This is a genomic window from Candidatus Sulfotelmatobacter sp., from assembly GCA_035498555.1.
Classification (GTDB): Bacteria; Eisenbacteria; RBG-16-71-46; order RBG-16-71-46; family RBG-16-71-46; genus DATKAB01.
The window spans coordinates 1-57,671 of record DATKAB010000009.1; the positions used below are offsets into that span (position 1 = coordinate 1).

Below are 57,671 nucleotides of genomic sequence, written 5' to 3' on the forward strand. Positions count from 1 at the left end.
GCGCACCTCAAGAATCTGAGCGGGCGTCCATGGTATGTGGCGGCGCTCGCCAGCTGGGGCATCGCGCTGTTCGAGTACCTGCTGCAGGTGCCGGCCAATCGCATCGGGCACACCCAGCTCGCGCTCGGCCAGCTCAAGATCCTGCAGGAGGTGATCACGCTCTCGGTGTTCGTGCCGTTCGCCGTTTTCTACATGCGCGAGCCGGTGCGTCTGAACTACGTGTGGGCGGGCGTGTGCCTGTGCGGCGCCGTGTTCTTCATGTTCCGGCGGTAGGTCCGGCGGGGGCGTGGTGGCGACAAGATTCCCGCTGCCGATTAGAATCCTGCTCGCGTGTCTGCTGTGCGTCGCCGCGATCGCGGGAGTCGTCCTGCTCCTGACGTTCCTCCGCGGCCGGTGACGGCGGCGGAGCATGCGACCGGAGGGACTCCGATGATCAAGAACATGGGCAGCGCGGATCGGATCGTTCGCATCGCGATCGCTCTCGTGATCGGCTGGTTGTGGTTCACCCACCGAATTCACGGCACCCTCGGCATCGTGCTGTGCGTGGTGGCGGTGGCCTTCGTGGTCACCAGCCTGATCGGATGGTGTCCGAGTTACTTGCCCTTCAAGATCTCCACTCACAAGCCATCGGGGGGAGCGCCCGGCGCCCGATGACCAAGGGGCGAATGGAGGCGTTCAGCGACGGCGTGATCGCGATCATCATCACGATCATGGTGCTGGAGCTCCCGGTGCCGCACCAGGCCAGCGTTCAGGCCCTCCGGCCGCTGGTGCCCAAGCTGCTCAGCTACGTGCTGAGCTTCGTCTACATGGGCATCTACTGGAACAATCACCACCATCTGCTGCAGGCGATCAGAAACGTGAACGGGGCGGTGCTGTGGGCCAATCTGCACCTGCTGTTCTGGCTCTCGCTCGCCCCGTTGGTGACGGCGTGGATGGGCGAGACCCATTTCGCTTCGGTGCCGGTCGTGGCCTACGGCGTGGTGCAGTTCCTCGCGGCGATCGCCTATACCATTCTGGTGCGCACGTTGCTGAAGTCGCACGAGCGGGACTCGGCGCTGGCGCAGGCGGTGGGCCGCGACGTGAAGGGCAAGATCTCGGTCGGTCTCTATCTGGTGGCGGTGCTGATCGCGATCGTCCAGCCGCGGGTGTCGTGCGGAATCTACGCGCTGGTGGCGCTCATGTGGCTGGTGCCCGATCGGCGCATCGAGCGGACGCTGGCGAGATAGGGTGGGGACGGGTACGCTGCCCGCCCACAGGAGGAATCCCATGAACTCCGATGACGCCGGATTCGACCGCCGCCGCTTCCTGCAGCTGATGGGCCTGGGACTTTCTTCCGCCGCGCTCGCACTGCCCGCCCGCGCGCTCTCGCAGACGCGGTCCGCCGCCACCACCGCCGCACCCGCTGATTCCGCAGCCAGGGCCAACATGCCGCCGCCGATCGGCGAGGATGCCCGCTCGCTCGCCGAGATCGTGCGCCGGCGTTACGGCCAGCATCTCACTCCGGATCAGCTCGAGAGCGTCGCGCGCGAGCTCGATCAGCGCATTCAGACCGGCAAGCGCCTGCGCGATCTCAAGCTCGCGAACGGCGACGAGCCCGACTTCGTCTTCCACGCCTGAGGCCGCCATGCTCGACGAAGCCACCTATTTTCTGACGATTCGCGAGTTGTCGGAGAAGCTGCGCGCACGCGATCTCTCTCCGGTCGAGCTGACCGAAGGCGTGCTCGACCGGCTCGAGAAGATCGGCCCCAAGCTGAACGCCGTCGTGACGGTGATGCGTGACGCCGCGCTGCGCGACGCGCGCGCCGCCGAGGCCGAGCTCAAGAAGGGCAAGCGCAAGAGCCCGCTCCATGGCATTCCGTTCGGCGTCAAGGACCTGCTGGCGACGAAGGAAGCGCCGACCAGCTGGGGCGCCGAGCCCTATCGCAATCAGAAATTCGACTACGACGCGGCGGTGGTGGAGCGGCTGCGCAACGCCGGCGCGATCCTGGCCGTCAAGCTCTCGATGGTCGAGCTGGCGGGCGGCATGGGCTACAACAACGCCGACGCTTCGTTCACCGGTCCGGGACTCACGCCGTGGAACACGTCGTTCTGGAGCGGCGGCTCGTCCAGCGGCCCGGGTGCGGCGGTGGCGGCCGGACTCGTGCCCTTCGCGATCGGCTCCGAGACCTCCGGCTCGATTCTGACGCCCTCGTCGTTCTGCGGCGTCACCGGGTTGCGTCCCACCTACGGGCTGGTGCCGCGACACGGCGCGATGGCGCTGTGCTGGACGCTCGACAAGCTCGGGCCGATGACGCGCAGCGCCGACTGCGCCGGCATCGTGCTCGCGACGATCGCCGGCCACGATCCGCGCGACGAGAGCTCCGTCAGCCGCACCTTCGCCTACACCGCGGCGCCGGTGCCGAGCAAGAAGCTGCGGGTCGCGATTCCCAAAGGCGTGAGCGACAAGGAACAGCCGGCGGTGAAGCAAAACTTCGAAGCCTCGATCCAGGCGCTTTCGGCGGTCGCCGAGGTGACGCGCGACGTCGAGTGGCCGGATCAGCCGTGGGGCCCGGCGGTCGGCACCATCGTCGGCGCCGAAGGGGCGGCGGCGTTCCTCGATCTGATCGAGTCGGGGCGCGTGAAGGAACTTCGCTGCCCGCGCGACAAACAGGGCGGCTACGCCGCCACCCTGATCCCGGCGGTGGACTACCTGCAGGCGATGCGCTCACGCCGGCCGATGAAGGCCGCGGTGGCGAAGCTGTTCGAGAAGTTCGACGCCATCGCGGCGCCGACTCGCGCCACCGTGTCCTATCCGATCGACAAGAATTTCGAGGACGTCTACCCGGGCATCAGCGGCGGCCCGGCGCTGATCGCGGCCGGGAATCTGTGCGGCCTGCCGGCGATCGCCGTGCCCAACGGATTCGGCGAGAACAATCTGCCGACCTCGCTGAGCTTCCTCGGCGCCGCGTTCTCAGAGCGCACGCTGATCACGCTCGGCCACGCCTGGCAAACCAGGTCCGATTTCCATCGCCGCCGCCCGCCGGTGGCCTGAGGAGCTCGCCCCGTGTCCCTCAATAAGAACGTGCTGGCGGTGGCGGTGCTCGCGTTCCTGCTCGCGGTGGGCTGCTCGAGCGACGTGGCCAAACAGCTCACCTCGGATCCACGGCTTCAGGCGACGGTGATGGACGCGATCGCCAGCAACGGCGGACTGGCGTCCCAGATGACCGACCGTCTGATCGCCTCGGACAGCACGCGTGCCCTGCTGGTGGATCGGCTGATGACCAACGCCAGCGGCGTGCAGGGCGTGATGACCGCGGTGGCGAAGAGCGCCAGCATGATCGACGGCGTGGTCGGCCTGGCCGTTCAGGATTCCGCGATGAAGAATCACCTCATCGCGCTGATGAAGGGGATTCAGATCACCGGACGGCCGAAGTAGGAAACCAGGCAGGCCGGCACCGTCCCTGGCGCCAGACCTTGCCTGAGCCGCTAGTCGTTCTCGGGGGACTCGCTGGGGACGATCTCGAGCTTCTCGAGATGCGAGTTGCGCAGGATCTCGAGCTGGAGCTTCACGCCGATCTGCGCCTCGGTGAGCATGCGGTGCAGATCGTCGACGCTGGTGACGGCGCGCTCGCCGAAGCCCACCAGCACGTCGCCCTCGCGCACGCCGGCGCGTTCGGCGGGACTGTCCTTCTCGACGTGGAGCACCAGGATGCCGGCCTCGATCTTGAGCGCGTGGTCGTTCACCAGCCGGCGCTTGAGCCTCGCCGGCTGGCCGCCGAGCCCGAGCCAGGCGCGCCGCACGCGGCCGTCGCGAATCAGCAGCGACGCAACGAACTCGGCGGTGCGTGACGGAATCGCGAAACAGATGCCCTGCGCCGGCAGGATGATCGCGGTGTTGACGCCGATCACCTGACCGCGCGAGTTCACCAGCGGACCACCGGAATTGCCGGGATTGAGGGCCGCGTCGGTCTGGATGATGTCGTGCATCAACCGCCCGGTGCGCGAGCGCAGCGAACGTCCGAGGGCGCTGACCACGCCGGCGGTCACGGTGGCTTCGAAGCCCAGCGGATTGCCGATTGCGACCACCAGCTGACCCGAGCGCAGCGCCGCCGAGTCGCCGAACGAGATCGTCGGCAGATCGGTGGCCGACACGCGGATCACCGCGAGATCGGTGTCGGGATCGTCGCCGACGCGGGTGGCCTGCAGGCGCCGGCCGTTCGAGAGCGACACCTCGATCTCGCGCGCGCGGTGCACCACGTGGCTGTTGGTGAGGATCAGGCCGTCGGGGGTGAAGGCGAAGCCCGACCCGCCGCCGCTGCGGCGATTGCTCTGCGCCTCGGGCGAACGGCGGCCCGCGCGCACTTCAATGTTGACCACGGCGGGGGACGCAACGTCCACCGCCTGGATCACGGCTTTCGAGTAAGCATCGAGCAGCCCCGCGTCGTCGAGCGACGACTCGTCGCGCGCGGGTTCCTGGGTATCTTCGGGGGGTTTCGAAGAAATCAGACGGAGTCCGGGGTGCATCACTACTCCCATGCCCGGGACCCGGGTCGCCGCGGGGGAGCGTTCCCGCTGCTGGATCTCGGGCTCCGTCAAGGCTCGCCCGGACCTCAAGGGTTCAGCGGAACTTCCGGGTCCGGTTTGCTTGACGGGCGTTAGATGCGGGGTGGCCCGGATCGATGGAAGAAGGGGATCAAGCCCTCTTCAGGCTTCCGTCAACCGTTTGGCGTTCAAGCCGCTTGAGCCATTTCGTCGTCGCCGGACTGGGTTGCCGGAATGGGTCCGGAGGGGTTCACCGGCGACAGCGCCCCGCCGGTCATCTGCCAGACTTCGAAAGCGATCTGGGGCTCGCCCGCCCCGGTGGCGGTCGCCAGCGCCAGGAACGTCGGCCAGCCGGTGGTGTGGGCGGTCAGGGCCTCGCGGTCCCTGCCGGAGAAGCGCGTGCGCCACGACGCGCCGACCGAGGCGGCTCCGGCACCCGGCAGGCGGGCCACGATCCTCCGCACCTCGTCGAGCCCCGCCAGCTGCCCTTCGGCGATGGCGGCGCCCACGTCGAGCAGCAGCGTCTTCGGCTGCGCGGCGAGCAGGCCGGTCGATAGCTCGGCCGGGGAACACTCCGCCAGGATGCCGGCGCGCTCGGGGTGCCGGTAGACCGGCAGATCCCGCGCCAGCAGCAGGCACTCGTTGGCGCGCGCGTGGAGCTCGGCGAGCACCGCGTGCAGCACTTCACGGGCCGCCTCGCTGTCGCCGCCGCCGATCAGGAGCAGGGCGCGCGGGAGCGCGAGGATGCGAGTGAGGGCTTCGCGCCCGCCCTTGAGCCTGGCGGGATCGGGTGGCGCGACGTGCACCGGCCGAAGCCACAGCGCCTCGTCGGGCCCGGGTGCCACCAGCGTCACCGCGACCAGGCGCGGCCCGGGCAGCGTCGCGAACCGGGTCGGTCGATCGCCGCTCGAGGCCTCGCGGAGACCGGTCGGCCCGAGCAGGCGGAGCTTGAAGTCCTCGTACTCGCTCTGCGAGAGCGCCGCGTCGTGCACGTCGCGCCATACGCCCTTCACGCATAGCCGGGCCGCGCGATTGGGGCGCAGCACCATGCGATCGCCGGGGCGGCTCATGGCGTCGGCGAACGCGCCGTAGATCGAGGCCGGCTCGGCGTCGATCGCATGCGCCTCGTGGGCGAGATTCTTGAACACGTCGCGCAGCGCTTCCATCGCGCCCTGGCGCTCGCGAACGCGCGCCTGGGTGCCGGCTTCCCCGCCGGCTGCCGTGCTGGCCTCGTCGAGCCGCCGCGCCGCCTCCAGCATCAGCGCTTCGCTGCCGACCTCGATCGAGTCGCCGGGACCGACCGGCTCGTGGGTGAACGTGAAGCGCCCGCTCTTCCATTCGAACACGCGATAGGCGGCGCCCTCGCCCTCGCGGCGCTTTTCGTCCACCGCGTTGACGATGCGTCCGTCGCGGAAGATCAGCGCGCCGCGTTTGCCATCGGAATCCACCGCCAGTCGGCCGGTGGCGCGGTTGAGGGTCAGCAGCTGGCCGAGGTCGAACAGGTTGACGAGCCCCAACTCGCCGCTGAGATTGCCGTCGGACTGCGCCATCAAGCGGCCTCGCGCGCCGCGCCCGACCCGGGCCCGAGCAGCTCGCGATTGCTGACGTGGATGGACGCTTCCTCGGTGCTGATTACGCCGCTTCGCAGCAATTGCATGACGGATTCGTCCATCGAAATCATGCCTTCCTTCTTTCCGGTTTGAATCACTGAAGCCAGCTGGAAGGTCTTGCGCTCGCGAATCAGGGCGGCGACCGCGCCGCCGGAGCCGAGGATCTCGAGCGCCAGCACGCGGCCCGAGCCGTCCTTTCGCCGCATCAGCCGCTGGGCCAGCACGCCCTTCAGCGATTCGGCGAGCATCAGACGGATCTGCGCCTGCTTCTCGCCCTCGAACGAATCGAGGATGCGATCCACGGTCTGGGTGGCGCTCATGGTGTGGAGCGTGCCGAATACGAGCTGTCCGGTGGCGGCGGCGGTGACTGCGAGCCCCATGGTTTCGGGGTCGCGCATCTCGCCGACCAGGATCACGTCGGGATCCTCGCGCAGCGCGCCGCGCAGTGCCTGGGCGAAACTGGGCGTGTTGCGGCCGACTTCGCGCTGGGTCACCAGCGACTGGCGATTGACGTGCCGGTACTCGATCGGATCCTCGATGGTGAGGATGTGCTTGCGACGGTTGCGATTGATGTGGTCGATCATGGCCGCGAGCGTCGAGGACTTGCCGGTCCCGGGCGGCCCGGTGACGACGACCAGCCCGCGCGTCAGCTCGGTGAGCCGGGTCACCAGCGGCGGAAGTCCGAGCTCACCGAGCGACAGGATCTGGTTGGGCAGGATGCGAAAGGCCCCCGCCACGCCTCGCGACTGCTCGTACACGTTGCAGCGCGCGCGCACCACGCCCGGCACCTCGTACGAGAAGTCCACGTCTTTCACCTGCTCGTAGCGGGCCCGGGTGTCGGCGTCCATGATCTCGAACAGCAGCAGCTCGTTGATCTCGCGAGTCAGCTCCTCGTAGGGAATCGGAGTGATCTCGCCATTGAGCCGCACGATCGGCGGGGCGCCGGTGGTCATGTGCAGGTCGGAAGCGCCCTGCTCCTTGACGATCTTGAGGATCGCGTCGATTCTCGCCATGCATCCTCCGGCCGGAACGCGCGCGCGGGACGGGGGTATCCCGGCGGTCCGGCACGTCCCCAAGGTTTTCGGCAGATCGGGAACCCCGCTCCAGCTCTTTAGGCTGGAGTTTCCGCCATGGGCATAGCTCCGCGGCGCAAAGCACGCCGGCTGCTTCCGCTCAATCCCGAGCCGGACCCGCCGATAACTCCGGGCGACGACGGGAGGGTGGAATGGCGCAATACGTCGAAAAGATCCGCGTCCCGGTGCGCGTGTCGCAGCCCGGCTGTGCACCCGTGGATGGCTATCTGTCGCTCGGCCCGCAGGCCGAGTTCCATCCCGGCCCCGAGACCATTCTCGAGCGGCTGAACGCGCCCGATCGCGTGGTGCCGTTTCAGCGCGGCGACGACGAGCAAATCCTGCTGCTCAACCGCCGCGACATCGAGTGGGTGGCGGCCGATCCGGCGGTATCCTCCACCCTGGTGTGTCCGCCCAACTATACGGTCACTGCCGAAGAGGATGTCCGCCTCAGGCTGATGGGCGGCGGCGTGCTCGAGGGCCGCGTGCAGATGGAGCTGCCCGAAGAGATGAACCGCGCCTCCGATTTCATGAACGGGCGCGAGGATTTCTTCCCACTGCTCACGCCGTTCGGGGTGTTGATCGTGAACAAGCAGCGCGTGAGCAGTTTCGAGCTCTCGAAGCCTTCGCCCGCGCCGCCCGAAAGCGAGCCGGTCCCGAGCTCGAAGGGGAAGCGGAAGAAGTAGCCGGGGTCGCGCGCTTCCGCGGCCATCACTGCTGAAAGCGCGCCCGCCGTCCCGACCGGCGCCGCTCAGGAATGCGGTCGGGCCGGACGCGCGGGGCAGGGTTCGCTCGTGCCCCTCACCGCCAGCCACAGGATGCGGTTGAACAGCACCGGATCGGCGCGATCCTCCTCGCGCAGGTCGAGACGGCGCGAGAGTCGCGCCGCGACCGTCGAATCCGCGTTCAGCTCGCGTATCGGGATGCCCGGCTCGAGCGCCGCGTAGGCCGAAGTGTCGGGCGCGCTCGCGAACACGTCGTCGAGCGGGCGGCCGAAGCTGTCGTACTTGGAGAGCGCGCCAAGTTTGAGAATCCGCGCGATCGTCATCACCACGTCGATGGTGTTGGCGTAGCGGTGGATCACGCCGGGCCGGTTGTAGGGCGAGATCACCAGCAGCGGCGAGCGATGCGAGTCGACGTGATCGGGGCCGTCCTGAGCGTCGTCTTCGAGCACGAAGACCACGGTGCTCTTCCAGTAGCGCGAGCGGCTGACGGCCTCCACGATGCGCCCAAGCGCGAGATCGTTGTCGGCGACGTAGGCGCGTGGTGTGGGCGATCCGGCACGCCCGCCGGCGGTGTGATCGTTGGGCAGGTAAACGATGCTGAGCGCCGGAAACGAGTCGATCGCTTCCTGCTCGTGGAAGGCCGCGATCCAGCGATCGGCGCGCACGCTGTCGCGAATCTCGAGATCCCAGCCGGGATAGCGCGGATCGGTGTGCGCGGCGAGCCAACTCTTGTTGGCGACCCAGCGCCCATCCTTCAGCCGGCGGGTGAACTCGCCGTAGTTGCGCATCGAGACATAGGAGCGCTGCGCCAGGTTCCAGAGATAGCCGTTCGATGGTTCGTTGACGTCGTTCTCGGGGAGCGAGTCGCGATTGAGGCCGTCGTAGTCGTAGCTGCGACCGCGACCCGAATAATTGCTGGGGATGGTCTTCTCGACGTAGTCCGAGGCGTAAGCGGCGGTCGACCAGTTGTGCCCATCGCCGCTGGCCTCGCCGCTCACCAGGAAGCGATCGAAGATCCCGAAGCGCTCGGCGAGCGCGTGGGCGTTGGGCGTCACGCGGCGCGGGAAGAAGGTGAGCGACGAATCGGTGTCGCCGGCGCCGAGATCCCCCAGCACCTGATCGAAGGTTCGATTCTCGCGGATCACGTAAATCACGTGCTCGAACGGCGGGAGCGATTCGCGCGGCGGCGTCCGGCCCCAGCCGTTGGAGATCGCGACGCGCCGCGACAGCGCCGCCAGCTCGCCGTCGTCGGGGGCGTCGAGGAAGGTCAGCGAGCCGGCGGTCTGGGCGAGCGTGTACTGGCGCGGGGACTCGGGCCCACGAGTTCCGGGCTGCCGCTTCTTCGGATTGGGGCCGGTCTCGTGGCCCTTGCCGTTCAGCACCCACAGCGAACGCCCGCGCGCGAGGAGCGCGGTCGGATACCACTCGACCGGGATGCGGCCGATCGGGCCCTCGTTCGCGCCGGCGGCCGACGGCCGCCCGCCCGCGACGAGCGCGAACACCGAGACGGCGTCGTTGTCGGCCTCGGCGACGTAGAGCCGCCGGCCGTCCGGAGAGAGCGCGAACGCGTTGGGGGTGCTGCCCTCGCTGGGGCCGCCCGGGGCCGCGCTCGACAGCGCGCCGACCAGCGAGTCGCGCTCGACGTCCACGATCGCGATGCGATCGCTCGACGCGCACGCGACGTAGAGCCGGCTGGTCGATGGGTCGAACGTCATCGCCGACGGATGCAGGCCGACCTCGATGCGCCCCTGAGCCGCGAGTGCTCCACCACTCGGCGCAAACCGCGCGACCCACGATCCGCCCCACGCCGACACGAACACGCGCCCGACTCGATCCACCACCACGCCGTACGGATAGCGCCCGGTCGCGAGGCGCTGCGTCACGCGATGAGTGGCGACGTTCACCACGATCAGCGAGTCGGCGAGGTTCGCGGCCACGTAGAGCCGCGCGCCGTCCGCCGAGCAGGCGAGACCGGCCGGATAGACGCGGCCGCCGTTCTTTCCCGGCCCCGGCCCAAGCGTGATGCTGTCGGTGAGCGAGGCCGCGTTCTCGCGCCACGCATAGATGTAGATCTGATCGCGATCGCCCCCCGAAACGAACAGCTTCTCTCCTTCGGGGGAGAAGCAGGCACCGACGAAGGCGGCCGGCTGGACCAGCGTTTGCGTCACGCGCCGCGCCGCGAGATCCACCACCTGGATGCCCTGCTCGCGATAGCCGCTCAGCACCGCGATCGCGTGGGACGAGTCGGGCGAGAAGATCATCGACACCGGCATCGAGCCCAGCTCGATCGACGGGCCGGCGGGATCGAGCGCCACGCCGGTCGGGAGGCGGTGAGGATCGGGGGCGGCGCGCTCGCAGCTCGAGAGCAGAGCGAGCGCGATCGCCGCGATCCAGAGACGTCGCGGGCGTGAGCGGGGCCGGGGCACGAACATAAGGAGTAGCGGGCAAGATGATGCGATCTCATGAACGTGGCAAGAAGAACCTGAAAACTCGCGAAGCGAGGCCCCGCCGGCGCTCTTGCCGCGCCGGCGACCCCCCGCGTACCATCGCCCCGCGGGCGTCCGCCCCGCGGAACACGTGCCGCCAGGGAGCAGAAACCACCTCATGCAGACCATTCAGCCCGCCCGGCTCGAGCCGGGTGTCGATCCCGACACGATCCCCGGCGGCGGTGCGACGGTCATCGCGACCGCCGCGGCGCCCATGCCCGGCGCTCAGAAGAACATTCGCGGCCGGGCGTTGATCTTCTGGGACCGGAAGAAGCCGGGCACCAAGCTCGACGCCATCGACACCGACCAGATCACGCCGGCGGCCGACTGCGTATCCGAGAGCCTCGAGACGCTCGACGAGCGCTGGAAGGCGGGCTCGTTCCGCTACCTGATGCCGGATTTCCGAGAGCGCGTGCATCGCGGCGAGACCTTTCTGGTCGCCGGCGATCGCTTCGCGATCGGCAGCTCGCGCGAGATGAGCCCGGCGGGATTGAAGGGCGTGGCCGAAGAGGCCGGGCTCGAGATGGTGGTGGTGTGCGGCAACAACATGGGCGACATCTTCCGGCGCAATGCCTTCAACCTCGGGCTCCACGTGATCCAGAGCCCGGAAGCGGTGGCCGACGCTCGCGACGGCGACGAGTTCGAGTTCGATCCCGTGACGCGCGCGCTGCGCAACCTCACCCAGGGGAAGAGCTACACGCCGGTGCCGCTCACGCCGAAGGAGAACGAGATTCGCGCGAGCGGCGGCATCTTCGCCGTGGGCAAGCGCGAGTTCCGCGATTCGGTGTCGCGCAAGCCCGAAATCGTCTGGCCCGATGCCGGGCGCGCGCGGCGGATGAGCACCACCGAGCAGATCGTGTGGGCCCATCGCGTCGACAAGGACGCCGAATTGAAGCCCGGCGCCACGCTGCGGGTGTACGCCGATCTACTGCCGGCGAGCGACGGGACCGCGCCGTTCTCGATCCACACCTTCAACCAGATCACCGGCGGCAACACCATCGAGCCGCGGCAAATCGCGATCGCCAACGATCACTTCGTGTTCACCGGGGTCGAGGCCGACGAGAAGCAGACTTCAATCGGGCGCGCGTTCGCCGAGCGCTTCAAGATCCGCAAGCCCTACTACGCGACTCCGGGCGACGGGATCTTCCACTTCTACTTCCCCGAACAGGGACTGGTGATGCCGGGGGCGTTCATCCCGGGCGCCGATTCGCACAGCCGCGCTTACGGCGCCTACGGCGCGGTCGGCATCGGCGTCGGCTCGACCACCCTCGGCTTCGGCTGGGCCACCGGCGCGATCTACTTCACCATGGCGAAGCAGCGCCGCGTCTCGTTCACCGGCAGGCTGCAGCCGTGGGTGACGGGCAAGGACATCGTGCTCGAGCTGTTGCGCCGCTGGGGCGCGAAGCAGTCACAGGGAATGTCAGTGGAGTTCGTGGATGTCGGGAAGCAGCTGCCGATCGCGTTCCGCAACACCATCGCCAACATGATGGCCGAGGGCGAAGCGTTGAACGGCATCTTCGCGGCCGACGAGATCACCTACGAGTGGTATCGCCGGAAGGGGATGAGCGAGCTGCCCTACCCGCGCATTCGCTGCGGGGAGGACGCGGTGTTCGAGATCGACGAGGCGCTCCCGCTCGGCGACGTGGCGCCGATGATCGCCAAGCCGTTCAGCCCCGGAAACGCGTTTCCGGCGGGCGAGGTGGCGAAGGAACGCATCACCTTCGACAAGGCGATGATCGGCTCGTGCACCAACGGCGGCTACGACGACCTGCTGAGCGCGGCGCTGGTGATCCGCGCGGCGCGGGCGGGCGGCGCGAAGCGCGCGGCGCGCGAGTTCGTGATCTTTCCGGGCTCAGGCGGCGTCAAGCAGCAGATCGAGAATCCCGACCCGCGGCTGGGTGGCGAATCGATCGCCGACGTGTTCCGCTCGGTGGGCGGGCAGATTCGCCAGTCGTGGTGCGGGCCGTGCTTCGGCCAGGGGCCCGATTCGCTCAAGCCCGGACAGCGCGCGATCACGTCCTTCAATCGCAACTGGACGAATCGCATGGGTGTCGGCGGCGAGGGCTATCTCGCGTCGCCAAGCGTGGTCGCCGCCAGCGCGCTCCTCGGCTATATGGGGCCGCCCGACGAGCTGGGTCTTGGCTGGGACGCGGAGAAATTCGGGGTCTAGAGCGCCAGTTCCATCTCCCACTGGCGGTGGCTCACCGCCGCACCCGCGCGCTCGAGCGCCGCGGCCACGAAGTCGCCCTCGGCCAGGTTGAGGAGCCGCGCGAGCCGCCTGGGATGGGCGGCGAACAGCGTCGCCAGCGCCTGGTCGAGCGCGGCGTTGGCCGCGGCGTCTGCCTCCGCGTCGCGGCTCCCGCGATCCACCGCCAGCTCGGCGATGCCAATGCGCTCCGGCGAAACGCGGAACACGATCAGGGCGCGTCCGTCGGAGCTCGCCATCGCGCGAACGTCGGGAAAGCCGCGCCGCACGCCCTCCAGCTCGCGCTGCCAGGGCGCGCGCTCGGGACGCAATTGCGCGATCCGCGCCGCGGCTTCGTCGATCGCGAGCTCGCGGGCCGGCGCCGCCGGCGTGGCCGGCGCCTCGATGCTGGCAGCGCGATCCCACACCTCGAGCTTTCTCAGGATGCGAAACTCGAGCGCTTCATAGAGCGGGATCGCCTTCTCGTTCTCGACCAGCACTTCGAGGCCCAGCGTCTCGAACTGCCGCTTCTGTGACTCCTCGATCAACGCGCGCATCACCCGCTCGCCGTGACCCCGCCGCCGTGCCGAGGGGATTACGCCCATGCCGCCCACCCAGCCGCGGCGCCCCCGGACGCCCAGCATGCCGAAGGCAACCGGGCGGCCTTCGGCGACCACGATCCGCGAACCCGCGAAGTCGAGGTCGAAGCTGCGCTCGAACACCTCGAGGGATTCGACGGTGACCGCGCCCGGGACGTAGTAGTCGGAAAACGCATCGGTCCAAAGGGCTGCAAGATCGGCGCGCGAGATCCGCGAAGCGGGCAGGACCGTCGTGGTGGTGTCGTGCCGTCCCATCGGGGCTCCTCATCGTCACGATTGGGCCGAACTTCGGCCCCGGGAAGCGCATCCTAAACACTCGCCTGCTCCATCTGGAACCCGGGATGCCGATCGGGCAGACTGGCCTCGTCCCCATTCGGACCCCTAGCCCTCGGAGAGTCACCCGATGAAGAGCGTTCGTTCGCTGTTCCTGGCAGTCCTGGGAGTCGCCATCGCCTCCGCCGCGTTCGCGTCGTTCGGCGGCGGGAGCAAGCCGTCGCCGCCACCGCCCACCTCGAGCGGCGACAACGAGAGTTCGACCTCGGCGCAGAGCAGCCAGCGCCAGGAGGCCGAGAAGTGGTACGGCGACGCCTACAACGACGTTCAGAAGGGCAAGGAGTCCGAGCAGAAGAACAAGGCGAACGACGCCGAGAAGCATTACAAACGGGCGCTCGATCGCGGCCAGCACGCCGTCGAGCTGGACTCCATGTACCACGAGGCTTGGAACCTGATCGGTTTCACCTCGCGCAAACTCAAGAACTACGACGGCTCGATCGCCGCCTATCAGCGCTGCCTGCGCATCAAGCCCGACTTCGCGCCGGCGCGCGAGTATCTCGGCGAGGCCTATCTCGAGATGGGCCGGATCGACGACGCCAAGAAACAGCTCGCGATGCTCGATCCGCTCGAAGCGCCCGAGGAGGCGCGCACGCTCAACACGGCGATTCAGTCTTACGAAACCGCGCATCCCTCGGCGACCGCGTCGGCGTCGTCGAGCGATTCGACCAAGGCCAGGTAGCCTGCATCGGCAGAAGGCAAAGGCCCCCGGAGCGCGGCTCCGGGGGCCTCTTCATTTCGGTTGTGCGGCGAAGACTGTTGACGGGGGCTCTGAGGCCGCTAAGTCATTGAAATTTCGCGTTCGGGGTGTCCGAAGTAGGCCTGATCGAGAGGCATCAACAGTCTTCGCTGCACAACCCTTTTCATCGCCGCCGGCGCACGCCGGCGCCGGGCCGCAGATGACCTACTTCCCGCCGCCGCCCTTCGGCGCCGGCTGCTTGCCGGTGGGCTTCGGCGACTCCGACGGCTTCGAGGTGTCGGAGGGCTTCACCTCCATCGGCTTCGGGCCCGGCATCGAGCCCGCTTCGATGTTGAGCGTGATCGTCACGTCGTCGCCGAGCATGGTGCCGCCCTGATCCAGCGTCTTGTTCCAGTTGATCCCGTAGTCCTGGCGATTGATGGTCGCGGTAGCGTCGAACCCGGCCCGCGTGCCCATCGCATTGCCGGCGATGCCGACCGCGCCCATGCCCAGGAACGTCACGTCGAGCGTCACCGGCTTCTCGACGCCGTGCATCGAGAGTGTGCCCTCGACCTTCAAGTGATCGCCGGGATTGAGCGCGGTCTTGTCGGCATCCAGAACCACCTTGGTGCTCTTGAAGGTCAGCGTCGGGTACTTGTCGACCTCGAAGAAATTGGGGCTGCGCAGATCGGCGTCACGGCGATCGTTTTCGGTGGTGATGCTGGAGGCCTGAATCGTCACGTCGACCGACGATGCCGCGGGATTCCTGGCATCGAACTCGATCGCACCCTGGAAGTCCTTGAAGCGCCCGTTCACCTTGGAGAAGAAGTGCCGGATGCTGAAGCCGACATTGGTGTGGTTGGGATCGATGCGGAACGTTTCGGTCGCGGCCGAGGCGGCCGAGGCGGCGATCGCCGCCGCGAACAGGGTCAGCGCGGACATGCGTAACCAAGACTTCATGGCGCAACCTCCAGGTCGGAAGACGGAGCGGCTCTCGGCGGATGGCGCAGGCTTCGATGCGAGCGGTACGCGAAGCATACTCCTGCGCCGGGGTCATTTTGCGCAGGCTTGACGCGGGTTGAGCGGGGCCGGCGCCGGGAGCCGCTTTCACCGAGGCCAACCGGCGGCTTCGCTTGTGGCGCCGATCGGCGCTGGCTAGCATCGCCGGCCGTGCCCGCCTTCGAATCCACCTCCGCCGACGTCCGCGAGCTGCTCGGCAAGCGCATCAGCCAGCTGGGGCTCAGGATCGAGGGCTCGCCGGTCGAGCGCTTCGTGAACCAGCTCTACCGCGAGCTGGAGCGCAAGGGCCTCCACAAGTTCCGCCCGGTCTGCTACCTGACCGACGAGTGGGGCTGCCCCGACGGGCACCCGGTGATCGGCATTCCGTTCTACCTCGCAGACCCCAAACTCGCGCGGCTCGAGCGCGAGATGAACGACCTCGAGGACGATCGCGAGATCATGATGTACCTGCGCCACGAGGCCGGTCACGCGTTCAACTACGCGTATCACCTGTACGCGACGCCGGCGTGGCGCCGGCTGTTCGGCCCGTTCAATCGGCGTTATCGCGACCACTATCGCCCGGTGCCGTTCAGCCGCAAGCACGTGCGGCACATCGCCGGCTGGTACGCGCAAAAGCATCCCGACGAAGACTTTGCCGAGACCTTCGCGGTGTGGCTGACGCCTCGCTCCAACTGGCGCGCGCGCTACAAAGGTTGGCCCGCACTCGCGAAGCTGCGCTATGTTGAGCGGGTCGCCAGAATCGTGGGCGATCGGGATCCACTGGTGCCGAGGGGCGATTTCGACATCACTGTCGAGGACATGCGGCTCACGGTCGAGGAGTTCTACCGGCGTGAGGCGCGGCAGAATGGCCGCGGAGTGAACGTCGCGCTCGAATCCGATCTCGCCGCCATGTTCGTGCCCCGCGGGCGGCGGCGAAAGGGCATTCGCCCGGCCTGGGAGCTGGTCGAGGAGAATCGGCTGGCGCTGACCGACAAGGTCACCTACTGGACCGGAGTGCAGCGCCCGGTGGTGCGGGCGCTGGTCGAGCGCATCGCGAGGACGTGTCGCGAGAAGGAGCTCTACGCAGAAATGGGTCGCGAGCCGCAGCTGCTGGTCGAGCTGACGGCGTTCGCCACCACGCTGGCGATGAATTACTTGACGCGCGGAAAGTTCGTGATCAGTTAGAGTGTGCTTGGCTGCGCCGGGGAAGGGAATCCCGGGGTCGCAACGGCGAGGATCGCCATGGCGAAATTGCGCATCGGTGTCCTGTACGACTTCTGGTGGGATGAGGACGAGGAGCGCACGCCCGGCGCGCGCCCCAAGCGCAAGCCGCCCGACGAAGACGTGCAGGAAGTCTACGAGGCGCTGAAGAAGGTCGGGCACAACCCGGTCTTTCTACGGCTCGACGGCACCGCCGAGAGCCTGGTCGAGCTGGCCCAGTCCGAATCCGACCTGATCTTCAACCTGGTTGAGTCGTTCGGCGGCGACGACAGCCACGACAGCCGTGTGGCCGGCTACCTCGAGCTGCTGAATCGCAAGTTCACCGGCAGCGGTGCCCACGGGCTGTACCTCGCGCAGGACAAGGCACTCGCCAAGAAGATCTTCGCCTTCCACGGTATTCACACGCCCTATTTCGCCACCGTCTATCGCGGGCGCACCGAGCACTCGCACGACATCCAGTTCCCGGTGATCGTGAAGCCGGCGCGCGAGGACGGCTCGATCGGCATTCAGTTCGGCGCGGTGTGCGGCTCGATCAAGGAGCTGATGGATCGCATCGACTACATCCACGCCGAGTTCGATTCGCCGGCGCTGATCGAGGAATACATCGAGGGGCGCGAGTTGTACGTCGCGGTGCTCGGCAACGAAAAACCCGAGGCCCTGCCGATCGTCGAGCTGGATCTGTCGAAGCTGCCCAAGGGCACGCCCAAGATCGCCGGCAGCGAGGTGAAGTGGGAAGAGGATACCGAGGCCTACAAGAAGACCAAGGCCTTCCTGCCCGAGGATCTCGACGAGGGGCTGGCGGCGCGCATCCAGGACGTGGCCGTGCAGGCCTATCAGGCCCTGCAGCTGCGCGACTACGGTCGCATCGACTTTCGCCTGGCGTCCGACGAAACCCTGCACGTGCTCGAGGTCAATCCGAACCCCTATCTGCTGCCGAGCGCGGAGTTCTCGATGGCGGCGAAGAAGTCGGGGCGAAGCTACGCCGATCTCATTGGCGAGATCGCCGACCTGGCGATGGCGCGGTACTCGAACGGGGGAGCCGGGTAGATCGGCCGGTGCCTCTGGCGAGCGGGCCTGCGCGTCGCTACTGGATCGCGACCTTCGCGATCCCGGCCAGCTCATCCGGCATCGCGTCCTCGGAAACGTCGAAGCTCCGCTCGCCCTGATCGTCGATCAGCGTGACCTTGTAGCGAAACGGATGGATCGGGCTCGCCTGGCTCGCCGAAGCCGCCGCCCCTTCGGGCGACGGCTTCAGCAGCCGATCGAGCGCAGCGCGTTGCTCGGCGGTCAGGTCCTGCAAGTCCCGCTCGCCGCTCGCGGGCACGCCCGCGAATCCGCCCTTGCGCTCGATCCGGATCCTGCTCATCTAGGCGACGTGCGCCCCCAGTGGAAGCTGCACCTGATCCCACGCATCGTGGGCCTTGTTGGCCAGCGTGGCGCCGCCGGTCGAGTCGGCTGCCTCGATCGTGAGCTGGGCGAAGTCCACGAACGTCGCATTGCTGTGCAGCCGCCTGTCCGTGCAGGCCTTGTACCACACCTTGATCGGCGAATCCCAAGCGTTTCCGCCCACCGACCGCGCGAACAGCGCGTACGCCTTGTTGGGAATGCCGCTGTTGTCGTGCACGTCGGCCGTCGGATCGAAATGGTCGTACGAGTCGGGTTGCGGCGACAGGCAGTGCGAGGCCTTGGGATCGACCATGTCACGCAGGCAGGCCTTGTTCGCCTGCTTGGCCCGCGGGCCCATGATGCCGGCGCCGATCAGCCAGCCATCGGCCCTGCTCACCGGCCACTGGTTGAGCCACTGGTTGAACGTGGCGCCGAACACGTCGCTGATGCTCTCGTTCAACGCCCCCGACTCGCCCTCGTACTGCAGTCCGCTCTCGTACTGCGTTACGCCGTGCGTCAGCTCGTGGCCGATCACGTCGGGCGAGTTGTAGAACTCGATGAAGACGGTGCCGTCGCCGTCGCCGTACACCATCTGCTGCCCGTTCCAGAACGCGTTGTCGAAGTTCTGGCGATAGTGAACGCTCGACACCAGGTCCATGCCGTCGCCGTCCACCGAGTTGCGGCTGAAGACGGTCTCGTAGAAATCGGCGACCTTGCCGGTGGTCTTGAAGACGGTCGAAGCCGCTGGATCGTTCGAGACGCCGGGATCGGGGATCGCCATGCCCGGCAGGGACGAACGATTCTTGCAATCGAACAACAGATCCTGCGGTGCGAGCTTCGGACGCAGCTCGAAGTCCGGGGATCCGATGCCGCCCCGATGCATCAGCGTCGCGACGCGTCCCGCCTCGCGAATCACGCGCAGCCGCGTGGTTTCGACCAGCGTGTCGCGTAAGTGACCGCGGACCTTCTTGTCCACCGTGGTGTCGTTGGCCCAGGTGCGCAGCACCTTCAGCGGAACGATGAAGCAGTGAGGACAGCTGCCGTGCGTGTGCCGGTGTTCGCGACCAGACATTGGATACCTCCTCGCTTCCTCCGGCTCGGAGTCGGCCGAACCAGATTGCGTCTGAAGCACGCGGGGGCGGGATACAACCGGACGGGGTTCCGGTTCGTGGATCTCGAGCCGAGCTGGAATGCTTCGGCGCCGCCGAGAGATCTCGTGCACGAGAATCTATGGCGGCGATTCTGTGCCCACAAGGATATTCATGCGCCATTGCGGCAACTCGGATCGTCCGACTGGGCCGGTTCGCCCGGCGCTCCGCAGCGCCTGGTTGGAGCTACAATTCCCTGATGCTGCGCTCCCGCCTCGCGCTCACGGCGATCGCCGCCCTCGCCCTCGGCGCCGCGTCTGTGCCAGCCGCGCCCCGCCCGAAGCTGCCGCCGATCGTGCTGGTCTCGCGCCGGCCGATCCCGGGCCACCCCGAGCGGGTCCCGGGCCTTGGGCCCTACGCGCGCACCGCGGCGCCCGGGGGCCGGCTGCTGGTGCTGGAGCCGGGCGGCGCGATCCGGAATCTGCTTCCCGACGGCCGCTTCTTCGACGTCAGCGACCCCTGCGTCTCATGGGACGCGAGGCGCATCGTGTTCGCGGCCACCGTGGCGCCGGACAGCGGCTGGCGCATCTGGTCGGTGGGAGCGAACGGCCGCCAATTGCGGCAACTCACGCGCAGCGATCGCGCGATCGACCTCTCGGGCTATGGGGCCGCGCGCGAGCGGCTCGAGCGCTATGACGACTTCGATCCGATCTGGCTTCCGAACGGGCAGGTGTGCTTCGCGAGCACGCGATTCCCGATGTTGTCGCAATCCAGCGACCTTCCGGTCTCCAATCTGTGGACGGTGAACGCCGACGGCGCTCACGCGACGCGTCTCACCTCCGAGCGCAACGGCGCCGAGGAGCCGAGCGTGGATCCCAACACCGGCCGCATCGTCTACGCGCGCTGGTGGTTCAACCGCTGGCTGCCGTCCGAGCGGGAATCGAGCGGCATCACGTTGGACCGTGCCGCGGCGGTTCCCGCCGACACCGTCAATCTCTGGCAGGCGATCAGCATCCTGCCGAACGCCGAAGGGATGAAGCTCGCGGGCGGAGATCCGCGCACGCGCCCGACCACCATGGCGTACCAGCCCCTGGTGCTGAAGGGCGGGACGATGGTGGGCGTATGGACGACGCCGCTCTCGCTGGGCGCCCCCGCATCCGGCGATGCCGGATCCGGGCGGCCGGGGATCCAGATCTTCCCGGGCGGGTTCAGTGCGCCGATTCGCGTCGGAGGCGGCGGGAGTGATACCGGCGGGTGCGCGCCGGCAGCACTTCCCGATGGGCGATTGCTGGTCTCGCTCGATCCGACAGGCCGGGGCGACTACGGCCTGTGGGTGATGCGCGCGGACGGCCGCTCGCCCAAGCGACTGCTCGACCTGCCCGGGACGCTCGAGCTCGACGCCGCGGCGCTGGTGGCGCGCCCGCGTCCGCCGCGCGCGAGCGCGCCGCGCCAGGTGCCGCCCGATTCGTTGCCGATCGCCGATCCCGCGCGGCTCACCGACCTGATCCACACGTTCCGCTTCGATTGTCTCAACGTGTTCGCCAACGCTGCGCTCGACGCTCCGTTCCCGAGCGCCGTGCCGATGCAGCGCGACGTGCGCATCCGCTTCTACGCCACTCTCGCCCGCCCGCGCGAGCCGGGCGGCGATACCGCGGTGCTGGTGCGCGAGGCGAAGGTGACGCCCTCGGGCGGCGTCCACGAGACCGACATGCCGGGCGACGTCCCGATGTTCGAGCAGCTGGTGGACGCCCAGGGCCACGTGCTGCGATCGGCCATGGGGCCGGCCCACGTCGCCGGCTCGAACTTCGCACCCATCACCTCGGGCACCAAGTGCGTGGGCTGCCACGTCGGTCACTCGGCGATCTTCGTGCCCATCACCTACACCAATGCCACCTGGATCAACGCCTCGCCGTCCGCCGAGGCGACTGCCTCGAGCAGCGCGCCCGCGACCGCCGGGGCGGCCGGGGCGGTGGACCGGCGCACCCGCGGACCGGCCGCCGAGGTCGGCTGGATCGCGGACGGGGGAGCCGGGGAAAGGCTCCATCTTCGGTGGAGATGGCCCATTGAAGTGCGCGAGATGGTCCTATACCCTTTGCATTCGAATCCGCAGGAAGGCACGGATTTGCAGGTTCTCGAGGCGGAACTGGTCTTCAGTCGGAACGGTCGCGAAGTGTTCCGCACCACGCTGAGCGGGCCGCTCCCCGCCGCTGGCGCGCATGCAAAATGCAACGATGTTGAGGTCGACGCCGCGGATATCATTATGAGTCGCCTCGCGGGCCGGGTTCTCGGCCGGGAGGTCGCGGGGCTCGCCGAAGTCGAAACCATCGCCAGGCTGGTCGAGAAGTAGTCCCCATCGCCCGGAGCTGCCGCATGAATCTCCGCCAACTCGCGCTGCGCATCTCGTGGGCCGTGCTGGCCCTGTGCTTCGCCCGGCCCGCGCACGCCGGATTCCTGAACGGCGTGTTCTCTCGTGACGGCGTGGACGTCATCGCGGTCGGCGACAGCGGCATGATCTATCGCTCGGTGGACGGCGGCGTGCGCTGGGCCAAGAGCTATCAGGGAAGCACGCCGCTCCGTGCGGTGGCGGGTCAGGGGCTGACCCTGCTGATCGTCGGCGACGGCGGCAAGATCCTGCGCAGCACCGACGCGGGCGGCACCTGGACCACGTTCACCGCCAGCGGCAGTCCCAATCTGCTCGACGTGGCGATGCCGAACAGCTCGACGGCCTACGCGGTGGGCTCGGGCGGCACGGCGCTCAAATCGGTGGACGGCGGCGCATCGTGGTCGCCGCTCGGTTCCGGCACCTCCAACACCATCAATCGCGCGCGGTTCGTGGATGCGACCCACGGCTGGATCGTGGGCAACGGCGGCTTCTCGGCGCGCACTCCCGACGGCGGCGTCACCTGGTCTCCAAGCGGGCCTTCGACGCCCAATTCCCTCTACGCGGTGGATCAGCTCGGCTCGCGCATCTGGATCGCCGGCGCCAACGGCACATGCTGGAAGAGCATCAACGACGGCGCGAGCTGGACGCCGATCAATCTCAAGATCGATTCGCGCTCCGACGTGCGCGCGGTCACCATCCAGAGCGCCGATTCGGTGTTCATCGCCGGCGGCGGCGGCTTCCTCAGGCGCAGCACCGACGACGGCGCCACCTGGACGTTCCTCCAGCACACGCTGATGGGCGAGATCAGCGACATGATGTGGGTCGGCCAGCGCGGGTTCGTGAGCAGCATCCGCTCGCCGGCGGTGATGCACAGCAACGACGGCGGCAACAGCTGGCTGTGGGCGGTGACCACCAACATCAATCAGAACTGGGTGCAGAAGCTGCCGCTTGGCACCGGTCAGATGCGGGGCAGCACCTTCGCGCTCAACGGCATCTATCGGAACGAGATCTACGCCGCGGTCGGCAACCATTTCTACGAGAGCCGCGACGACGGCGAGACCTGGACGCAGTTCTCGACCCTGCCCAGCACCTACGACCGGGTGAATGCCTTCCTGGTCTCGCCCAAGGACTCGCTGCAGATGGTGTGCACCGCCAACTCGCCGATGGCCCTGCTCTATTCGAACGACGGCGGCGCCAGCTGGACCACCACGCTGTCTCACGCCTTCGGCGAGTACGGCATCCCGCTCGAGATGAACCCCGATCAGCCGGACACCGTCCTGTTCGGCGGCGACAGCGACGCCCTCATTCGCTCCACGAACTTCGGCAAGACCTGGTCCACTTTCGGGAGCACGGTGTTCCGCAGCCCGTGCGATCTCATCGTCGTGCCCGAGTCCGACAGCAACGTGGTGCTGGTCGCGGACGGCATCACCGGGGTCGGCAATGCGAATCTCTGGCGCTCGACCGACGGTGGGGCGCACTTCACCCAGAACTACACCACCACCGGGTCCGAAGTGCCGGGGATGTCCATGTGCCGCCTGCGCAATACCACCGCGTTCGCCACCAATTGGACCAGCGGCGGCGTCGAGCGCACGCAGAATCGGGGACTCCAGTGGACACAGATCGCCACCACCGCGTCGGGCTGGGGCACCGACGTCTGCAAGGAAGATCCCAATCTGGTGCTCTACGGCGTCTACAGCGGGGGCGTGAGCTACCTGTCGTTCGACGGCGGCAACAGTTTCAGCGGGATCTCGCTGGTGGGCTCGAACGAGAGCTTCTACGCGCGTGATCGCAACTGCATTTTCGCGGCGACCGCGGGCGGCGGCGTCTTCAAGCTGATCACCACCTATTCACTCAGCTCGAACGCCATCCAGACCCTGACCGTGAACTCGGCCAACGGCGGCGAGGTCTGGGCGGGCGGCTCGGTGCACAACCTCACCTGGACCGCGTCCAACGTGGTGCTGGCGAAGATCGAATATCGCCGTACGCCGGCGGATTCGTGGCAGCTGGTGGCGACCGTGCCGGGCTATTACGGCAGCTATGCGTGGACCGTGCCCTTCGACGCCACTACCAGCGCCAGCATTCGCGTCAGCGACGCCTGGGACGCGACCCCGAGCGACACCTCCGACGCCCAGTTCACGATCGCCACACCGATGATCTCCACCAGCAAGCCGAGCTTCGACTTCGGCAGCCACCCGATCGGCAGCATCACGCCCGATAGCATGACGGTCACCAACACCGGCACCGGGACGCTGCACATCACGACGATCTCCACCGCGGCGCCCGGCAACTTCCCGACGTCGCCGTTCAACATGACGGTCGCGCCGGGACTGCAGTACTCCGTATACGTGGCCTTCGCGCCGACCGCGGTGCATCCCTACGCCGACACGCTCACGATCGCGAGCGATGCTGCCAATACGCCCAACAGCCGCACGCCGCTGGCCGGCGTCGGCCTCGACACGTTGAGCCTGGCGATGGTGCTGCCGAACGGAGGGGAAGTGTTCCCGTACGGGACCAGCCAGAAACTGGTGTGGACGAGCATGCTGGTGCCGAACGTCGATCTCGACTACCGGGTCGGGCCGACCGCTCCGTGGCTGCCGATCGCCAGCAACGTTCCGGCGGCCGGGCACAGCTACGTCTGGACCGTGCCCAACGCGCCCACCAGCACGGCGCGGGTGCGCATCACGCAGAGCGGTGGCGGCCCCCAGGATCTGAGCGACGCCGATTTCAGCATCGTGGTGCCGCAGTTCGCCTCGTCGCCGATGAGCGAGATGGATTTCGACAAGACCGTGGTCGGCCTGCCGGTGGATGACTCGCTGCGCATCACCAACGCCGGCACCGGACCGCTCAGCATCCTGATGATCTCGAGCAGCCAGCCGCGCTTCGTGCCGCACCGCACCTCGCTGACGATTCCGCCGGGCGGCAGCGACACCGTGGGCGTGACCTTCACGCCGGTCGCGGCCGGGTTCGACACCGCCACCATCACGTTCACCACCAACGATCCCGGCAACCCGCATGCGCTCCGCGCGGTGGGAGTGGCCGGGACTCAGAGCAGCGTGGGCGGGCCGACTCCCACCCAATTCGCCCTGATGCAGAATCAGCCGAATCCTTTCCGCACCACGACCGTCATTAGGTACGGGCTGCCTCGGGATTCGGACGTGTCGCTCGAGCTGTTCAATCTGCAGGGCGAGCGCGTGGCCACGCTGGTGCGCGGATCGCAGTCGGCGGGCAACTACGCGGTCGAGTTCGATCCGTGGCATGCTGCCCACGGCACCGCGCTTTCCACGGGCGTCTACTTCTATCGATTCCGCGCCGGGGAGTTCTCGGCGACCAAGAAGATGCTGTTGATGCGCTGATCCAGCGCCGGAGATCATCGTGAACCCGACTGCGACGTCGAACATCGCCCCGGTCAGCGCCGCGGCGCTGCCGGAGTACGCCCCGACTACCTACCTCGATTTCACCCGGCCCGAGCACAAGTCCGCATTCGAGAAGACGCTGGCCGAGGTGCGCGCGAGCTACGGCACCGAGTATCCGCTGGTGATCGGCGGCGAGCGCGTGAAGGGGGCGAAGACCTTCGACTCGACCAATCCGGCGAGGCCGACCGAAGTGCTGGGCAAGTTCCAGTCGGCGGCCGTCGAGCAGGCGAACCAGGCGGTCGAGAAGGCGCTGGCCGCGTTTCGCTCGTGGAGCCACGTCCGGCCGGCCGAGCGCGCGGCGTATCTGATCGAGGCCGCGCGCCGGATGCGCGAGCGTCGCAATTTCTTTTCGGCGTGGATGGTGCTCGAGATCGGCAAGAGCTGGAACGAGGCCGACGCCGACACCGCCGAAGCCATCGACTTCATGGAGTTCTACGCGCGCGAGATGCTGCGCTACGACGGCCCGCAGCCGGTCACGCAATTGCCCGGCGAGAGGGACGTCATGGTGTACGTGCCGATCGGGGTCGGGGCCGTCATCCCGCCCTGGAACTTCCCGCTCGCCATCACCGTCGGCATGACCACCGCCGCGATCGTGGCCGGCAACACCGTGGTCTTGAAGCCGGCCAGCGAGACGCCCGGGATCGCCTGGCAGTTTTTCGCATTGATGGAAGAGATCGGTCTGCCGCCAGGGGTGATCAACTTCGTCACCGGCAGCGGCGGCGTGGTGGGTGACGCGCTGGTGCGGCACCCAAGAACACGGTTCGTCTCGTTCACCGGCTCGCGCGAGGTGGGGGTGGGCATCAACAAGCTCGCCGCCGACGTCCAGCCCGGGCAGATCTGGCTCAAGCGCGTGGTGGCCGAGATGGGCGGCAAGGATGCGATCATCGTCGACGACGAGGCCGATCTCGACTCCGCGGCGCTCGGCGTGACGCAGAGCGCCTTCGGTTTCCAGGGGCAGAAGTGCTCGGCCTGCTCGCGCGCGATCGTGCTCGATTCGGTGCACGACGCGTTCGTGCCGAAGCTGCTCGCGCAAATCGAGAAGCTGGTGAAGCTCGGCGATCCCGGCACTTCGCCGGGCGTGACGCTCGGCCCCGTGTCGAGCGAGCGCGCCATGAACGGCATCCTCGGCTACATCGAGGCCGGAAAGCGCGAAGGCAAGCTGTTGACCGGCGGCGCGCGCGCCGGAACGACCGGCTGGTTCGTCCAGCCCACCGTGTTCGACGACGTGCAGCCCGGCGCGAAGATCGCGCAGGAAGAGATCTTCGGTCCGGTGCTCGCCATCATTCGCGCCCGCGACTACGACCACGCGCTGCAGATTGCGAACGGCACCGAGTACGGGCTGACCGGCGCGGTGTACACGAAGAATCCCGCCAAGCTGCAGAAGGCGCGCGAGGAGTTCTTCGTCGGCAATCTCTATCTCAACCGCAAGTGCACCGGCGCGATGGTCGGCTGCCATCCGTTCGGCGGTTTCAACATGAGCGGCACCGACTCCAAAGCCGGCGGCCGCGACTACCTGCTGCTCTTCCTGCAGGCCAAGAGCATCGCGGAGAAGATCGGCTCGAGCTGAGAATCCCGCTGGCGGTGTTGCTCAGCCGCTCCTCGCCGCGAAGTAGCCTCGTCTTTCGCCCGCTTGCCATCGGGCTTCTCAGCCCGAGCCTCCTCCGGTCCTGGACGCCTCCAGCCTTCTCGCTCTCACCAAGAATGCGGTGAGCGCGAGGCCGAGCGCGACCGCCAGCAGCAGGTTCCAGAGGGCGAATGAGACCAGCCCGCCGGGCGTCATCACCCAGCCGGGCCGGATCGCCGCGAGCAGGGCGCCCGCGACGCTCAGGGCGCAATTGGTGATGAAGAGAGCGGCTACGGCGCGCTCGAGCGGCGTATCGAAGAACACCGGCGCCGCAAGCCCAGTGGCCAGGCCGAACAGCCCCCAGCCCCACATCTCGATCGCCCAGGCGAGAGACTTGGGATTTGACATCGAAAGCGTCGCGATCACCTGGGAGTTGCGATCGTCGAAGGGCTGAACGAGCGCCGGGATGAAGGTGGACTGGATCGCGTAGTTGAGCGTGATCAGCGCGGCGAAGGCGGCGGTGAAGGCGAGGGCCGCGGAAGTGAGCGCCCGGTGCGCCGGGCCCGCGATCCCGGGGATGCTTGCCATCATCACCACCAGCGAGCCGACCAGCACGATCCCGCCCAGGTAGGGCAGGCTTTGAATCGGATGGTAGTGGCGCGCGAAGATCTCGGCGTCCTGCCACGCCGGTTGCGGGTGCATCGCGCGGACCACGAGCAGCGCCAGCGGGCCCGAGAGCACGACGCCGAGCAACGCGCCGGCCGCGCTCCAGGCGCCGGTGCGGCAGGCGCCCGCCTGCGGGGAAGGAAAGTGGTCGCCCGTCACCTGGCGCGCGCCTGGAGAGTGATGCCGCCTGCGATCATCCCGCACGAGACTAGCACCGGCACCCACACGGGCTGATTCCAGAGCGAACTCGGCGGAATCAGGAACAGGACGTCCCGGTCGGCGAGCGTCCTCGGCCAGCCGATCAGCGCGTGGAGCCCGAGGTAGTAGGTGATGTCCCAGATGCCGAAGCAAGTGAGGAACGCGCCCAGACGCCCCCGCCACGACCTCGCTGCGAGCCAGCCCACCGCGGCCAGCATCACCAGGGTCGCGGCCTCGCGGCCCTGCTCGGTGGGCATCAGCCAGGGCAAGCTTCGAAAGCGCTCCATGACGCCGGCTTCGTCGGGCATCGCCTGCGCGTGCGCGAGCCCGATCACGGCGCGGATGTAGACCACCACCACCGCTTCGAGCCAGCCCATTCCGGCCGCGTAGCCGATCAGCGCCGCGAGCGTCGGGCCGAACGGGCGTTGGGCTCGAGCGGTGGGAGCGACGCTCATCCGCGGCGCTTGGAGGATCCCGAGCGCTTCGCCGCGGGCTTCGAAGACACCCTGGGCGCGACGGTCTTCCGTGCCGTCGCCTTCCCGGCCGGCTTCTTCCCGCTCTTCGCTTCGCTTCGAGCCGGCTTGGGCGACTTCGAGGGCTTCGCGGCCGACTTCCGCCGCCCCTCGGCCTTGACCACGATCACCTCGGGCGATGGTCCGGAGCCATTGCCATCGCCCTCGGCCGCCCGGGGACTGGCGTGCGCCGCCGGCCGGCGGTGGCGCTGCTTTTCGAGCATCGCCGAGAAGTGGCCCCAGTCGCGCGTGTTCCACACGTCCTTCTTCGTGAGTCCCGCGCGGCGCGCCTGGAACACGCCGAAGCGCAGGTTGTCGAGATGCGACACGGCATGGGCGTCGGTATCGATCACGAAGCCGCAGCCCTTCGACCTGGCGAGCCGGGCATTGTTGTCGCTGAGATCGAGCCGTTCCGGCGAGGCGTTGATCTCCATGAGAATGCCGCGCCGCGCGGCCTCCTCACAGGCGCGCTCGACGTCAAAGGGGAGCGGCGGACGCGAGCCGATCAGACGCCCGGTCGGATGCGCGAATGCGTTGACGTACGGATTCGCCAGCGCCTTGAGCACGCGTTCGTTCGCCGCCCTGGGCGCCATCTCCAGGTGGGAGTGAAGCGCGATCAGCACCCAGTCGAGCAGTGCCAGCGTGTCGTCGTCGAGGTCCAGCTCGCCGTCGGCCAGGATGTCCACCTCGAGGCCGTGCAGGATGTGGATCCGCGGGAACTCGCGCCGCGCCGCCGCGATTTCGTTCACCGACTTGCGCACGCGTGCCGCGTCGAAGCCGAACGTCATCGGCAGCGCCTTCGAGTGCTCGGTGATCGCCATGTATTCGTAGCCATGCTCGATCGCGGCCTTGACCATCGACGCGATCGAGTCGCGGCCATCGGTTCGAGTGGTGTGCATGTGGAGATCGGCGCGCATGTCTTCGAGCTCGAGCAGCTCGGGGAGCTGGCCGTAGCGTGCCATTTCGATCTCGCCGTGGGATTCGCGCAGCTCGGGCGGGATCCAGACCGCGCCGAGCGCGCGATAGATGTCCTCCTCGGTGTGCGAGGCCACCACCTTCTCGCCGCGAGTGAGCCCGTATTCGTTGAGGCTCATGCCCTTCTCGATCGCGATCTTTCGCAGCTCGATGTTGTGCTCCTTGCTGCCGGTGAAATAGAGCAGGGCCGCGCCGAACGAGGATTCGGGCACGTGGCGCAGATCCACCTGCAGGCCGTTGCTCAGCCGTACCGACGACTTGGTGTCGCCTTGTCCGAGTACCTCGGTTACGGAGCGATGCGTGACGAACGCCTTCATCACCGCTTCGGCGCTCCCACCGCAGGCCAGCACGTCGAGATCGCCGACCGTTTCCTTCCGGCGGCGGAACGAGCCGGCCACCTCCACTTGCTTCACGCCCTTCACCTGCCGGAGGTGCTCGGCGAGCTCCATCGCCACCGGCCAGGCGGAGGCGAGCATCAGGCGACCGGCCCACTGGCTGGCATTGGCGAGTGATTTCAAGACATTGAGCTCGACCTTCTCGCCGAATCCCGGCAGGTCGCGAAGCTTGCCCGCCCTGGCCGCCTTCTCGAGGCCGGCGCGATCACGGATGCCGAGCACCTCGTGCAGCGTTCCGACGCGCTTGGGGCCGAGCCCGTGGAGCTCGGTCAGCTCCACCAGGCTGATCGGGTACTTCTTCTGGAGGTCGCGGTAGATCTCGGTCGAGCCGGTGGCGGCGAGATCGCGAATCTTCTGCGCCAGGTCCTTGCCGATCCCCGGAAGCTCCTCGAGCGCGCCGGGCGTCTCGGCCAGCGTCGCCATGGATTCGCCGCTCGCGCCGATCACGCGCGCCGCTTCGCGATAGGCGCGCACGCGGAACACGTTGGCGCCCTCCATTTCGAGCATCACCGCGAGCCGCTCGAACACCTTGCTCATCTCGGCGTTGGTCACAATCTCCTCCTCGCGCGGATGCCCGCCCTCGCTCTCACGGCGCGCCGATCTTCTTCAGAAACGCGGTCTCGTCGATCACCTTGATGCCGAGCTTCGAGGCTTCGTCGAGCTTGGAACCAGCGCCCGGCCCGGCCACCACCAGCGTCACTTTCTTGGAGACGCTGCTGGCGACCCGCGCGCCCGCCGCTTCGGCCCGTTTCTGCGCCTCGGGGCGCGACAGAGCCTCGAGCCCGCCGGTGAAGACCACGGTCTCGCCGGCCAGCGGCTGCGGCCCCTTCGGTTTCACCTCGTGCACCGGTTTCACTCCGGCCTTCTTCAGCCGCTCGAGCACCTTGCGATTGCGCGCGCTGGAAAAGAAGTCGTGCACCGAGGTCGCGACTTCGGGGCCGATGCCCTTGATCTCCTGCAGCTCGTCTTCGCTGGCCTCGAGCAGCGGATCGACCGAGCCGTAGTGATCGGCAAGCAGCCGCGCCACGGTGTCGCCGACGTGCTCGATCCCGAGTGCGTAGAGGAAGCGATCGAGGCGCGGGCGCTTGCTGGCCTCGATCGCCGCCATCAGGTTCTCGATCGATTTCTCGGCGAAACCCTCGAGCGAGGCCAGATCGATCGGCGTCAGCGCATAGAGGTCGGCGAGGTCCTTCACCAGCCCACGCGCGATCATCTGCTGCACGGTCTTGGCGCCGAGCCCGGTAATGTCCATGGCCCCGCGCGAGGTGAAATGGATGATGTGGCCCTCGAGCTGCGCGAGACACGACAGGCCGTTGGTGCAGACGTGGTAGGCACCCTCGCGCTCGACCTTGCCGCCGCAGACCGGGCACCTGCCGGGGAGCTGGAACGGCGAGGTGCCGCGCGGGCGCTTCTCCTTGATGACCTCGACCACCTCGGGAATCACGTCGCCGGCGCGCCGGATGCGCACGGTGTCGCCGATCCGGATGTCCTTGCGGTCCAGCTCGTCCTGATTGTGCAACGTGGCGCGGCTCACGGTGACCCCCGAGACGTCGACCGGCTGGAGCTGCGCCACCGGCGTCAACTTTCCGGTGCGGCCGACCTGAACGATGATGTCGAGGATCTTCGTGATCTCGACGCGCGGCGGGAACTTGAACGCCACCGCCCAGCGCGGGCTGCGCGAGCGCATGCCCAGCGCCTCCTGCCAGTCGCGCCGGTCCACCTTGATCACCACGCCATCGATCTCGTAGTCGAGCCCGTCGCGCCTTTCGCCCATGCGATCGTGGAACGCCAGGGCGTCGCGAATCCCCTTGCACACCTTGATCTCGCGCTCGATGTGGAAGCCCCAGCCACGCAGCGCGGCGATCATGTCCTGCTGGCTCTCGAGCTCCACGTGCTCAGCCTCGATCACCTCGTAGGCATAGAAGTCGAGCTTGCGCGAAGCGGTGAGCGAGGGATCGAGCTGGCGCACCGTGCCGGCCGCGGCGCTACGCGCGGCCGCGAAGGGCTCGTCATTGGCCTGGATCAGGCGCTGGTTGAGCGCCGCGAAGGCGGGCAGCGGCATGATGGCTTCCCCACGGATCGCCACCCGGCCGCGGTGGCCGCCTTTCGGCCCGTCGTCGCCCAGCCGCAGCGGCACCGCGCGAATCGTGCGCACGTTCTCGGTGACGTCTTCGCCTACCTCGCCGTCGCCGCGCGTCGAGGCGCGAACCAGCACCCCGTCCTGGTAAATCAGCTCGATGGAGAGTCCGTCGAACTTGGGTTCGGCCACGTAGGTGACCGCGCTGGCCGGCAGCTCATCGTCGCCGCCCATCGCCTTGCGCACCCGTGTGTCGAACTCCAGCACCTCGTCTTCGCTCATCAGCGAATCGAGCGACAGCATCGGCTTCACGTGCGACACCTTCTGGAAGCCTTTGCGAAGTCCGCCACCGACGCGCTGAGTGGGGGAGTCCGGGAGGCGGTACTGCGGGTACTCTTCTTCGAGCGCCTTCAGCTCGCGCATCAACTTGTCGTAGACCGCATCCGAAATGCTGGGCCTGTCTTCGACGAAGTAGCGGCGGTCGTGCTCGGCGATTTCGCGGGAGAGCTGCTCGATGCGCTTGCGGGCGGTCGCGGTCATGGCGCTCCCGCCGGATCGACGCCGAAATGGGAGAAGACGACTTCATCTCCGGGCCCAACCTGCCGAAGACAGAGAAGAGCCCGCGCGCTCTTCAAGCGTCCCGACGTCGCGCCCTTGTGGTGTGCGAGGTCGGCGTAGGATGATGATGTCGGCTCGGTCTCGAACGGCAAGGCTGGCACGCGCGAAGGTTAGTCACCGCCACACGGAGGTGCAACCACACCATGCGATTTCCCGAAATGGCTCGCGAAGCGATCCTGCGACATGTGCCCGAGGCCCGCACCGAGGCGGCCGAGTGGGGCCGGGCGCCGGGACTGGTGTGGGTGCGCTGGCAGCGCGCGGACGGCAAGCACGTTTCGATCGGATTGCGACGCCATCTCGACTGGGTGACCGGCGAGATCGGCATGTCGCCCGACCCGGTCGCACACGACGCCCTGCCGCTCGAGCTGGGCGAGAGCTTCGAGAAGGCTGCGTTCCGCATCCGACTCGGCGTGCTGCTGCACGAAGAAGACCGCTGGTGGCCGGTGGGCGAGACCACGCGCGAGATCCGCGAGCACCTGGAAGGCCTGGTGCTTCAGCTGCGCGTGCGCGCCGAGACCCTCGGCACCAAGGTGGCCGCGAAGAAGTAGTTGCGCCGTTCCTGGACGGAGCCTAGGGCCACACCATCGCCGCCACGCTGACCAGCGACGTGTCCGCCTCGTGCGACTGCTCGTAGTGGAGCAGCCGCCCGGCGCCTGGCTCGGCGCAACGCAGCAGCGCGTATACCGGTGCCAGCCCGCAGATCCGAGTCGAGTCGGCATGGCCGGCGATCGCCGCATACCACCCGTCGGCGTCACCGCGCCCGGCCGCATCGATCGCAACGCGATCCACCTTCTCGAGCTCGGGATGAACGCGCTCATCCACCTTGGGGTCACCGAAGCGCGGCCCCACGTGCGAAAAGTCGACGCCGGCGAGATACATCGTGGTGCCGGCGGAGGCGCGCTCGGCCTCGCGGACCGCCGCGATCAGCTGCTCGAACTCGGGATCCTCGCGCGGCGTCTTGCCCTCGTCGATCAGCGCGTGGAAGCCGCCGCACAGGATCGGCACCAGGGTCAGCGGCCGATCGCCGAAACGGTGCTTGAGGAACAGCGCCACGAATTCGATCGAGTGTTCGTCGCGGTGCGCGAGCTCGGAGCGGTAGGCTGATTCGCCGAGCCTCGATGCCACCGCGTCCACGAACGCGGTGTCGGTTGGAATCTTGCCGAGCGGCGTTTCGAAGTGCTTGCGCGTGAGCGCGAAGGGGTCCTCGAACAGCTGGTGCCCGGTGCCGAGCACCACGATGCGCAGCGGTCCTCCGTCGAGGCCGACCTCCTCGATCGCGCGCGCGATCGTCGCCCCCGAGCGGCGCGGGTCGAGATGCGGGGCGAGCACGGCCCGTGGGCGCGCGTTCGACGCCGGCGCCGGTACCCCGGCCTCGGTCCGTTGCTGGTCGGCGGCGGCGAACCGTTCGTCGAGGAACTTGCGCAGCTCCGCCGGGTCTTCCGGATAGGCGCGGCCGGCCAGCGCCGCCGGCCGGATCTCCAGCTCGTGATACTCGTGCCGCAGCTCGCGGTACGCCTCGGCGAAGCGCGGCGAGTCGAGCATCAACAGCTGATCGAGCTGTGCCACGAAGTCCTTCACCATGTTGGCGATGCGAAGGTCCTTGCTCTCGCGCATCAGCGCGGTGGAGAGATCCTGGACCGACACCGTGCCATCCATGAGCTGGAGGAGCGGCAGCGCCTCCATGCCGAGCACCGGCTGGCTGCGCATCACGCCGAGCGGATCGGTCACCAGCAGCAGCTCGCGCCCGCCCTCTCGCACCGGCACGATGACCAGCGGTCGCACCTTCGGGTACTCGGGCAGGTCTTCGGGAGTTTCTCGCGCCACGCCCGGCGGCAGCACGATCCGCGACGGCTGGCCGCGGGATTCCTGCGCCTCGTCTTCCGCCTCGCTCGGCAGCACCAGCCGCGATCCTCCCGAGGGCGTGGGCTCCTCGGGCTCGTCGCCGGGCACGATCAAGCGCCCCGGGCGCGGCGGTTCTTTGGGACTCTCGGGTGACATGGTTTCCTCGACGGGAGGGTGGCGGCAAGACCCGGCAGTCTACCGAATTGTTGCCACGGCGGCACGGTTTCCTTCAAGATGCGCCGCCATGAATCCCAGCGTCGGGTCCGTTGCCGCCAATCGCATTGAAGTGCGCATCGATCGCGGGACCTTGCTCCCCGGCCGCGCCTGGTGCGCCGATCGTCCGCGCGCGCTGGTGGCCGTCATCCACGGCCTCGGCGAACACAGTGGCCGCTACGCGGCGCTGGCCGCCGAGCTGGTGAGGGCGCGGTTCACCGTGGTGAGCCTCGATCTGCCCGGACATGGCGAGTCGCCCGGGCCGCGGGGCGACATGAAGTCATGGATCGAAGTGCGCGAGCAGGCGATTCCCGCCATGTTCAGCGCCTCGCGCGGGCTTCCGGGCCAGCCCTCGGATCTCCCGCATCTGCTGGTCGGCCACAGCATGGGCGGCCTCATGGCGCTCGACTATGCGCTGGCGCATCCGCGTAACCTCGCCGGCGTCGTCGCCTCGGGGCCGGCGCTCAGCGCCGCCATGCCGCCGTGGTGGAAGCTGGCGCTCGCCAACGTGGCACGTGTCACTGCACCCACGAACGGGTTTCCCGACGGCATCGAGATTGCCGCGCTCTCGCGCGATCAGGAGGCGATGCGCGCGCGTCGCGACGATCCGCTGGTGCACGACAAGATCTCGCCGCGGCTCTACTTCGCGTTCGAGGAGGCTCGCCAGCGGGTGCTGCGCGATGCGCGGCGGCTCTCGGTGCCGGCGCTGCTGCTGCATGGCGCCGCCGATCGCGTCACCGACCCCAAGGGTACGCTCGAGTTCTGCGGCCACGCGCCGCACGAGAAGGCGCGCTACATCACCTACCGTGACGCCTACCACGAGATCTTCAACGACCTCGGCCGCGAGCAGGTGATCAGGGACATGATCGGCTGGTTCGATCTCGTGCTGGTGGTGTGAGAGAGCGCCGGCCGTGAAGGAAGATTCCGGGCGCATCGTCTCGGTTCGCGTCGGGCTCGCCGCGCGCTATCCGCGTCCCAAGTGGGACAAGACCTCCGGCACCACGTGGACCAGCGCCTATGTGAAGTCTCCCGTCAACGGCCCGGTCCGGGTCGGTCCCGAGGGTCTGGAAGGCGACCAGCAGTACGACCGTCGGGTTCACGGCGGCCCCGAAATGGCGCTGCTCGCCTACGCCGACGAGCACTACGAGTTCTGGCGCGACGACCTCTCGATCGCCGAGATGGGCCCGGGCGGTTTCGGCGAGAACCTCACCGTCGAGGGCATGAACGAGAGCAACGTGTGCGTCGGCGACGTGTGGGCGGCCGGCGAGCCGCGGCTTCAGGTCTCGCAGCCGCGCGGACCCTGCCTGAACATCGCTCGGCGCTGGGACCGGCAGGATCTCATGGACCGGGTGGTGAAGACCGGCTGGGGCGGCTGGTATCTTCGCGTGCTCAAGGGCGGCATGATCGCGGTGCGCCAGCCGATCAAGCGCATCCAGCGGCCGAATCCCGATTTCACGATCGAGGTCGTGTTCCAGCTGGCGTACGGCCAGCGGAAGGATCCGGCGATGGTGAAGAAGCTCGCGAAGTGCAAGGAGCTGTCGCGGCCCTGGCGCGAGAAGTTCGATCGCATCGCCTCGGGAGGGGAGACCCCGTGAGCGCGCGCCTGCGGCTGCTCCTGCTGATTGCCCTCGTCGTGCCGGGCTGCAAGAGCTATTCGCTCCCCGGGCATTGGTCGCCGGTTTCCGCGCAGCTCGGGGGCGCGGACTTCCCGGTCTCGCAGTTCGAGGGAGCGACCCTGCAGCTGACGAAGAACAGCTACGAATTCGGTGGCGACAAGGGCACGATCGAGATCATCCGTGGCCCGCTTCCGGCGCAGATGGACATCCACGGGAAGGAAGGTCCGAACGCCGGGAAGACGATTCCAGCGATCTATCTGGTCGAGGGCGACTTCCTCACGGTCTGCTATCAGCTCGGCACCGGAGATCGTCCGAAGGACTTCGTCTCGCCCCCGGGCACGAAGGTGCTGCTGATCCACTACAAGCGCATTCCGTAGTCGGCTCATGACGCTCGTGCGCGCCACCGAAGCCGCCCACGATCCGGCCTTGCCGCCGCCGCTCGTCCAGGGTGAGGCCATCGTCTACCGCTTGTACGACGTGGGCTACGAAATCGACCTCGATCGCGCATTCGATCTGCTGGGCGGCAGCGCCCCCGAGCGCGCGCGGCCGGTCCGAGGCCAGGCGCAGGCGATCCAGATCCTGAATCCGCCAGTCACGGCGCGACTCGGCGTCGAGAAGGTGACGATCGAAGGCGAGGCGCGCGAGGTCGAGTTCTCGGCCCGGGTCTTCGACTTCGGGGTGGTGTCGATCCGCGCGCGAGTGGCGGCCACGCCCGACCTGCGCTGGGACGAATACGTGCACTTCGGGCTCGCGGTGGCCTCGACGCCAGCGTGGCGCGACTCGTTCGGCGCGGCTCGCGACCGCCTGATGAGCCGCATCGGCCCCGCGGTGCGCAATCCCGGCGAGGCTCCGGTGTCGGAGGACTACGTCGTGTTCCGGGTGCACCGGCTGGCCGACGAGGAGGGTCGCCGGCTGCCGCTCACCTGTCTCGCCGACGACGACGTGGCGCGGTTGCTGGTCGGCGAGTCCCGCCCGCTTTCGCCGGCCTGGCGACGCGATTTGCTCTCGCAGCGCTTCTCGTACTTCGAGGACGATCTGGCGGTGCTGGCCTGGAACAGCGCGCTGGTGGTGGAGCCGGTGGCCGAAGACACCGACGTCCAGTACGTGCTCGAATTCGCGAATGCCCAGCTGCTCGAGCTGCGCTTCTACGACGCCACGCTCGACCGCGAGCTGCCGCGGATCTACGACCGCATCGAGGAGGCGCGACACGGCTTTCATTTCATGGGACGGCGCTACAGCCGGCTGCTCTCGTCGCTCCAGACCCGGGTCGCCGACGCCACCGAGCTGGTCGAGCGCGTCGAGAATTCGCTGAAGGTGACCGACGACGTGTTCCTGGCCCGGATTTACGCGGCAGCGCTCGAGATCTTCCGCGGACGCACCTGGAGGTCCGGCATCGACGGCAAGCTGGCGATCATCCGGGATGCCTACTCGATGTTGAACGCGGAGTCCCAGGCGCGACGCGCCGAGATCCTCGAGATCATCATCGTGCTGCTGATCGGGATCGAGCTGGTGCTGGGGCTGCTCAAGCGCTAGCCCGCGCCGGGCGGGGCGCGGGCCGCGCTGGTCACGGCCCGCCAATTCCGCACTGGCTTTTTTCGCCGCGCGAACCGATCCTGTGCCGGTTCGCCGCCTGACCCCGGGGCCTCAGGAGATCGTCCACCATGAAGCGCTTTCACCTGCCGCTCGCCGCTCTGATCCTGCTCACCGCCGCCTCGCTGCCGAGTTCGACCTCGAGTACCGGCGACGTGAGCCACTACCTCGACAACTTCATCGACAAGTCGGTGAAGCCGGGGGACGACTTCTTCCAGTACGCGGTGGGCAAGTGGTTGCGCGAGCATCCGATTCCGGCGAACGAACGCTCGTGGGGTATCGGGCACGTGGTGCAGGAAGAGACCTACTCGCGGCTGGTCTCGATCAGCGAAGACGCCGGCCGCTCAGGCGCGGCGACGGGCACCAACGCCCAGAAGATCGGCGATTTCTGGTACGCCGCGATGGACACCAACACCATCCTCAAGCAGGGCATTCAGCCGCTGGCCGATGAATTCGCGCGCATCGAGGCGGTGAGAGACGTGCCGGGCCTGCTCGACGACATCGCCCATCTTCAATACATCGGCGTGGGCGCGCTGTGCCAGCTCGCGATCTTCCAGGACGAGATGAACAGCGAGAAGGTGGCGCTGCATCTCTACCAGGGTGGACTCGGGCTTCCGAATCGCGACTATTACTTCGACACCGACGATCGCTCGAAAATGCTGCGCTCCGAGTACGTCAAGCACGTGGCAGCGATGTTCGGCCTGCTCGGCGATGACGCCGCCAAAGCCAAGGCCAATTCGGAAACCGTCATGAAGATCGAAACCGAGCTGGCCGGAGCTTCGCGCAAACTCGAGGACCTCCGTGACCCGCGTGCCAACTATCACTCGATGAGGACCGACTCGATGTCCCGGCTCACGCCCTCCATTCGGTGGAAGGACTTCCTGGCCAAAGGGAACATGCCGGGAATCGACACCGTGATCGTGGGGCAGCCCGAGTTCTATCAGCAGGTCGAGAAGTCCCTGCACGGCCATGCGCTTCCCGAGTGGAAGACCTACCTGCGCTGGCAGCTGGTGACCGCTTACGCGGCGGAGGCCGGAGGCAAGTTCGACCAGGAGAACTTCCACTTCTTCGGCACCATCCTCAACGGAACGCCCGAGCAGCGGCCGCGGTGGAAGCGCATGCTCGACGAGGAGGAGAATCATCTCGGCTACGCGCTCGGCCAGCTCTACGTGCAGAAGTACTTCTCACCGGCCACCAAGCAGCGCTACGAGAAGCTCACCGACGACATCTTCGCGGCGTTCCGCGAGCGCATCAAGAACGTCGACTGGATGAGCGAGCCCACCAAGCAGCGTGCGCTCAAGAAGCTTGCGGCCGTCACCAAGAAGGTGGGATACCCCGACAAGTGGCGCGACTACTCGAGCTACGACGTGGATCGCGCCTCGTTCCTTGGGAACTGCGTGCGCGGCAACGCCTGGCTGAGCGACTACGAGATCAAGAAGCTCTACAAGCCGGTCGATCGCACCGAGTGGGACATGACGCCGCAGACCTACAACGCCTACTACAACCCGTCGAACAACGAAATCGTTCTGCCGGCCGCGGCCTTCATCCTGCCCGGGATTGCCGACTCGCTGGTGGATGACGCGATCGTCTACTCGTACGCCGGTGGCAGCACGATCGGGCACGAGATCACGCACGGCTTCGACGACCAGGGCCGGCAGTTCGACGAGAAGGGCAACCTGCACGAGTGGTGGACGCCTACCGACGAGAAGGAGTTCAACCGCCGCGCCGCGCTGATCGTGCGCCAGTTCAACGACTACATCGCGACCGGCAACCTTCACGTGAACGGCAGTGCGACGCAGGGCGAGAACATCGCCGACCTCGGCGGCATCGTGCTGGGCTGGGAAGCGTTCAAGAAGACCCAGCAGTACAAGGAGAATAAGCCGATCGGCGGCCTGACGCCCGCGCAGCGCTACTACATTGGCTGGGCGCTGAGCTGGATGACGCAGCTGCGGCCCGAGAACCTCGCGGTGCGGGTCAAGACCGACGTGCACTCGCCGAGCTTCCTGCGCGTGATCGGCCCGGTCTCGAACCAGGTGTCGTTCTACGAGGCTTACGGGGTCAAGCCTGGCGACAAGATGTGGCGGGCCGACTCGGTGCGCGTGAAGATCTGGTGAGTTGAAGGGGGGAGCCGCTCCGCGGGCGGCTCCCCCGCGGCTTCAGTGCTGCGTCGCGCTGGAGGCCACCCCACTCGTGCCCGCCTTCGCGCTCCCCAGCTGCTTCCAGAGGAAGGTGTAGGACAGCGCGTCCATGAACGCGCGTTCCTTGTTGGTGGCCGAGCCGCCGTGGCCGCCTTCCACGTCCTCGTAGTAGAGGACGTCGTGACCCTGAGCCTCCATCTTGGCCACCATCTTGCGCGCGTGTCCGGGATGCACGCGATCGTCGCGCGTCGAGCTGGTGAAGAGCGTGCGCGGGTACTTCACGTCTTTCTTCACGTTCTCGTACGGCGAGAACCCCTTGATATACGCCCACTCGTCGGGCTTGTCGGGATCGCCGTACTCGCTCATCCACGAGGCGCCGGCCAGCAGCTTGTGATAGCGATGCATGTCCAGCAGCGGCGACTCGCACACGATCGCGCCATACAGATCGGGCCGGCGGGTGAGCATGTTGCCCACCAGCAGCCCGCCGTTCGAGCCGCCCATGCAGCCGAGATGCGGAGGGCTCGTGACCTTGCGTCTGACCAGATCCTCGGCGACCGCGATGAAGTCCTCGTAAGCCCGCGGCCGATTCGCCTTCATAGCGGCCTGGTGCCACCTGGGTCCGAATTCGCCTCCGCCGCGGATGTTGGCGACCACCAGCACGCCGCCCTTCTCGATCCAGCCGGCTCCCTCGACGCCGCTGTAGTACGGAAGGATCGGGATCTCGAAGCCGCCATAGCCGGTCTCGAACGTGGGATTGCGGCCGTCGAGCTTGAGATCCTTGGGGTCGACTTCGAAATAGGGAACCTTCGTTCCGTCCTTCGAGATCGCCTCATGTTGCGAAACCACCGAGTGGCTGGCGTCGAAGAACGCGGGCGACTGCTTCAGGCGCTCGGGCGTACCGCCGCCGACCTGGCCCAGGCTCAGGCTCGCGGGCGTGAGGAAGTCGGTCATCCGCAGCCAGAAGTCGTCGCTAGTGTAGCTGTCCACGGCGCTCGCTTCGATTTGGCCCAGTTCGGGCAGACCCGGCACCGGGGTCAGGGTCCAGGCGCCCGATGCGGGCCGCGCCACCACCACGCGGCTCTTCACGTTGTCGAGCGTATTCAAGAGGAGCGCGCTCTTCGTGGTCTCGAAGCTGACGAGCGAGGTGCGGTCGGTCGGCTTGAACACCACGCTGATCTGCCGCTGGCCCTTGAGGAAGTCCTCGAGCCTGGCCGAGACGAGTGATCCCGCGGGGTAGGTCTGGCCGCCGACCTTCCAGTCGGTGCGCAGCTGCATCAGCAGCCATTCGTGCCACACGCCCGCATCGGCGTCGATCGGCTTATCGATCTTTACCAACTTGCCGTCGCGGACCAGAAAAAATTCGTTCGCGTAGAACGTAATCACGCGCTGGACGAAATCGCGCTCGAATCCGGGAGTGTGATCGCGGTACCCGCCCGCCGTGACGTCGGACGGAATCGTCTCGTAGATCGTCCGGGCGGCGCTCATCGGCGTACCGCGCGTCCAGATCTTCACCAGACGCGAATAGCCGGAAGTGGTCATGGTGGTGGAATCGATCGCCGGCTCCAGGAACAGGTGGTCCTTGTCCATCCAGTTAACGTCGCTCTTCGACTCCGGCACCGTGAAACCCCCGGCCACGAACTTCTTCGTGCCGAGGTCGAATTCGCGAATCACGGTGGCGTCGCCGCCGCCGCGCGAGAGCCGGATGAGGCAGCGCGTGTAGTCGGGAGGCAGCACCTGGACCTGATTCCAGATCCAGTTCTCTTTTTCCTGTTTCGCGACGGCGTCGAGATCGAGCACGGTCTCCCAGGCGGGGTTCGGCTTGCGGTACTCGGCCAGCGTCGTGCGCCGCCAGATTCCCTTCTCGTGCTGGGCGTCGCGCCAGAAGTTGTAGTACCGATCGCCGTACCGGGTGACGTAGGGAATCTTCTCGTTCGAGTCGAGGATCTTGCGAAACCGATCGCTCATGGCGGTGAAGGCCGGCGTCTCGGCCAGCTCATGGGTGCTGATCTTGTTCTGCTGTCCGACCCAGTCGAGCGCCTTCTTGCCCTCCACCGATTCCAGCCACAGGTAGGGATCCGAGTCGGCAGGGGCGCTCGAGGTCGGCGCCGGCACGAACAGCAACGCGAGCAACAACAGGCGAAGTCGATTCATCGAAGCCTCCGGAATTGTGCGGGACGAGAACCCCGCGACCCTCTCAGATGGACCGCGACGCAGCAACGGGAAACGCGCGGAGCTCGAATCCCCGCACTCACCGGGCGAGCCCCGCACTCACCGGCGCGAAAGCGACGCTCGGCGCTCGGCCCTTGAGCGATTGTCCGGTCCGGCTAGATTTCCAGCACTCATGACCCGGCGCCTGGCCGTTCTCGCATTGCTGTGGATTCCCGCGGCCGCCCAGGCGGCAAGCCCCAAACCCGGTCCGCCGCTCACGATTCGCCGAGTGAGCGGTCCGATCACGCTCGACGGGGACCTGTCGGATCCGGGCTGGAAGGGGGCGGACTCGGTCACCACCTGGTTCGAGACCCGGGTCGGCGACAACGTGGAGCCCCAGGTTCGCAACCTCGGGTTCCTCGCCTACGACGATCACTATCTGTACGCCGGCTTCCACTTCGAAGACCCGAATCCGAAGCGGATTCGCGCCCCAATCGGCGATCACGACGCCATCCAGGGCTCCATGGACTATGGCGGCGTCATTATCGACAGCCGCAACGACAGCAAGACGGCGCGGATGTTCCTCGCCAATCCTCATGGAGTTCAGTACGACGCCGTCACCAGCGACGTCACTGGCGAGGACAGCTCGCCCGATTTCTACTGGGACGCGGTGGGGAAGATCACGCCGACCGGCTGGAATCTCGAGATCCGGATTCCGTTCTCGTCGCTGCGCTACGCGAGCGACTCGCTGCCGACCTGGGGCATCCTGCTCTACCGCAACTACCCGCGCGATCGTCACTATCAGTTCTTCTCGGCGCGCTTGCCGCGCGACGTCTCGTGCTTCATCTGCAATTCGAGCAAGCTGACTGGTCTCGCCGATCTGCCGCACGACTCGCACCTGGTGGTGGCACCGTTCGCGACCGCCGAGAAGAAGGACGAACTGACCGGCGACGCCGGCTCGCCTCTCGAGGACCATCCGGTCAAGGGCGACGGCGGCGTGGATGTGAAGTGGAATCCGGCCGGCGATCAAGCCATCGACGGCGCCTGGCGCCCCGACTTCTCACAGGTCGAATCCGACGCCGCGCAGATCACCGCCAACGAGCGCTTCGCGGTTTTCTACCCCGAGAAGCGCCCGTTCTTCCTCGAGGGCATCGACCTCTTCAGCACGCCGTTTCAGGCAGTCTACACGCGCACCGTCACGGCCCCCGACTGGGGCGTACGCGCCACCGGCCGTTTCGGAACCTCGGCCTACACCGTGCTCGCCACGCACGACCGCGGTGGCGGCAGCGTGATCATTCCGGGCCCCCAGGGATCGAATTTCGCGCCGCAGGACTTCGCCTCCGATGTCGGCATCGTCCGGATCCGGCACGACATGGGCCAGTCGTTCGTGAGCGTGCTCGGGACCGCGCAACAGGTCGATGGCGGTGGACACAACTACGTGGGCGGCCCCGACCTTCAATGGCGACCGCGGCCGACTGACGCCTTCACCGGGCAGGCACTGTGGAGCCAGACGCAGACCCCGGCGCGTCCGGACCTCGCCGGGGAGTGGGACGGGCGCACGCTCGACGACCACGCCGCACTGCTCAACTGGTCGCACAACACGCCGCACTTCGACTGGTTCCTGCAGGGTCAGGATCTCGGACCCGACTTTCGCGCCAACAACGGCTTCATACCGCAGGTCGGATTTCGCGAGGCGTTCCTCGACGGCGGCTATACCATCCGCCCTGGGAACTTCTTCATTTCACGCCAGCGCTTCTTCACCACCGACTATCTCGATCTCGACCCCTCGGGAAACACGCTCGCTCGGCACATCGCCCTCGGCACCGGCGGCGACGGGAAGCTCAGCACGTTCTTCCGGCTCGAGCTGAACCACGACGACATCCTGGTGAGTGATACGTTGCTGTCACGGTTCCGGCCGCGCTTCTACGTCGAGGCGAGCCTCGGCCGCTTCATCAACTTCATTTCGCTGGACAGTTACTTCGGTCAGGAGATCGACTTCGACAACGCCCGGCGGGGCACCGGCGCGACGCTGATCGGCAGCGTCACGCTTCGCCCTTCCGACCATTTGGAGCTGCGTGGCGATGGGAGCACGCGCTGGATCAACGAGACTACGCCGGATGGCCATTCGGGCCGGCTGTTCCTCGCCGACGTCGGCCGCCTGCGCCTCACCTGGTCGTTCAGCTCGCGTTCGTACGTCCGCCTGATCGGGCAGTTCGTCAAGACCACGCGCGACACCTCGCTTTACACGTTCGAGATCGAGCCCAAGGACGCCGACCTCAGCGGCTCGGCCCTGTTCGCCTACAAACTGAACTGGCAGAGCGTGCTGTTCCTGGGCTACGGCGACGACCGGACGTTTGCCGACCTCACCGGCCAGTACACGATCTCGGCCCGGCAGGCCTTCGCCAAGATTTCGTACGCGTTCCAGATATAGCCGGCCTGCCGGTGAGTCGCGTCCTGTCAAACTCGCTCGAAGAATCGTGGCAAATGACGCCCCTCCGGCGCATCCTGAGGGTCGTGCTCCGAAGATTGCAGCTGGCGGGTGGCTACTGGTTGTGGCGCGGGATCCTAGCGTGATTCTTGCCGAGGACCGCCGGAAACCAAGGTACGACTTGGGCTTGTGCCAGCCAACCGCAATCTTCGGAGCAAGACCTATCGGGTGTCCTGCACCCGGACGGTGCCCTGCCCGAGGCCCTCGGCGGGGTCATCAAGTTCCTTCATCGCGGAGTAGGACCATGTCCCATACGGATCGCCGAGTTGGATTGCGGTTTCGGGCCGTTCCCCGCGGGGCGGTGCTCGCCGGGTTGCTTGCCCTGACCGCCTGTTCCGCGCGCGTCGCGCGCGCAGACGCCACGGCCGGGTTCGTCGAGCACTGGAGCAGCAGCGCCTTCGCCGGCTGGGGAGGCGGCTCGAGCTATTCGAACCCCGGCACCGGCGGAGCACTCGGCGCAGGCGACGGTTTTCTGATCATCTCGAACGCCACGCCGTTCAATCTCGGGGCCAAGTCGAGCGGTCCCAACTACACCGGCGATTGGCGGGCGGCGGGGATCGGAAAGGTCCAGTTCTCGCTCAAGGACGTGGGCAACCCCGATCCGCTCGAGATCCACTTCACGCTCGGCAGCCAGTCGACCTTCTACCAGTGCAACACCGGGTTCGTCCCAACGTCGGACTGGTCGACCTTCACGGTCGATCTCTCGGACACGGCCAACTTCACGCGCATCATCGGTGTGGGCACCTTCAGCAGCGCGATCACCGCGGTCGACAGGGTCTTGATCCGGCACGACGTCTCGCCCTTCGTACAGTCGCCCGATCCGATCGCCGCGGACTTTGGGCTCGACGAGTTCACGTTCGTCGCTGGCAGCACCGGTGTCCCGCTCCCGGGCCCGGCGGTCGCGCTTCCGATCGAGCTCGCTCCGCCCTATCCCAATCCGTCGCGTGGCCCGGTCGCGCTGTCGCTCCAGTCGCACGACGCGTCGGCGATCACGATTCAGGTCGTTGACGTGAGCGGACGCCTCATCCGGCGCGCTACTCTCGCCGCGGCCTCGCCGGGCCCGCGGCTCTGGACCTGGGACGGGCGGAGCGACGCGGGCGACGTGGCGCCGGCGGGCTACTACCGCGTGCGCGCGTTCAGCGCGGCGGGCGGAACGAGCCAGCCGCTGGTACGGCTGGCGGGGGCGAGGTAGCGGTCGGGGGCGAGGCTACGGCGCGAGCAGGGCGGACACCGCCCTGTTCCACCGCTCCATCTCGGCGCGCCGCCAGACGGCGCCGTGCTGAGGCCTGAACACCCGCTCGATCTCGCGCGCGTGGTCCACTTCGCGAGCGCTCTTCCAGAACCCGACGGCCAGGCCAGCGAGCAGCCCCGCGCCGAGCGCGGTGGTCTCGATCACGCGCGGGCGCTCGACCGGCACGCCGAGCAGATCGGCCTGGATCTGCATCAAGAGATCGTTGGCCGATGCGCCGCCATCCACGCGCAGCCGCTTCACGCGCACGCGCGCGTCGCGCTCCATCGCCTCGACCAGCTCGCAGGATTGAAACGCCAGTGACTCGAGGGCGGCACGCACTAGATGAGCGCGCGTGGTGCCGCGGGTAAGGCCGATGATGGCGCCGCGCACGTCGGCGCGCCAATGGGGAGCGCCCAGGCCGACGAATGCCGGCACGAACACCACGCCGCCCGAATCCGGAACGCTGCGCGCCAGCGCCTCGCTCTCATCCGCCTGGCGCAAGAGCCCGAGCCCGTCGCGCAGCCACTGGATCGCAGCGCCGGCGATGAACACGCTCCCCTCGAGCGCGTAGGCGATCTCGCCACGTGAGCCACAGGCGATGGTGGTGAGGAGCCCGGCCTTCGAAGCCACCGCGCGGGCCCCGGTGTGGAGCAGCAGAAACGCCCCGGTGCCGTAAGTGTTCTTGGAGCTGCCCGGCGTCACGCAGCCCTGGCCGAACAGCGCCGCCTGCTGGTCTCCCGCGATCCCGGCGATCACGACCCCGTCCGGCACGAATCCAGCGCCGCGCGTCACGCCGAATCGTCCGCTCGACGGGAGCACCGCCGGCAGCACGCGCGCCGGCACGCCGAACCGGCGCAACAGCGCCGCGCTCCAGCGTCGCTCACGAATATCGTAGAGCATGGTGCGTGAGGCGTTGGTGGGATCGGTGGCGTGGACCGCACCACCGGTCAGCTTCCAGAGCAGCCACGAATCGACGGTCCCGAACGCCAACTCGCCACGGTGCGCGGCGGCGCGTCGAGACGCCGACTCGCGCAGCAGCCATTCGAGCTTGCTCGCCGAGAAGTAGGGATCGAGCACCAGGCCGGTGCGGCGTCGGATTCCGATCTCGAGGCCCCGTCGTTTCAAAGCCTGGCAGCGCTCGTGCGTTCGCCGGTCCTGCCACACGATCGCGCGCGCCACCGGCCGCCCCGTGCGGCGGTTCCAGAGCACCGTGGTCTCGCGCTGATTGGTGATGCCGATTGCCGCCACGCGCGCGCCCGGACCATCGCCCGCCGAGCGCAGCGCCTCGCGCGCCGCGCGCTCCACACTGGCCCAGATCTCGAGTGCGTCGTGTTCGACCCAGCCCGGCTTCGGGAAATGCTGGGGCAGCTCGGCGTAGCCGCGCCCCACCACGCGCCCGCGCCGGTCGAGCAGCAACGCGGTGCTGCCGGTCGTGCCCTGGTCCAGCGCCAGCACGAATGCGGGCCTCGCTGGCCTCACGCGGGCCTCACGCTGGCCACCCGGCCTGATCGATCAGCCGGTCTTCGGCGTGAAGCGCGAGGTCCCAGTCGATGATCTCGTCGCGCTCGCGCTCCCCGCTCCAGCCGAGCAACCGCGCCATGGTCTTCGCGACCGTCGGCGCGGTCGCAAGCCCGCGATCGGGCGCCAACCACAACGCCGAGCGGCGGCGCATCACATCGGCGAGCCGGCGAGCGAACGCCTCGCGCACCGCCCACTCGACCCGCTTCTCGAGCGGCGGATCGCCGGCGAGCGGCGCGGGCAGCGGGGCCTCTGGATCCAGCAACACCGGCTGCGTCTGGCCCTGCCGCGCCAGCACGCGCGCCAGCGCATCGCGCGCCATCACCCGGAAGGTCGTGTACTTGCCGCCCGCCACCACCACGGTGCCGTTTTCTTCGATCACGAGATGCTCGCGCGACAGCTCGCCGGCCGGACCTTCGGCCCGCACCAGCGGCCGCAGCCCCGACATGACCGAGCGCGGCCGGATGTTCGCCACCGACGGGAGTACCCGCTCCAATCCACCGCGCAGGTAGCGCAGCTCGTCGAGGTCGGCCTCGAACGCCCCGGGAGGCGGCGGGCTCGGCACTTCCACCTCGGTGGTGCCGACCAGCGAGTGCTCGGCGAACGGGATCACGAAGAACACCCGGCCGTCCTCGCGCGCCAGCAGCACCAGCCCGTGGCCACTGGTGATCGGCGGATAGAGCAGGTGGGTTCCGCGCGAGGGTCGCAGCAGCGGCGAGGGCGGCGGCAGTCGCGGGTCGATGCCGGGTGTGATGCGACGGCGCACCTGATCGGTCCAGGCGCCGGCCGCGACCAGGATGTTGCGCGCGGCGATCATGTCTTCTTCGCCGGTCAGGGCGTCGCGCAACAACAGCTCGCGCGCGCCGGCGGCCGGGCGCACGTTGGTGACCTCGGTCCAGGTGCGGATCGTGGCGCCGTGAGCGGCGGCATCGCGCGCCACCGCCACGCCGAGCTGGGCGTCGTCCATCACCACGTCGGTGTAGAGCCCGGCGCCGCGAAGGCCCGAGGGCTCGAGAGCGGGCTCGAGCTGGAGCGTTTCAGACGCGCGCGTCATGGCATGCGGCGCGAACGCGGCACGCCCGGCCAGCAGGTCGTAGCCGGTGAGGCCGAGGCGCAGCTTCCATGGCTCGACGCGATCGCCGCGATAGAGCGGCACCACGAAGCGCACTGGCCGGGCCAGCGCCGGCGCCATGCGGGACACCGCGGCGCGTTCGCGCAGCGCCTCCCGCACCAGACCGATACGAGCCTGCTCCAGATATCGGAGGCCGCCGTGCAGCATGTGGCTCGAGGCGCTGCTCGCCCCCGACATCAGGTCGGCGCGCTCGACCAACGCGACGCTCAGGCCCTGACGAGCAGCGAGCCGCGCGACGCCGGCGCCGGTGATTCCGCCGCCGATCACGGCAAGATCCACGGGCGTCCCGTTGTTCGGCCGGGGGCCACCGTTCATCATGCGCGTCCCTGCGCTGCGCTCAACGCCTAGGGCTCCTGCGTTCCGCTCGCGACCGACGAGGTCTTCTCGGGCTTGCCGTTCATCCTCACCTTCTGAGGCTGATCGAGCGTGTACTTGTCGAGCCAGTCGAGGTGCCACTGCTGAACGCTCTTCAGCAGTCTCGGCTCGCGCGGTCCATGCGGCTGGCGCGGCAGAAGCAGCAGATCGGTCGGCACGCCGACCTTGCGAAGCGCGGTGTAGAACTCCCAGCCCTGCGAAGTCGGGACGCGCTCGTCGGCTTCGCCGTGCACCATCGAGGTCGGCGTCTTGACGTTGCCGGCGTGGAACAGAGCGGAGTGATCGACGTAGGTCTGCGGGTCCTCCCACGGCCACGCATCGAAGTAAGAGCGATTGAAGTCGGGAATGTCGCAGGTGCCGACCATCGAAGTGAGATTGATGACGCCGCCGCCCACCACCGCGGCCTTGAAACGGTCGGTCTTGGTGACGATGGTCGAGGTCATGTAGCCGCCGTACGACCATCCGCACACCGCCAGGCGATTGGGATCGGCGATCCCTTGAGCGATCATCGCGTCCACGCCGTCCATGAGATCTTCGTAGTCCTTGCCGCCCCAGTCGCGAACGTTGCTCTTGCGAAACGCTTCGCCGTATCCGCCGCTGCCGCGGGGATTCGGCATCAGGATCGCCCAGCCCTTCTGCGCGAACAGCGGCCACGGGTAGAGCTTCGAAGCCACCGTGCAGGTGTTGGAGTGCGTTCCGGCCGGTCCACCGTGCACGTTGAGCAGCAGCGGCACTCGGGTGCCCTTCCGGTAATTCGCGGGCAGCACCAGCAGACCTTCGATGTCCATGCCGTCCGCGCCCTTCCAGTGGACGAGCTGCTTCGCGTAGGAGGGATGCTCGCGGGTCTCGGGATTGGTGTCGGTGATGGCGTGCGGCGTGCCGGCGCCGACCAGGCTCTCGACCCACACTTCGCGCGGATGCTCGCTGTCCTCGCGAACAAACGCGAGCCAGTTGCCGGCGCCGTCCACCGAAGCGCTGCCGTTCATCTCGGGACCCGAGGTCAAAGCGCTCACCCGGCCGTCGAGATCGGCGCGGAACAGATGTTGCGCGGTGCGCTGCGAGGCCTGGAAGACCAGACCCTTGCTGTCCGGCGTCCACGCGAGGGTCATGCCGGCGAGACCCTCCACGCGCTCGTCGAAGTCCCGGGTGAGGTTGCGAGGCGCGCCGCCGCCTGCCGGCACCACGCACACGTAGTTGTTGAGGTACCAGTCCGTGCCACGCCCGTCCTGGGAGACGAAGGCGATCCACTTTCCGTCGGGCGACCACTGCGGCGAAGCCTCGACGCCCTTTCGCTGCACCAGGGGCTGGAGCGCGCCGCCGCTCGAAGCGACCGTGAAGAGGTCCGACTGGTATTGATCGGGAAGCAGCGGCGTGGGCTGCGCCGCGACGGCGATGCGCTTGCCGTCGGGTGAAAGCGAGTAGTCGGTCACGTGCAGATTGCCGGAGGTGAGCTGAATCGGATTCGTTCCGTCGGCGCTCATCACCCACAGACGGTTCCAGGCGTATTTCTCGGACGGCGTCCAGGCGTCGTCCCTGTCCTTCTCCTGCTTGCGGCGCTCGTTGCTCTTCGGCTGCCGCGACAGAAAGACGATCTGCCTGCCGTCGCGCGACCACTGGAAGCTCGAGACGCCGCCCCTGGCGCTCGACGCGACCCAGGCCTCGCCTCCGTCGGGATGGATCATCCAGATCTGACGCCTGCCCTCGTCGTCGCGCGCGGCGTCGCCGGCGGGACCGCCCGGGCGCGGCCGATCGGAGAGAAATGCCAGCGTGCTGCCGTCCGGCGACCAGCGGGGGAATTCGTCGGCGACCGGCGAGGTGGTGAGGCGTCGCGCAGCGCCGCCGGCTACGGCGGCCAGCCAGATATCGGTCTGGTAGTCCGAACGGTCGTCGGTCAGGGCCGACACCACGTAGGCGACCCAGTGTCCATCCGGCGAGATCTGCGGATCGGTGACGACTCGCATCGCCAGGATGTCATCGCTCGTCCATGGCTTGGGCGAGCTGGCGGCGACCGCGCCGAGCGTCGCCAACGTGGTGATGAACGCGGCCAGACTCAGGGGCAGCCCGAGTCGGAGAGTGGAGAGACGCTGCACGGGCGGCCTCCGGGAATGAGGGAAGAATCGAGTGGGACCGGCGGAGTCTAGCACCGGCGCGCCCACCGGCGGCGTGCGAACTGGGCCCCACGGATCCGCTCGCGCGGCGTGCTCGGACCGGGCCCAGCCTAGATCGAATCCCTCATCGTCGCCTTGCTCATCCCGGGCTTGGCCGAGCCCGGAGCGGGAGCCGGCTGCTTCATCTGCTGCTCGAAGCGCCACCCCAGAGTCTGGTTGAGCTTCCAGTCCCACGGAATCACCCCGAAGGTTCCGCGCTGCACATAGGGTTCGAGTTTGTCGCTGGTTTCCTTCGAGACGTAGCGCTGGATCCAGGGGATCACCTTCATGGCGCCGCCGAAGTCGGCGATGTACCAGCCGAAGATCGAGGAAATCTGAAACGCGGGTGGATCGGATCGCAAGATCAGGTGCTTGGGGCTCGCGAGCGACTGGCGAACCGCTCGGTCGAGCTGGATGTCGAGCGACTCGGGCTTGAACGCGCGCGGCTGGAGGGGCGCGGCGCCGAGCGACCCGTTCACGGCCGCGAAATGGACGCGGGGATCGAGCCCGGAAGGCGGCTGAGTGTTGATGCCGTGATCGAAGTCGAGATACAGGAAGTGCTTCTCGAACTCGTTCAGGGTGTATTTCACCGAGTCCACGGTAACGAACGGATAGTCGAAGAAGTGGACACCCTCGATCACGATGTCCTTCACGCTCAAGTATCGCTGCCGGAACTTGTCGGGGATCAGCAGATACTGGCTGGCATTCTCGAGCACCAGGTAGTTGTAGAAGTTGATCGCCCACGCGAGCCGGGTGTTCGCGTCCATCTTGCTCGGGGAAACCGCGAGAAACGCCCCGCGGATCTTCTCGGCGCGGGCGTCCCGACCCGATTGGTCGTGGTAGGCCTCGTAGTTGAAGCGCGTCTCGAGCGGCTCACCCGGCTCGGAGATGACGCTCAGATGCTCGTTGAGGAGTTGCTGGTAGGGCGTGTAGTCGATCCGGACCCCAGCCGCCGCTCGCGGCCCCGGCGCGGTCTTGGTGGCCTTCGCGGCCGGCGCCGCGACCGCCCGATGCGGCGCCAGGGTGAGGCCGATCAGGATCAGCAAACGCCATCCGTCGCGCATGGCCCACGATGGGCTCGCGATTCGCGGGGACTCGAGGCTCGAGCTCAAGCGTCAGGCTCCTTCGGGGTGGGAGCGAACCAGTGCGGGTGCCGGTTCGCGGACGGATTTCGCGGCCGCGGGTTCGTGCGCGGGAAGCGGCCGCATGCCGGGAATCGAACGAACCGGCTCCAGCACGACCAGCGCGTTGTAATCGGGTTCTCCGGACACCGGATCGAATCGGCGCGGAATGAGCACGTTGGCTTCCGGCCAGTAGGTCTGGACGTGACGCCGTTTCATGGGCGCCGGGCGCGTGAGGCCGATCCAGACCCCGGTCTCCGAACGCAGCTGCACCTCGTCGCCGGCCTTGAGTCCCAGCTCGATGGCGTCATCGGGATGGATCAACACGTCGCGTCGCGTGACGCTGCCCACCAGATAGTCGCGCTCGCCATGACTCATGCTGTTGAACTGCTTTCCGCGCCGCGTACTCATGTAGAACCAGCCCGGTGGAATCGAGATCTCGGGGATGCGAACGGCGGTGAAGCGTGCGCGGCCCTCGGGCATGCGGGTGAAGCCGTCGGTGAACAGGCGCGCGCCGCCCCACTGCACCCACTGCCCTTCCCGCTCGAGCGCCTCGATCCCCGCGTAGATCGGCATGGCATTCGCCATCTCGGCTCGAATATCGGCGGTGCCGCGCCACGGAAACGATGCGGCCAGCGACGGGCGCACCGCGCGCGCGAAGCGCACCGGGATCTCCCATTCGGGAAGCGCCTCGGGGATCCTCGGGCCCGCGATCTCGGGCGTGTAACGGATGCGTCGCTCGGTGCTGGTGGCGGTGCCGCCGCCGGGGGTCTCGTAGCGGGTCTGCGCGGGAAGAAGCAGCACCGCCGGCCCGGACAGCAGCGCCGAGGTGTTGAGCACGATGTCCTGATGGACGCGCAGTTTCACGCGGGAGAGCGCCCGATCCATGTAGGCGCGATCCGGCATCGTCTCGAGCAAATTGCCGCCCAGCGAGTACAGAAATTCGATCTCGCCATCGTGCGCGGCCTCGAGCATCTGCAGGGTGCGATAGCCCTTGTGCGCCGGCAGAGGCGCGCCCCACAGCGCCTCGAATCGCGCGCGGTCCTGCCGATTCGCCACCTCGAAGCCGCCGGGCAGCTTGTCGGGATCCACGCCGCACTCCCCGCCGCCCTGAACGCCGGAGTGGCCGCGAATCGGCATGATGCCGCACTTTTCGCGGCCCAGCATGCCGCGGGCGAGCGCCAGATTGACGAGCGCCTTCACGTTGTCCACGCCGAAGCGATGCTGAGTGAGACCCATGCTGTACACGAACACGCACGTCCGCGCGCGCGCCAGCAAGCCGGCCAGGCGCTCCATATCGGCGCGCGTGAGGCCCGAGAGCCGCTCGAGCGTCTCCCAGGGCGTGCCGAGCACGTGGGCCTTCACCTCCTCGAATCCGGTGGTGTGGCGCCTCACGAACTCGGCGTCCACTGCGTCCCTTTCGATCAGGGCCCGCAGGACGCCGTTCATGAACGCGATGTCGCCACCCACCGACACCTGAAAGAATTCGTCCATCAGGCGCGTGCCGAAGATCGCGGAAGCCCAGTCGCTCGGCACCCAGTAGCGCTCGAGGCCAGGCTCGCGCATCGGATTCACCACGGCGATGCGCGTTCCCTTGCGCTTGGCGTAGGTCAGATATTTCATGGTGACCGGTTGATTGTTGGCGAGGTGCGAGCCGAGGATCACCACGAGGTCCGCGCCGATCATGTCCGAGAGCGAGCAGGTGGGCGCCGGCACGCCGAGCGTGTCCTTGAGCCCCGAGACGCTCGCCGCGTGGCAGAGGCGCGCGCAGAGGTCCACGTGGTTCGAGCCGAGGAGCCGCGCCGCCTTGGTGAACGCGTAGTAGGTTTCGTTGACCACGCCGCGCGAGGTCGCGAAGAAGCCCAGGCGCTCGCCGGGCGTGTCGGCGAGCGTCTCGGCCGCGATGCCCATCGCCTCGTCCCACGACAGACGGTGCAGACGGTCGCTGCCCGCTCGATGGATCATCGGGAACGGCAGCCGGCCCAGCCGATGCAGCTCTTCATTCGAGAGCGAGCGCAGTCCGGCGAGATCGCGCAGCCGCTCCTCGGGGACCGGACCCATGGTGTTCAGCCGCAGGAGCTTGAGCCTCGTCATGCACAGATGGACGCCGTCGATGACGTCGTCGCGCAACCCGCGTGGTCCCAGCGAGCACCCGTCGCAGACGCCGTGATTGAGGATGCGCCAGGCGTAGCCGAGGTTGTCGCGATTGTCCCAGGCGATCTGGGCCATCTCGAGAAACGGGCGAGGGCGCGGATGGCGTGCGGGGCCGAACGGGATCAGGTCGCGAAGGCGGAAACGGCCGCCGCTCGAGGTCATGGGGCTGGGCGACATCCGTACAAGATTACCGGCCCGGGCCGCAGCTGAAAAGCGCGGGAGACCCGAAGGGGCGTGCCGATAACAGTCGCATGTCTCGTCGGCGTCAGGTCTCGTGCCTCGCGTGCCTGGGGCTGCTCGCGCTCGCCCTCGGTGGCTCGCCCGCGCATGCGGCAAGGGCCGGCGCGACCGCCCCAGGCCTGCTCCCGATGCCTCGGGAAATGCGTTCGACCGGCAGGGGAGCGAAGCTCGATTCCACCTGGGTCGTATGCGCTGGCTCGCGGCAGGATCGCGGGGCCGCCGAGCTGATCGCCGCCGAGGCGCGCCGGTGCTTCGGCTGGCAGTGGCCCACCTCGGGCTCGGTCGTCGGGCCATCGAAGACCTCGCGCGTCGAGCTGCGCGCGATTCCGGCGCACGCCTCCGATCCGCCGCTCGATGTGGCCCAGGGATACCGGCTGACGATCGAGCCCGGCCGCATCGTCATCGAGGGGGTCTCGCCGCTCGGGCGCTTCTACGGGGCGCAGACCCTGAGGCAGCTGATACGCGCTTCGACGCGTGGCGAGCTCTCCGGCCTCGAGATCCGCGACTATCCGGCGCTCGAATGGCGCGGCGTCTCGGACGACCTGGTGCGCGGGCAGGTCTCGACCATGGCCGACTTTCGCGAGCTGATTGAGCAGCTCGCGTACTACAAGCTCAATCTCTATCAGTTCACGATCGAAGAACTTTCGGCGCTCGACGCCGAACGGGAAGACGGGGCGGTCTCGACTTCGCTCACCCGCATTCAACTCCTCCAGCTCACCAACGAAGGACTTCGCAATCACGTCGTGATCTCGCCCATCTTCCAGACCCTCGGGCACGAGGAACGCCTGCAGGCGCTCGGGGAGGCGTTCAGCCGCGAGTCGGGCGCGCGCGGCCCGGCGAAGCGATTCGAACCCGAGCAACCCGGAGCCGCCGAGTTCGTCGGCAAGGAAGCCGTGCGGATCGCCGAATGCACCCGTAGCCCGATGATCAACCTGGGAGGCGACGAGTGGCCGCCCGCGCGCGCCGAGGGCGACGAGCGTCCGCTCGACCGGCGCCGGGCTGCGATCGCCTACAGCGACTACCTCGGCGAGATCTCGACGCGCCTGCGCGAGCGATTGGGCTGCCGGACGATGATCTACAGCGACGTCATCCTGCGCTGGCCGGAGGCCGCGGACTCGTTGCCTCGGGACATGATCGTCGTGGACTGGCACTACGATCAGCAGGATTCGGTGCCCAGCCTGAGGCAGCTTGCGGCGCTCGGCTTCCAGGACGTCTTCGTGAGCCCTGGCATGTGGAATTGGACCACGTTCTATCCGAACTACGCGCGCGCCGTTCCCAACATCGCCGCGCTCGCGCGCGCCGCGAAGTCCGCGAAGGCGTCCGGCCTGGTGCTCTCCTCATGGGGGGACAGCGGCGCCGAATGCCTGCGCGAGAACAACTGGGCCGGGTACGCGTTCGCGGCGGCCTCGGCCTGGGAACCCGCGACGCCGCCGGTTGACGCATTCCTGCCCCGCTTCGTCAGCACGTTCTACGGGCCGGAAGCCTCAGGGATGGTGGAGGTCGAGCGCATCCTCGGCTGGCAGGACTTCACCGGCCTCACCACGGTCGGGCGTGTCTTTCACCACGCCTTGCTGGTCAAACCCGCCCATGCCGAATGGCGCGTTCGCATGAAGACGTTGCTGGCCGACATGGCGGTGGCGGAATCGCGATTGCGGCAGGCCACGGGGTCGATTCGGTACCACCGCGACCACGCCGCCTCTCTCGCTCACGCGATCCGGGGATTCCGCTTTCTGGCCGAGCGCGAGCTCGCGCTCGATGGGCTCGGTCGCGAGCTTCGCGGGCGCACGCTCGGCCTGCTCGATCGGGCGAGCCGAGATCAGGCGGTGCTCGAGCTCGATCGGCTGCACGCGGAGTTGCTGGCGCTCGACCAGGAATTCGCGCGGCTGTGGCTGCAGCGCAACCGGCCGCCGGTCTCGCCGTTCGTGGAGGACCGGCTGGAGAAGCAGGCCGCGATGATCGATCGCCTCCGGCGACTGGCGCGCGCCGGCCGGCTGACCGCGGACGAGTCCTTCACGAACCTCCAGGCCGGGCGCTACTGAGCATCGTCCATCGGACGCGCACCGAGCGGGCTGACGCCCGGCTCGAGTCCGGCTAGACTCTCCGTTCCTCGTTTCGTTCACCCTCATCCGGAGTTCCCCCATGAATTACCGCGCCCTCGGCAAGACCGGCCTCAAGGTTTCGGAGCTCTCCCTCGGGTCGTGGACCACCTATGGCGGATCGGTGGCCAACGACGACGCGATCCAGATCGTGCGCAAGGCGTTCGATCTCGGCGTCAATCTGTTCGACACCGCCGACGTCTACGTGCGCGGCGGCGCCGAGAACCTGCTCGGGCAGGCGATCGTCGGATTGCCGCGCGAGCAGCTGGTGATCGCCACCAAGTGCATGGGCCGCGTGTGGGACGGTCCGCTCGGCGCGGGGCTATCGCGCAAGCACATCTTCGACGCCATGGACCAGAGCCTGCGCCGGCTTGGCGTCGACTACGTGGATCTCTATCAGGCGCACGCGCCCGACGCCGGCACGCCGATCGAGGAAACGCTGCGGGCGTTCGAAGATCTGGTGCGCATGGGGAAGGCGCGCTACGTCGGATTCTCGAACTTCGACCGCGAGCCGGCCCTGGCGCGGCGCGTGGTCGAAATCCAGGGCGCGCGCGGCTGGGATCCGATGATCTCGAGCCAGCCGCGCTACAACCTGGTGGACCGGCACGTCGAGCGGGAGCACATCGCCTTCTGCAAGAAGAACGGCATCGGCATGATCGTCTACTCGCCGCTCGCGCAAGGCGTGCTCACCAACAAGTATGCCGGCGGCGCCCGCCCCGAAGGCAGCCGTGCGAATACGAACTTCGCGCACTTCCTCACCGCCGAGAAGGCGTTGACTCCCGAAAACGTCGCCTCGGCCGAGCGCTTCGCGGCGTGGTGCTCCAGGCAGGGTGCGGGAACCCCGGCGCAGATCGCCCTTGCCTGGGTGCTGCGCGAACCGCAGGTGTCGAGTGCGATCACCGGCGCCACGAGGCTCGAGCAGCTCGAGGAGAATCTCAAGGCGGGCGAGATCAAGCTCGCGGACTCCGAGTGGAAGGAAGTCGAGGCCGCGATCTCGGGTGCGCCTGCCCGCACGAGCCACGCCCGGTCCAATGGCAACGGCGCCGCCCCGAAGAAGAAGGCGCCGACGGCGAAGAACGCGCCGAACGCGAAGAAGGCGCCGACCGCGAAAAGGGCGCCGAAGCTGGTCCGGGCGCGAAGCCGCTGATGCGGGGGTGGTTGCGGTCGGCGACGGCGTTCGCCCTGGTCGCCGCGCTGGCCTTCACGGTGCTCGGCGCGGCCGGCCGGCCGGTCACCGATACCTCGATTCAGGGGGCGATCCACGTCTATAGCACGTCATCGCTCCAGAACGTGATGCTCGAGATCGGCAACGCCTTCCGCGCCCGATACCCGAATGCCTCGGTGATCTCGAGCTTCGCGGGAACCGCCGAGATGCGCGAGCACCTCGAGCAGGGAGCCAACGCCGATGTGTTCGTTTCAGCCGACACGGCAACCAGCGCCTTGCTCTTTCGCCACGGGTTGCTGCTGGCGCCCCGAGTGATCGCCCGCGGGCGCGTGGGCGTGATCGCGCGCGCCGGCGGGCCGGTGACCCGCCTGCAGGATCTGGCGAAGCCCGGGGTCCGGCTGCTGATCGGCGCCCCCAATACCCCGGCCGGCCGTTACGCCACTCAGGTGCTGGATCGCATGGCGAGGGCGCGCGGGCTGGGGAAGAGCTACGTGCAAAAGGTGCGGGCCAATCTCGTCGACCGGGTGAAGAGCGCGCGTGACGGGGTGTTGCGGGTCGCCAAAGGCGACGCCGACGCCTGCTTCGCCTACGCCACCGACGCCGAGATGTCGAAGATCAAGATCGTGCCGGTCGAGATTCCCGATTCATTGCAGGCGCCGGTGCTCTTTTCCGCCGCCGTGGTGCGCGCGACCAGCGCGCCGGAGCTGGCGACGAGGTTCACCGCCTGGCTCGGGGACTCGTTCGCGCGCGCTCGCTT

44 protein-coding genes (1 of these 44 running past the window's edge) are annotated in these 57,671 nt (G+C 67.9%); 25 read left to right on the forward strand and 19 right to left on the reverse strand.

The genetic code is table 11. The features are described 5' to 3' along the window. From VMJ70_01195 to VMJ70_01220, 6 genes are all read left to right on the forward strand, one after another. Positions 1-273 (forward strand): DMT family protein (locus tag VMJ70_01195; GenBank protein HTO89721.1); only part of this gene is annotated, 273 nt, incomplete at its 5' end. 156 nt (positions 274-429) lie between these two features. Further along, positions 430-654 (forward strand): DUF2892 domain-containing protein, encoded by a 225-nt coding sequence (locus tag VMJ70_01200; GenBank protein ID HTO89722.1) that lies wholly within the window; start codon positions 430-432, stop codon positions 652-654. Then, positions 651-1,226, forward strand: coding sequence for a TMEM175 family protein (locus VMJ70_01205; GenBank protein ID HTO89723.1), 576 nt, complete (start codon positions 651-653; stop codon positions 1,224-1,226). Before VMJ70_01200 ends, VMJ70_01205 begins: the two co-directional genes overlap by 4 nt. Before the next feature lie 40 nt (positions 1,227-1,266). Further along, positions 1,267-1,617, forward strand: a complete 351-nt coding sequence (locus VMJ70_01210) for a hypothetical protein (protein ID HTO89724.1) — start codon at positions 1,267-1,269, stop codon at positions 1,615-1,617. Positions 1,618-1,624: 7 nt separating this feature from the next. After that, entirely contained in the window at positions 1,625-3,031 is a 1,407-nt protein-coding gene (locus VMJ70_01215) for an amidase (protein ID HTO89725.1), read from the forward strand. 12 nt (positions 3,032-3,043) lie between these two features. Further along, entirely contained in the window at positions 3,044-3,415 is a 372-nt protein-coding gene (locus tag VMJ70_01220; GenBank protein ID HTO89726.1) for a hypothetical protein, read from the forward strand. Between the two features lie 50 nt (positions 3,416-3,465). Here the strand turns inward: VMJ70_01220 and VMJ70_01225 are convergent, their stop codons facing one another. The 3 genes from VMJ70_01225 to VMJ70_01235 all read right to left on the reverse strand — a co-directional run bounded on the left by VMJ70_01225 (position 3,466) and on the right by VMJ70_01235 (position 7,144). After that, complete coding sequence (locus VMJ70_01225; GenBank protein ID HTO89727.1) at positions 3,466-4,503, reverse strand: trypsin-like peptidase domain-containing protein; 1,038 nt, start codon at positions 4,501-4,503, stop codon at positions 3,466-3,468. Between the two features lie 206 nt (positions 4,504-4,709). Then, on the reverse strand, positions 4,710-6,071 hold the full coding sequence (locus tag VMJ70_01230; protein HTO89728.1) for a DUF4388 domain-containing protein: 1,362 nt from the start codon (positions 6,069-6,071) through the stop codon (positions 4,710-4,712). Further along, positions 6,071-7,144: a type IV pilus twitching motility protein PilT gene (locus VMJ70_01235; protein ID HTO89729.1), complete on the reverse strand. Its 1,074-nt coding sequence runs from the start codon at positions 7,142-7,144 to the stop codon at positions 6,071-6,073. Before VMJ70_01235 ends, VMJ70_01230 begins: the two co-directional genes overlap by 1 nt. A 212-nt stretch (positions 7,145-7,356) precedes the next feature. Between VMJ70_01235 and VMJ70_01240 the strand changes: the two genes are divergently transcribed. Beyond that, a complete protein-coding gene (locus VMJ70_01240; GenBank protein HTO89730.1) occupies positions 7,357-7,887 on the forward strand; it encodes a hypothetical protein in 531 nt (176 codons plus the stop codon). Between the two features lie 65 nt (positions 7,888-7,952). Here VMJ70_01240 and VMJ70_01245 read toward each other — a convergent pair whose 3' ends face one another. After that, complete coding sequence (locus VMJ70_01245) at positions 7,953-10,352, reverse strand: bifunctional YncE family protein/alkaline phosphatase family protein (GenBank protein HTO89731.1); 2,400 nt, start codon at positions 10,350-10,352, stop codon at positions 7,953-7,955. Positions 10,353-10,530: 178 nt separating this feature from the next. Between VMJ70_01245 and VMJ70_01250 the strand changes: the two genes are divergently transcribed. Next, positions 10,531-12,582, forward strand: coding sequence for an aconitase family protein (locus tag VMJ70_01250; GenBank protein ID HTO89732.1), 2,052 nt, complete (start codon positions 10,531-10,533; stop codon positions 12,580-12,582). Here the strand turns inward: VMJ70_01250 and VMJ70_01255 are convergent. Next, entirely contained in the window at positions 12,579-13,451 is an 873-nt protein-coding gene (locus VMJ70_01255) for a GNAT family N-acetyltransferase (GenBank protein HTO89733.1), read from the reverse strand. The two genes, VMJ70_01250 and VMJ70_01255, sit on opposite strands and share 4 nt — an antisense overlap. Positions 13,452-13,599: 148 nt before the next feature. Here VMJ70_01255 and VMJ70_01260 point away from each other — a divergent pair, with 148 nt between their 5' ends. Continuing rightward, complete coding sequence (locus VMJ70_01260; GenBank protein HTO89734.1) at positions 13,600-14,208, forward strand: tetratricopeptide repeat protein; 609 nt, start codon at positions 13,600-13,602, stop codon at positions 14,206-14,208. A gap of 222 nt (positions 14,209-14,430) precedes the next feature. Here the strand turns inward: VMJ70_01260 and VMJ70_01265 are convergent, their stop codons facing one another. Continuing rightward, complete coding sequence (locus VMJ70_01265; GenBank protein HTO89735.1) at positions 14,431-15,165, reverse strand: YceI family protein; 735 nt, start codon at positions 15,163-15,165, stop codon at positions 14,431-14,433. A 210-nt stretch (positions 15,166-15,375) separates the two neighbouring features. Between VMJ70_01265 and VMJ70_01270 the strand changes: the two genes are divergently transcribed. Both VMJ70_01270 and VMJ70_01275 read left to right on the forward strand, forming a co-directional pair. Further along, complete coding sequence (locus VMJ70_01270; GenBank protein ID HTO89736.1) at positions 15,376-16,389, forward strand: putative zinc-binding metallopeptidase; 1,014 nt, start codon at positions 15,376-15,378, stop codon at positions 16,387-16,389. A 57-nt stretch (positions 16,390-16,446) separates the two neighbouring features. Continuing rightward, positions 16,447-17,472, forward strand: coding sequence for an ATP-grasp domain-containing protein (locus tag VMJ70_01275; GenBank protein HTO89737.1), 1,026 nt, complete (start codon positions 16,447-16,449; stop codon positions 17,470-17,472). A gap of 37 nt (positions 17,473-17,509) precedes the next feature. Here VMJ70_01275 and VMJ70_01280 read toward each other — a convergent pair whose 3' ends face one another. Then, on the reverse strand, positions 17,510-17,791 hold the full coding sequence (locus tag VMJ70_01280; GenBank protein HTO89738.1) for a protealysin inhibitor emfourin: 282 nt from the start codon (positions 17,789-17,791) through the stop codon (positions 17,510-17,512). Continuing rightward, complete coding sequence (locus tag VMJ70_01285) at positions 17,792-18,883, reverse strand: M4 family metallopeptidase (GenBank protein ID HTO89739.1); 1,092 nt, start codon at positions 18,881-18,883, stop codon at positions 17,792-17,794. Positions 18,884-19,158: 275 nt separating this feature from the next. Between VMJ70_01285 and VMJ70_01290 the strand changes: the two genes are divergently transcribed. The 3 genes from VMJ70_01290 to pruA are packed head-to-tail and all read left to right on the forward strand — an operon-like array spanning position 19,159 to position 26,262. Next, positions 19,159-21,246: a hypothetical protein gene (locus tag VMJ70_01290; GenBank protein HTO89740.1), complete on the forward strand. Its 2,088-nt coding sequence runs from the start codon at positions 19,159-19,161 to the stop codon at positions 21,244-21,246. 23 nt (positions 21,247-21,269) lie between these two features. Further along, entirely contained in the window at positions 21,270-24,635 is a 3,366-nt protein-coding gene (locus VMJ70_01295) for a choice-of-anchor D domain-containing protein (GenBank protein HTO89741.1), read from the forward strand. A 19-nt stretch (positions 24,636-24,654) separates the two neighbouring features. Next, the gene (gene pruA / locus VMJ70_01300; protein ID HTO89742.1) at positions 24,655-26,262 is read left to right on the forward strand and encodes an L-glutamate gamma-semialdehyde dehydrogenase; all 1,608 of its coding nucleotides are present in this window, start codon (positions 24,655-24,657) and stop codon (positions 26,260-26,262) included. Between the two features lie 78 nt (positions 26,263-26,340). Here pruA and VMJ70_01305 read toward each other — a convergent pair whose 3' ends face one another. The 4 genes from VMJ70_01305 to ligA are packed head-to-tail and all read right to left on the reverse strand — an operon-like array spanning position 26,341 to position 31,622. Next, positions 26,341-27,084, reverse strand: a complete 744-nt coding sequence (locus VMJ70_01305; protein ID HTO89743.1) for a hypothetical protein — start codon at positions 27,082-27,084, stop codon at positions 26,341-26,343. Beyond that, the gene (locus tag VMJ70_01310) at positions 27,081-27,578 is read right to left on the reverse strand and encodes a hypothetical protein (protein HTO89744.1); all 498 of its coding nucleotides are present in this window, start codon (positions 27,576-27,578) and stop codon (positions 27,081-27,083) included. The genes VMJ70_01305 and VMJ70_01310 overlap by 4 nt, the downstream gene beginning before the upstream one ends. Beyond that, positions 27,575-29,557: a DNA polymerase/3'-5' exonuclease PolX gene (gene polX / locus VMJ70_01315; GenBank protein HTO89745.1), complete on the reverse strand. Its 1,983-nt coding sequence runs from the start codon at positions 29,555-29,557 to the stop codon at positions 27,575-27,577. The genes VMJ70_01310 and polX overlap by 4 nt, the downstream gene beginning before the upstream one ends. A gap of 34 nt (positions 29,558-29,591) precedes the next feature. Further along, positions 29,592-31,622 (reverse strand): NAD-dependent DNA ligase LigA, encoded by a 2,031-nt coding sequence (ligA, locus tag VMJ70_01320; protein ID HTO89746.1) that lies wholly within the window; start codon positions 31,620-31,622, stop codon positions 29,592-29,594. A 221-nt stretch (positions 31,623-31,843) separates the two neighbouring features. On the opposite strand from ligA, the gene VMJ70_01325 reads away from it, so the two are divergent. Beyond that, positions 31,844-32,248 (forward strand): hypothetical protein, encoded by a 405-nt coding sequence (locus VMJ70_01325; GenBank protein ID HTO89747.1) that lies wholly within the window; start codon positions 31,844-31,846, stop codon positions 32,246-32,248. Positions 32,249-32,270: 22 nt separating this feature from the next. Here VMJ70_01325 and amrB read toward each other — a convergent pair whose 3' ends face one another. Then, positions 32,271-33,698, reverse strand: coding sequence for an AmmeMemoRadiSam system protein B (gene amrB / locus VMJ70_01330; protein HTO89748.1), 1,428 nt, complete (start codon positions 33,696-33,698; stop codon positions 32,271-32,273). An 88-nt stretch (positions 33,699-33,786) separates the two neighbouring features. Between amrB and VMJ70_01335 the strand changes: the two genes are divergently transcribed. From VMJ70_01335 to VMJ70_01355, 5 genes are all read left to right on the forward strand, one after another. Then, positions 33,787-34,653: a lysophospholipase gene (locus VMJ70_01335; GenBank protein ID HTO89749.1), complete on the forward strand. Its 867-nt coding sequence runs from the start codon at positions 33,787-33,789 to the stop codon at positions 34,651-34,653. Positions 34,654-34,666: 13 nt separating this feature from the next. Continuing rightward, positions 34,667-35,350, forward strand: coding sequence for an MOSC domain-containing protein (locus VMJ70_01340; GenBank protein HTO89750.1), 684 nt, complete (start codon positions 34,667-34,669; stop codon positions 35,348-35,350). Further along, the gene (locus VMJ70_01345; protein HTO89751.1) at positions 35,347-35,748 is read left to right on the forward strand and encodes a TIGR03067 domain-containing protein; all 402 of its coding nucleotides are present in this window, start codon (positions 35,347-35,349) and stop codon (positions 35,746-35,748) included. Before VMJ70_01340 ends, VMJ70_01345 begins: the two co-directional genes overlap by 4 nt. 7 nt (positions 35,749-35,755) lie before the next feature. After that, the gene (locus tag VMJ70_01350) at positions 35,756-36,904 is read left to right on the forward strand and encodes a hypothetical protein (protein HTO89752.1); all 1,149 of its coding nucleotides are present in this window, start codon (positions 35,756-35,758) and stop codon (positions 36,902-36,904) included. Between the two features lie 128 nt (positions 36,905-37,032). Then, complete coding sequence (locus VMJ70_01355) at positions 37,033-39,075, forward strand: M13 family metallopeptidase (protein ID HTO89753.1); 2,043 nt, start codon at positions 37,033-37,035, stop codon at positions 39,073-39,075. Positions 39,076-39,117: 42 nt separating this feature from the next. On the opposite strand, the gene VMJ70_01360 is transcribed toward VMJ70_01355, so the two are convergent. Then, positions 39,118-41,250: a prolyl oligopeptidase family serine peptidase gene (locus VMJ70_01360; protein HTO89754.1), complete on the reverse strand. Its 2,133-nt coding sequence runs from the start codon at positions 41,248-41,250 to the stop codon at positions 39,118-39,120. A 190-nt stretch (positions 41,251-41,440) separates the two neighbouring features. Here VMJ70_01360 and VMJ70_01365 point away from each other — a divergent pair, with 190 nt between their 5' ends. Together VMJ70_01365 and VMJ70_01370 are read left to right on the forward strand one after the other, a co-directional pair. Beyond that, on the forward strand, positions 41,441-43,678 hold the full coding sequence (locus VMJ70_01365; GenBank protein HTO89755.1) for a DUF5916 domain-containing protein: 2,238 nt from the start codon (positions 41,441-41,443) through the stop codon (positions 43,676-43,678). A gap of 301 nt (positions 43,679-43,979) precedes the next feature. Then, the gene (locus VMJ70_01370; protein ID HTO89756.1) at positions 43,980-44,927 is read left to right on the forward strand and encodes a FlgD immunoglobulin-like domain containing protein; all 948 of its coding nucleotides are present in this window, start codon (positions 43,980-43,982) and stop codon (positions 44,925-44,927) included. Between the two features lie 15 nt (positions 44,928-44,942). Here the strand turns inward: VMJ70_01370 and glpK are convergent, their stop codons facing one another. From glpK to VMJ70_01395, 5 genes are all read right to left on the reverse strand, one after another. Continuing rightward, complete coding sequence (gene glpK / locus VMJ70_01375; protein HTO89757.1) at positions 44,943-46,421, reverse strand: glycerol kinase GlpK; 1,479 nt, start codon at positions 46,419-46,421, stop codon at positions 44,943-44,945. Between the two features lie 31 nt (positions 46,422-46,452). Further along, positions 46,453-47,883, reverse strand: a complete 1,431-nt coding sequence (locus tag VMJ70_01380; GenBank protein ID HTO89758.1) for a glycerol-3-phosphate dehydrogenase/oxidase — start codon at positions 47,881-47,883, stop codon at positions 46,453-46,455. A gap of 77 nt (positions 47,884-47,960) precedes the next feature. Then, positions 47,961-50,081 (reverse strand): S9 family peptidase, encoded by a 2,121-nt coding sequence (locus VMJ70_01385; GenBank protein ID HTO89759.1) that lies wholly within the window; start codon positions 50,079-50,081, stop codon positions 47,961-47,963. Between the two features lie 128 nt (positions 50,082-50,209). Beyond that, on the reverse strand, positions 50,210-51,202 hold the full coding sequence (locus tag VMJ70_01390; protein HTO89760.1) for a DUF547 domain-containing protein: 993 nt from the start codon (positions 51,200-51,202) through the stop codon (positions 50,210-50,212). 51 nt (positions 51,203-51,253) lie between these two features. Next, complete coding sequence (locus VMJ70_01395) at positions 51,254-53,575, reverse strand: FdhF/YdeP family oxidoreductase (GenBank protein ID HTO89761.1); 2,322 nt, start codon at positions 53,573-53,575, stop codon at positions 51,254-51,256. A gap of 89 nt (positions 53,576-53,664) precedes the next feature. Here VMJ70_01395 and VMJ70_01400 point away from each other — a divergent pair, with 89 nt between their 5' ends. From VMJ70_01400 to modA, 3 genes are all read left to right on the forward strand, one after another. Then, the gene (locus tag VMJ70_01400; protein ID HTO89762.1) at positions 53,665-55,692 is read left to right on the forward strand and encodes a beta-N-acetylhexosaminidase; all 2,028 of its coding nucleotides are present in this window, start codon (positions 53,665-53,667) and stop codon (positions 55,690-55,692) included. Positions 55,693-55,792: 100 nt separating this feature from the next. Next, complete coding sequence (locus VMJ70_01405) at positions 55,793-56,896, forward strand: aldo/keto reductase (protein ID HTO89763.1); 1,104 nt, start codon at positions 55,793-55,795, stop codon at positions 56,894-56,896. Continuing rightward, positions 56,896-57,671: the 5' portion of a molybdate ABC transporter substrate-binding protein gene (gene modA / locus VMJ70_01410; protein HTO89764.1), read on the forward strand. The gene runs 25 nt beyond the window's last position; only the first 776 of its 801 coding nucleotides appear in the window; it begins with the start codon at positions 56,896-56,898; its stop codon lies beyond the right edge, outside the window. The genes VMJ70_01405 and modA overlap by 1 nt, the downstream gene beginning before the upstream one ends.

Excerpts from the sequence above, each read along its gene's own strand:
- VMJ70_01200 (HTO89722.1), top strand. The coding sequence starts at position 430 with ATGATCAAGAACATGGGCAGCGCGGATCGGATCGTTCGCATCGCGATC.
- VMJ70_01205 (HTO89723.1), top strand. The coding sequence starts at position 651 with ATGACCAAGGGGCGAATGGAGGCGTTCAGCGACGGCGTGATCGCGATC.
- VMJ70_01210 (HTO89724.1), top strand. The coding sequence starts at position 1,267 with ATGAACTCCGATGACGCCGGATTCGACCGCCGCCGCTTCCTGCAGCTG.
- VMJ70_01215 (HTO89725.1), top strand. The coding sequence starts at position 1,625 with ATGCTCGACGAAGCCACCTATTTTCTGACGATTCGCGAGTTGTCGGAG.
- VMJ70_01225 (HTO89727.1), bottom strand. The coding sequence starts at position 4,503 with ATGCACCCCGGACTCCGTCTGATTTCTTCGAAACCCCCCGAAGATACC.
- VMJ70_01230 (HTO89728.1), bottom strand. The coding sequence starts at position 6,071 with ATGGCGCAGTCCGACGGCAATCTCAGCGGCGAGTTGGGGCTCGTCAAC.
- VMJ70_01235 (HTO89729.1), bottom strand. The coding sequence starts at position 7,144 with ATGGCGAGAATCGACGCGATCCTCAAGATCGTCAAGGAGCAGGGCGCT.
- VMJ70_01240 (HTO89730.1), top strand. The coding sequence starts at position 7,357 with ATGGCGCAATACGTCGAAAAGATCCGCGTCCCGGTGCGCGTGTCGCAG.
- VMJ70_01250 (HTO89732.1), top strand. The coding sequence starts at position 10,531 with ATGCAGACCATTCAGCCCGCCCGGCTCGAGCCGGGTGTCGATCCCGAC.
- VMJ70_01255 (HTO89733.1), bottom strand. The coding sequence starts at position 13,451 with ATGGGACGGCACGACACCACCACGACGGTCCTGCCCGCTTCGCGGATC.
- VMJ70_01260 (HTO89734.1), top strand. The coding sequence starts at position 13,600 with ATGAAGAGCGTTCGTTCGCTGTTCCTGGCAGTCCTGGGAGTCGCCATC.
- VMJ70_01265 (HTO89735.1), bottom strand. The coding sequence starts at position 15,165 with ATGAAGTCTTGGTTACGCATGTCCGCGCTGACCCTGTTCGCGGCGGCG.
- VMJ70_01275 (HTO89737.1), top strand. The coding sequence starts at position 16,447 with ATGGCGAAATTGCGCATCGGTGTCCTGTACGACTTCTGGTGGGATGAG.
- VMJ70_01280 (HTO89738.1), bottom strand. The coding sequence starts at position 17,791 with ATGAGCAGGATCCGGATCGAGCGCAAGGGCGGATTCGCGGGCGTGCCC.
- VMJ70_01285 (HTO89739.1), bottom strand. The coding sequence starts at position 18,883 with ATGTCTGGTCGCGAACACCGGCACACGCACGGCAGCTGTCCTCACTGC.
- VMJ70_01290 (HTO89740.1), top strand. The coding sequence starts at position 19,159 with ATGCTGCGCTCCCGCCTCGCGCTCACGGCGATCGCCGCCCTCGCCCTC.
- VMJ70_01295 (HTO89741.1), top strand. The coding sequence starts at position 21,270 with ATGAATCTCCGCCAACTCGCGCTGCGCATCTCGTGGGCCGTGCTGGCC.
- VMJ70_01310 (HTO89744.1), bottom strand. The coding sequence starts at position 27,578 with ATGAGCGTCGCTCCCACCGCTCGAGCCCAACGCCCGTTCGGCCCGACG.
- ligA (HTO89746.1), bottom strand. The coding sequence starts at position 31,622 with ATGACCGCGACCGCCCGCAAGCGCATCGAGCAGCTCTCCCGCGAAATC.
- VMJ70_01325 (HTO89747.1), top strand. The coding sequence starts at position 31,844 with ATGCGATTTCCCGAAATGGCTCGCGAAGCGATCCTGCGACATGTGCCC.
- amrB (HTO89748.1), bottom strand. The coding sequence starts at position 33,698 with ATGTCACCCGAGAGTCCCAAAGAACCGCCGCGCCCGGGGCGCTTGATC.
- VMJ70_01335 (HTO89749.1), top strand. The coding sequence starts at position 33,787 with ATGAATCCCAGCGTCGGGTCCGTTGCCGCCAATCGCATTGAAGTGCGC.
- VMJ70_01350 (HTO89752.1), top strand. The coding sequence starts at position 35,756 with ATGACGCTCGTGCGCGCCACCGAAGCCGCCCACGATCCGGCCTTGCCG.
- VMJ70_01355 (HTO89753.1), top strand. The coding sequence starts at position 37,033 with ATGAAGCGCTTTCACCTGCCGCTCGCCGCTCTGATCCTGCTCACCGCC.
- VMJ70_01360 (HTO89754.1), bottom strand. The coding sequence starts at position 41,250 with ATGAATCGACTTCGCCTGTTGTTGCTCGCGTTGCTGTTCGTGCCGGCG.
- VMJ70_01365 (HTO89755.1), top strand. The coding sequence starts at position 41,441 with ATGACCCGGCGCCTGGCCGTTCTCGCATTGCTGTGGATTCCCGCGGCC.
- VMJ70_01370 (HTO89756.1), top strand. The coding sequence starts at position 43,980 with ATGTCCCATACGGATCGCCGAGTTGGATTGCGGTTTCGGGCCGTTCCC.
- VMJ70_01390 (HTO89760.1), bottom strand. The coding sequence starts at position 51,202 with ATGCGCGACGGATGGCGTTTGCTGATCCTGATCGGCCTCACCCTGGCG.
- VMJ70_01395 (HTO89761.1), bottom strand. The coding sequence starts at position 53,575 with ATGACCTCGAGCGGCGGCCGTTTCCGCCTTCGCGACCTGATCCCGTTC.
- VMJ70_01400 (HTO89762.1), top strand. The coding sequence starts at position 53,665 with ATGTCTCGTCGGCGTCAGGTCTCGTGCCTCGCGTGCCTGGGGCTGCTC.
- VMJ70_01405 (HTO89763.1), top strand. The coding sequence starts at position 55,793 with ATGAATTACCGCGCCCTCGGCAAGACCGGCCTCAAGGTTTCGGAGCTC.